50 protein-coding genes, 1 pseudogene and 1 riboswitch (1 of these 52 only partly in view) are annotated in these 56,412 nt (G+C 74.1%); of the genes and pseudogenes, 32 read left to right on the top strand and 19 right to left on the bottom strand.

The features are described 5' to 3' along the window. The 3 genes from KZX45_RS15720 to KZX45_RS15710 all read right to left on the bottom strand — a co-directional run. Positions 1–155 carry the 5' portion of a hypothetical protein gene (locus KZX45_RS15720; RefSeq protein ID WP_248258698.1) on the bottom strand. It extends 538 nt beyond the left edge of the window, so the window shows 155 of its 693 coding nt (coding positions 1–155); its start codon is at positions 153–155; its stop codon lies beyond the left edge, outside the window. A gap of 118 nt (positions 156–273) precedes the next feature. Further along, complete coding sequence (locus tag KZX45_RS15715) at positions 274–1,023, bottom strand: hypothetical protein (protein WP_248258697.1); 750 nt, start codon at positions 1,021–1,023, stop codon at positions 274–276. Positions 1,024–1,217: 194 nt separating this feature from the next. Continuing rightward, positions 1,218–2,393 (bottom strand): PLP-dependent aspartate aminotransferase family protein, encoded by a 1,176-nt coding sequence (locus KZX45_RS15710; protein WP_248258696.1) that lies wholly within the window; start codon positions 2,391–2,393, stop codon positions 1,218–1,220. A 65-nt stretch (positions 2,394–2,458) separates the two neighbouring features. Between KZX45_RS15710 and KZX45_RS15705 the strand changes: the two genes are divergently transcribed. Further along, positions 2,459–3,613, top strand: coding sequence for a D-alanine--D-alanine ligase family protein (locus KZX45_RS15705; protein WP_248258695.1), 1,155 nt, complete (start codon positions 2,459–2,461; stop codon positions 3,611–3,613). Between the two features lie 36 nt (positions 3,614–3,649). Here the strand turns inward: KZX45_RS15705 and KZX45_RS15700 are convergent, their stop codons facing one another. Then, on the bottom strand, positions 3,650–4,162 hold the full coding sequence (locus tag KZX45_RS15700; protein WP_248258694.1) for a DUF3515 family protein: 513 nt from the start codon (positions 4,160–4,162) through the stop codon (positions 3,650–3,652). Between the two features lie 113 nt (positions 4,163–4,275). Between KZX45_RS15700 and KZX45_RS15695 the strand changes: the two genes are divergently transcribed. After that, positions 4,276–5,262 carry a thiamine-phosphate kinase gene (locus tag KZX45_RS15695; RefSeq protein ID WP_248258693.1) on the top strand — a complete coding sequence of 329 codons (987 nt, stop codon included), beginning with the start codon at positions 4,276–4,278 and terminating at the stop codon, positions 5,260–5,262. 83 nt (positions 5,263–5,345) lie between these two features. On the opposite strand, the gene KZX45_RS15690 is transcribed toward KZX45_RS15695, so the two are convergent. Next, entirely contained in the window at positions 5,346–6,740 is a 1,395-nt protein-coding gene (locus KZX45_RS15690; protein WP_248258692.1) for an FAD-binding oxidoreductase, read from the bottom strand. A 199-nt stretch (positions 6,741–6,939) separates the two neighbouring features. Then, positions 6,940–7,131, bottom strand: a complete 192-nt coding sequence (gene rpmB, locus KZX45_RS15685) for a 50S ribosomal protein L28 (protein ID WP_098484684.1) — start codon at positions 7,129–7,131, stop codon at positions 6,940–6,942. A gap of 325 nt (positions 7,132–7,456) precedes the next feature. Here rpmB and KZX45_RS15680 point away from each other — a divergent pair, with 325 nt between their 5' ends. Together KZX45_RS15680 and KZX45_RS15675 are read left to right on the top strand one after the other, a co-directional pair. Beyond that, the gene (locus tag KZX45_RS15680; protein ID WP_248258691.1) at positions 7,457–9,013 is read left to right on the top strand and encodes a DAK2 domain-containing protein; all 1,557 of its coding nucleotides are present in this window, start codon (positions 7,457–7,459) and stop codon (positions 9,011–9,013) included. After that, positions 9,010–11,295, top strand: a complete 2,286-nt coding sequence (locus KZX45_RS15675; RefSeq protein ID WP_248258690.1) for an ATP-dependent DNA helicase RecG — start codon at positions 9,010–9,012, stop codon at positions 11,293–11,295. The genes KZX45_RS15680 and KZX45_RS15675 overlap by 4 nt, the downstream gene beginning before the upstream one ends. A gap of 95 nt (positions 11,296–11,390) precedes the next feature. On the opposite strand, the gene KZX45_RS15670 is transcribed toward KZX45_RS15675, so the two are convergent. Next, positions 11,391–12,377, bottom strand: coding sequence for an LLM class flavin-dependent oxidoreductase (locus KZX45_RS15670; protein WP_248258689.1), 987 nt, complete (start codon positions 12,375–12,377; stop codon positions 11,391–11,393). A gap of 221 nt (positions 12,378–12,598) precedes the next feature. Between KZX45_RS15670 and KZX45_RS15665 the strand changes: the two genes are divergently transcribed. The 8 genes from KZX45_RS15665 to KZX45_RS15630 all read left to right on the top strand — a co-directional run bounded on the left by KZX45_RS15665 (position 12,599) and on the right by KZX45_RS15630 (position 18,214). Further along, a complete protein-coding gene (locus KZX45_RS15665; RefSeq protein WP_248258688.1) occupies positions 12,599–13,012 on the top strand; it encodes a transferase in 414 nt (137 codons plus the stop codon). Between the two features lie 114 nt (positions 13,013–13,126). Then, a complete protein-coding gene (gene rsmD, locus KZX45_RS15660) occupies positions 13,127–13,780 on the top strand; it encodes a 16S rRNA (guanine(966)-N(2))-methyltransferase RsmD (protein ID WP_248258687.1) in 654 nt (217 codons plus the stop codon). A 79-nt stretch (positions 13,781–13,859) separates the two neighbouring features. Further along, a complete protein-coding gene (gene coaD, locus KZX45_RS15655) occupies positions 13,860–14,351 on the top strand; it encodes a pantetheine-phosphate adenylyltransferase (RefSeq protein ID WP_248258686.1) in 492 nt (163 codons plus the stop codon). Beyond that, positions 14,348–14,872 carry a hypothetical protein gene (locus KZX45_RS15650; protein ID WP_248258685.1) on the top strand — a complete coding sequence of 175 codons (525 nt, stop codon included), beginning with the start codon at positions 14,348–14,350 and terminating at the stop codon, positions 14,870–14,872. Before coaD ends, KZX45_RS15650 begins: the two co-directional genes overlap by 4 nt. A gap of 246 nt (positions 14,873–15,118) precedes the next feature. After that, positions 15,119–15,691, top strand: coding sequence for a DUF177 domain-containing protein (locus KZX45_RS15645; protein ID WP_248258684.1), 573 nt, complete (start codon positions 15,119–15,121; stop codon positions 15,689–15,691). Positions 15,692–15,747: 56 nt separating this feature from the next. Beyond that, positions 15,748–16,452 carry a ribonuclease III gene (gene rnc / locus KZX45_RS15640; RefSeq protein WP_248258750.1) on the top strand — a complete coding sequence of 235 codons (705 nt, stop codon included), beginning with the start codon at positions 15,748–15,750 and terminating at the stop codon, positions 16,450–16,452. Between the two features lie 6 nt (positions 16,453–16,458). Next, complete coding sequence (gene mutM / locus KZX45_RS15635; RefSeq protein WP_248258683.1) at positions 16,459–17,475, top strand: bifunctional DNA-formamidopyrimidine glycosylase/DNA-(apurinic or apyrimidinic site) lyase; 1,017 nt, start codon at positions 16,459–16,461, stop codon at positions 17,473–17,475. Between the two features lie 124 nt (positions 17,476–17,599). Next, a complete protein-coding gene (locus KZX45_RS15630) occupies positions 17,600–18,214 on the top strand; it encodes a response regulator transcription factor (RefSeq protein WP_248258749.1) in 615 nt (204 codons plus the stop codon). 246 nt (positions 18,215–18,460) lie between these two features. Here KZX45_RS15630 and KZX45_RS15625 read toward each other — a convergent pair whose 3' ends face one another. From KZX45_RS15625 to KZX45_RS15605, 5 genes are all read right to left on the bottom strand, one after another. After that, positions 18,461–20,308: a GAF domain-containing sensor histidine kinase gene (locus tag KZX45_RS15625; protein ID WP_248258682.1), complete on the bottom strand. Its 1,848-nt coding sequence runs from the start codon at positions 20,306–20,308 to the stop codon at positions 18,461–18,463. Then, a complete protein-coding gene (gene cydC, locus KZX45_RS15620; protein ID WP_248258681.1) occupies positions 20,305–22,275 on the bottom strand; it encodes a thiol reductant ABC exporter subunit CydC in 1,971 nt (656 codons plus the stop codon). The genes KZX45_RS15625 and cydC overlap by 4 nt, the downstream gene beginning before the upstream one ends. After that, positions 22,272–24,020, bottom strand: coding sequence for a thiol reductant ABC exporter subunit CydD (cydD, locus tag KZX45_RS15615; protein ID WP_248258680.1), 1,749 nt, complete (start codon positions 24,018–24,020; stop codon positions 22,272–22,274). The genes cydC and cydD overlap by 4 nt, the downstream gene beginning before the upstream one ends. A gap of 4 nt (positions 24,021–24,024) precedes the next feature. After that, positions 24,025–25,089, bottom strand: coding sequence for a cytochrome d ubiquinol oxidase subunit II (gene cydB, locus KZX45_RS15610; RefSeq protein ID WP_248258679.1), 1,065 nt, complete (start codon positions 25,087–25,089; stop codon positions 24,025–24,027). 66 nt (positions 25,090–25,155) lie between these two features. Then, on the bottom strand, positions 25,156–26,667 hold the full coding sequence (locus KZX45_RS15605) for a cytochrome ubiquinol oxidase subunit I (RefSeq protein WP_248258678.1): 1,512 nt from the start codon (positions 26,665–26,667) through the stop codon (positions 25,156–25,158). A gap of 473 nt (positions 26,668–27,140) precedes the next feature. Between KZX45_RS15605 and KZX45_RS15600 the strand changes: the two genes are divergently transcribed. From KZX45_RS15600 to KZX45_RS15570, 7 genes are all read left to right on the top strand, one after another. Continuing rightward, a complete protein-coding gene (locus KZX45_RS15600) occupies positions 27,141–30,812 on the top strand; it encodes an Rne/Rng family ribonuclease (protein ID WP_248258677.1) in 3,672 nt (1,223 codons plus the stop codon). A 129-nt stretch (positions 30,813–30,941) separates the two neighbouring features. Then, entirely contained in the window at positions 30,942–31,580 is a 639-nt protein-coding gene (locus KZX45_RS15595; RefSeq protein ID WP_248258676.1) for a DUF6318 family protein, read from the top strand. Then, on the top strand, positions 31,573–32,400 hold the full coding sequence (locus KZX45_RS15590) for a hypothetical protein (protein ID WP_248258675.1): 828 nt from the start codon (positions 31,573–31,575) through the stop codon (positions 32,398–32,400). The genes KZX45_RS15595 and KZX45_RS15590 overlap by 8 nt, the downstream gene beginning before the upstream one ends. Positions 32,401–32,515: 115 nt before the next feature. Next, positions 32,516–33,898 carry an ABC transporter substrate-binding protein gene (locus tag KZX45_RS15585; RefSeq protein ID WP_248258674.1) on the top strand — a complete coding sequence of 461 codons (1,383 nt, stop codon included), beginning with the start codon at positions 32,516–32,518 and terminating at the stop codon, positions 33,896–33,898. 37 nt (positions 33,899–33,935) lie between these two features. Continuing rightward, positions 33,936–34,871: a carbohydrate ABC transporter permease gene (locus tag KZX45_RS15580; RefSeq protein ID WP_374112602.1), complete on the top strand. Its 936-nt coding sequence runs from the start codon at positions 33,936–33,938 to the stop codon at positions 34,869–34,871. Then, entirely contained in the window at positions 34,868–35,686 is an 819-nt protein-coding gene (locus KZX45_RS15575; protein ID WP_248258673.1) for a carbohydrate ABC transporter permease, read from the top strand. The genes KZX45_RS15580 and KZX45_RS15575 overlap by 4 nt, the downstream gene beginning before the upstream one ends. 90 nt (positions 35,687–35,776) lie before the next feature. Next, positions 35,777–36,433: an SDR family oxidoreductase gene (locus KZX45_RS15570; protein ID WP_248258672.1), complete on the top strand. Its 657-nt coding sequence runs from the start codon at positions 35,777–35,779 to the stop codon at positions 36,431–36,433. A 1-nt stretch (position 36,434) separates the two neighbouring features. Here KZX45_RS15570 and KZX45_RS15565 read toward each other — a convergent pair whose 3' ends face one another. The 3 genes from KZX45_RS15565 to KZX45_RS15555 all read right to left on the bottom strand — a co-directional run bounded on the left by KZX45_RS15565 (position 36,435) and on the right by KZX45_RS15555 (position 38,276). Continuing rightward, on the bottom strand, positions 36,435–36,899 hold the full coding sequence (locus KZX45_RS15565) for a hypothetical protein (protein WP_248258671.1): 465 nt from the start codon (positions 36,897–36,899) through the stop codon (positions 36,435–36,437). A 46-nt stretch (positions 36,900–36,945) separates the two neighbouring features. Beyond that, positions 36,946–37,413 carry an SRPBCC family protein gene (locus KZX45_RS15560; protein ID WP_248258670.1) on the bottom strand — a complete coding sequence of 156 codons (468 nt, stop codon included), beginning with the start codon at positions 37,411–37,413 and terminating at the stop codon, positions 36,946–36,948. A 125-nt stretch (positions 37,414–37,538) separates the two neighbouring features. Further along, on the bottom strand, positions 37,539–38,276 hold the full coding sequence (locus KZX45_RS15555; RefSeq protein ID WP_248258669.1) for a peptidase E: 738 nt from the start codon (positions 38,274–38,276) through the stop codon (positions 37,539–37,541). 237 nt (positions 38,277–38,513) lie between these two features. Between KZX45_RS15555 and rplU the strand changes: the two genes are divergently transcribed. From rplU to obgE, 3 genes are all read left to right on the top strand, one after another. After that, on the top strand, positions 38,514–38,822 hold the full coding sequence (gene rplU / locus KZX45_RS15550) for a 50S ribosomal protein L21 (protein ID WP_248258668.1): 309 nt from the start codon (positions 38,514–38,516) through the stop codon (positions 38,820–38,822). A 58-nt stretch (positions 38,823–38,880) separates the two neighbouring features. After that, positions 38,881–39,138 (top strand): 50S ribosomal protein L27, encoded by a 258-nt coding sequence (gene rpmA, locus KZX45_RS15545; RefSeq protein ID WP_248258667.1) that lies wholly within the window; start codon positions 38,881–38,883, stop codon positions 39,136–39,138. A 90-nt stretch (positions 39,139–39,228) separates the two neighbouring features. Further along, positions 39,229–40,749, top strand: coding sequence for a GTPase ObgE (gene obgE / locus KZX45_RS15540; RefSeq protein WP_248258666.1), 1,521 nt, complete (start codon positions 39,229–39,231; stop codon positions 40,747–40,749). A gap of 172 nt (positions 40,750–40,921) precedes the next feature. Here obgE and KZX45_RS15535 read toward each other — a convergent pair whose 3' ends face one another. Beyond that, positions 40,922–42,322 carry an FAD-binding oxidoreductase gene (locus KZX45_RS15535; RefSeq protein WP_248258665.1) on the bottom strand — a complete coding sequence of 467 codons (1,401 nt, stop codon included), beginning with the start codon at positions 42,320–42,322 and terminating at the stop codon, positions 40,922–40,924. A 227-nt stretch (positions 42,323–42,549) separates the two neighbouring features. Between KZX45_RS15535 and KZX45_RS15530 the strand changes: the two genes are divergently transcribed. Beyond that, positions 42,550–42,783, top strand: coding sequence for a hypothetical protein (locus tag KZX45_RS15530; protein ID WP_248258664.1), 234 nt, complete (start codon positions 42,550–42,552; stop codon positions 42,781–42,783). Between the two features lie 41 nt (positions 42,784–42,824). Continuing rightward, a complete protein-coding gene (proB, locus tag KZX45_RS15525) occupies positions 42,825–43,979 on the top strand; it encodes a glutamate 5-kinase (protein WP_374112601.1) in 1,155 nt (384 codons plus the stop codon). A gap of 81 nt (positions 43,980–44,060) precedes the next feature. On the opposite strand, the gene KZX45_RS15520 is transcribed toward proB, so the two are convergent. Both KZX45_RS15520 and KZX45_RS15515 read right to left on the bottom strand, forming a co-directional pair. Then, the gene (locus tag KZX45_RS15520; protein WP_248258662.1) at positions 44,061–45,020 is read right to left on the bottom strand and encodes a hypothetical protein; all 960 of its coding nucleotides are present in this window, start codon (positions 45,018–45,020) and stop codon (positions 44,061–44,063) included. Positions 45,021–45,213: 193 nt separating this feature from the next. Continuing rightward, positions 45,214–45,981, bottom strand: coding sequence for a 2-phosphosulfolactate phosphatase (locus KZX45_RS15515; protein WP_248258661.1), 768 nt, complete (start codon positions 45,979–45,981; stop codon positions 45,214–45,216). A 727-nt stretch (positions 45,982–46,708) separates the two neighbouring features. On the opposite strand from KZX45_RS15515, the gene KZX45_RS15510 reads away from it, so the two are divergent. The 8 genes from KZX45_RS15510 (at position 46,709) to KZX45_RS15475 (ending at position 56,050) form a co-directional block, all read left to right on the top strand. Next, on the top strand, positions 46,709–48,361 hold the full coding sequence (locus KZX45_RS15510) for a TIGR04028 family ABC transporter substrate-binding protein (RefSeq protein ID WP_248258660.1): 1,653 nt from the start codon (positions 46,709–46,711) through the stop codon (positions 48,359–48,361). A 96-nt stretch (positions 48,362–48,457) separates the two neighbouring features. Next, positions 48,458–49,399: an ABC transporter permease gene (locus KZX45_RS15505; protein ID WP_248258659.1), complete on the top strand. Its 942-nt coding sequence runs from the start codon at positions 48,458–48,460 to the stop codon at positions 49,397–49,399. After that, positions 49,396–50,292, top strand: a complete 897-nt coding sequence (locus KZX45_RS15500; RefSeq protein WP_248258658.1) for an ABC transporter permease — start codon at positions 49,396–49,398, stop codon at positions 50,290–50,292. The genes KZX45_RS15505 and KZX45_RS15500 overlap by 4 nt, the downstream gene beginning before the upstream one ends. 2 nt (positions 50,293–50,294) lie before the next feature. Continuing rightward, complete coding sequence (locus tag KZX45_RS15495; RefSeq protein ID WP_248258657.1) at positions 50,295–52,067, top strand: ABC transporter ATP-binding protein; 1,773 nt, start codon at positions 50,295–50,297, stop codon at positions 52,065–52,067. Continuing rightward, positions 52,064–53,083 (top strand): putative FMN-dependent luciferase-like monooxygenase, encoded by a 1,020-nt coding sequence (locus tag KZX45_RS15490; RefSeq protein ID WP_248258656.1) that lies wholly within the window; start codon positions 52,064–52,066, stop codon positions 53,081–53,083. Before KZX45_RS15495 ends, KZX45_RS15490 begins: the two co-directional genes overlap by 4 nt. 8 nt (positions 53,084–53,091) lie before the next feature. After that, positions 53,092–53,787 (top strand): CMD domain protein, encoded by a 696-nt coding sequence (locus tag KZX45_RS15485; protein WP_248258655.1) that lies wholly within the window; start codon positions 53,092–53,094, stop codon positions 53,785–53,787. Next, the gene (locus tag KZX45_RS15480; RefSeq protein WP_248258654.1) at positions 53,787–54,446 is read left to right on the top strand and encodes an alkylhydroperoxidase domain protein; all 660 of its coding nucleotides are present in this window, start codon (positions 53,787–53,789) and stop codon (positions 54,444–54,446) included. Before KZX45_RS15485 ends, KZX45_RS15480 begins: the two co-directional genes overlap by 1 nt. A gap of 126 nt (positions 54,447–54,572) precedes the next feature. Further along, a riboswitch (SAM riboswitch) is annotated at positions 54,573–54,695 on the top strand. Positions 54,696–54,982: 287 nt separating this feature from the next. Then, the gene (locus KZX45_RS15475; protein ID WP_248258653.1) at positions 54,983–56,050 is read left to right on the top strand and encodes a hypothetical protein; all 1,068 of its coding nucleotides are present in this window, start codon (positions 54,983–54,985) and stop codon (positions 56,048–56,050) included. 136 nt (positions 56,051–56,186) lie between these two features. On the opposite strand, the pseudogene KZX45_RS15470 reads toward KZX45_RS15475, so the two are convergent. Continuing rightward, positions 56,187–56,412, bottom strand: a pseudogene (locus KZX45_RS15470) (hypothetical protein); the annotation flags it as partial.

Here is a 56,412-nt window from a genome sequence, read left to right as displayed (position 1 = left end):
GTGGGGGAGGGAGAGGGAGACGTGGTCTCCGCGGCGGTGGGTGACACCGTCGTGGTCGGTGCGGCGGGCGTCGGCTCCGCGCCGCCGTTGCTGCACGCGGCCAGCAGGGCCCCGCCCGCGAGGGCGGCCGTGACCACCCGTGCCGATCTGCGCATCGTTCCTCCCGGCTCCGTGGCCCCCGAGCGGGTGCCGATGCGCCCCACGCTAGCGGGCTGCGGCCGGTGCGCCGCGCAGCGCCGGGCCGTCGATACGGATCCGTGACCAGCGGGTCCGCTACGACGTCGGGCCCGTGCCCGGGTCGGTGACGATCAGGACGAGCGTGCCGGCGTGGTCCGGGACCGCCCAGAGGACGGCCCCGGCGTCCATCCCGACGTAGACGCCGGTGCCCATGGTGGTGTCGGGCGGGCCCACGCTCACGCCGTGGACCCGCGACGCGGCCTCCGGCCTGATCAGCTGCCCGGGCTCGAGCGCGCCGCCCAGGGGCGCCTGTGCGCCGGTGAGGAACGCGAGGCCGGTGTCCACGCCGCCCGGGAGGGCGACCTCCGGCGGGAGGTCCGTGGCACCCGCGACCGAGAGGTCGAGGCCCGCCAGGCCCTCGCCGCCGGTGTAGGAGACGACGACGCGTGACTGGTCCGGGCCCTGCTCGTAGATCTCGATGCCGGTGACGGAGTAGGTCGCCGCACCGTCGTGCACCACCTCGAGGCGCTCCGGCAGGACCACGGTGTCGAAGCCACCGACCCACGGCTCGCCGCCGTCGTCGCCGTCGACGTGCGGCGGAGGGGACTGCCGAGGCTCCCAGGGGTAGTCGTCCGGGAGGGGCGAGTCGCCGGGCGGCGCCTCGTCCGGGAGGGGCGAGTCGCCGGGCGCGCTGCCGGGGGTGGACGGCGATCCCGGGGCGGGCGCCGCCGGGCCCGCCGTCCCGCCGGGCTCCGGAATGTCGAGCGGGTCGTCCGCCGTCGCCAGCCCGCCGCAGCCGGCGACCAGGAAGACCGCCGCGGCGGTCAGGATGGTTGCGGTCCTCACGAAGTGCCCCCTCGAGCGCGCGGGTGGCCGGTCACCTGGCTCATGTCCGTCCGGGACCCCATCTTGCACGCCGCGCCGACGGCGGTCGCCGGCTTGACGGCGGGGGGAGGGTTCCCGGATCCGGGGGGCCCCGCCGGTCCGGCCTCGGCCGGCTGGTCCCGCGGGTCCTCGGCCCGGCCGGTCTCGGCCGCCTCTCAGCCGGCGCGGTTCGCGGCCGCGTGCAGGGCGCGGTCGAGATCGGCCCACAGGTCCTCGACGTCCTCGATGCCCACGCTCAGGCGCAGCAGGTCCTCAGGCACCGTGCCCGCCTCCGCCGGGAGCCGACGGCGCCGCTCGAGGCTCGACTCCACCCCGCCCAGGCTCGTGGCGGGCACCCACAGCTCGACCGCCCGGGTCAGCGCCTCCGCGGCCGCGGCGCCGCCGGCCGGACGCAGCGTGAGGATCGAGCCGAACCCGTCCATCAGCTCCGCGGCCCGCTCGTGCTGCGGGTGCGAGGGCAGGCCCGGGTGGGACACCTCCGCGACCAGCGGGTGCTCCGCGAGACGCCGCGCGAGCTCCAGCGCGCTGGCCTGGGACCGCTCCACGCGCAGCGCCAGCGTGCGCAGCCCGCGCAGGGCGAGCCACGCCTCCCACGGGCCGGGGATCGCCCCGCCGGTCGTGCGGCGCGCGTGCAGCCGGGCGCGCAGGCCGGCGTCGTCCGTGACGGCGGCTCCCATCACCAGGTCGGAGTGCCCCGCGAGGAACTTCGTCACCGAGTGGACGACGACGTCGGCCCCCTGGGCGAGCGGGCGCTGCCCCAGCGGGGTGGCGAAGGTGTTGTCGACGACGCACAGCGCGCCCGCCGCGTGGGCGGCCGCGGCGAGCGCCGGCACGTCGGCCACCTCGAGCATGGGGTTGGTGGGGGACTCGATCCACAGCACGCTGGCGGCCGGCTCGCCGTCGGGCGCCAGGGCGGCGACCACGGCGTCGGTGTCGGCGATGTCCACCTCGCGCACCACGGACCCCTCGCGCTCTGCCTGCTCGCGGGCGGCGGTGAGGGTGGCGAGGTAGGCGTGGCGCGGCGCGACGACCGCCGAGCCCGGAGTCGCCAGCCGCAGCACGGCGTCGATCGCGGCCATGCCGGAGGCGAACGCCAGGGCCGGCAGCGCGGCGCCCTCCAGGGCGCCGACCGCCTCCTCGAGCGGGAGCCAGGTCTCGGTGTTGTACCGGGTGTAGAGCATCTCCTCGGCCCCCGGCGTGCCGGTGGAGACGTACGTGCTCGAGAGCACCACCGGGGCGTTGACCGGCGCGCCCTGCTCGCGCGGCGGCCGGCCGGCCGCGACGGCGGTGGTGGCGGGGGAGAGGCTGCGGTGCTGGGGGTCCGGGCTCACCGGCCCAGGCTATTCCCGACGTGGGAGCGGTGGCTGCACCGTCCGCGGCGGTACCCTCGCACGCGATGAACATCGAGCGTGCACCCGAGCCCACCACCACCGAGCCCGCCGGGCGGGACACGCGCAAGGTACGCGTCGCCGTCGTCTTCGGCGGCCGCAGCGGCGAGCACTCCGTCAGCTGCGCCACCGCCGCCGGCGTGCTGCGCGCGATCGACCGCGACGCCTACGACGTCGTCCCGGTCGGCATCACCCGCGACGGTCGCTGGGTGCTCGCCCCCGACGACCCCGCGCTCCTCGAGGGCGGGCGCGCGGAGATCACGGCGGACGGCGCCCAGGTGCTCGTCCCGTTCGGCGACGCACCGGCGCCGCTCGTCGTCGCCGAGCCGGGCGAGGTGCCCCACCAGCTGGGCGCCGTCGACGTCGTGCTGCCGCTGCTGCACGGACCGTTCGGCGAGGACGGGACCATCCAGGGTCTGCTCGAGATGGCCGGCACCCGGTACGTCGGCTCGGGCGTGCTGGCCTCCGCCGCCGCGATGGACAAGCACTACATGAAGATCATCCTGGCGGGGCAGCTGCTGCCCGTCGGGCCCTACACGGTGATCACCCCGCGGATGTGGCGGACCGACAAGGCGGCCGCCCTCGACGCCGTCGCCTCGCTCGGCTTCCCGGTCTTCGTCAAGCCCGCCCGGGCGGGCTCCTCCCTCGGGATCAGCCGCGTGGAGCGCCCGGAGGACCTGGAGGCGGCCGTGCTCGAGGCCCAGCGCCACGACCCGAAGGTCGTCGTCGAGGGGGCCATCAACGGCCGCGAGATCGAGTGCGCCGTCCTCGAGGGGCACGGCGACGACGCCCCGCGCACGTCCGTCCCCGGTGAGATCGTGCTCGACACGCCGGCCGCGGGGTTCTACGACTACGAGACGAAGTACCTCGACACCGCCCCGCTGACCATGGCCATCCCGGCGGACCTTCCCGAGGACGTCGTCGCCCGGGTCCAGCAGCTCGCCGGGCAGGCGTTCGAGGCGCTCGGCTGCGAGGGCCTCGCCCGGGTGGACTTCTTCTACACCGACCACGGCGACGTGGTGATCAACGAGGTCAACACGATGCCCGGGTTCACGCCGTACTCGATGTACCCCGCGCTGTGGGAGGCCTCCGGCCTGCCGTACCCGGAGCTGATCGACGAGCTGGTCTCCCTCGCCCTGGAGCGCTCCGCCGGCCTGCGCTGACCGCGGCGGCGCCCGGGCGAGGTGCCGTCGGGGCGGTCAGGAGACGTCGGTGGCGCCGACGCAGAACCGGTCGGCCGGGCTCACGCCGACGGCCCCGGCGAGCTCGACGAGGTACGCCGTCGGCTGCCCGGACGTGCCCTGCTCCGCGGGGACGACCACCTCGACCGCCGGCTCGCGCCCGTAGGTGACGAACGTCCACGAGCCGCGGCTCTGCCGGGCGTGCTCCGGCAGCGACTCGTCGTCGCCCTCCAGCGCGATCCAGTCGACGAAGCTCCCGTCGCCGGTCTCCACGCTCAGGCAGCGGTCCGTGGTCGGACCGGGGGGCTCGACGCCGCAGCGCAGGGTGACGGCCGGGTCGCCCCAGGCGGTGGTGGCCTGCGATGAGGTGGAGCGGCGCTCGAGCCCGCCCAGCGCCTCGGGGGTGGAGATGAGGACGTCGCCGCACGTCGGGTCCGCCGCGTGCTCGCCGGGCGGCAGGTCGACGGGGGAGGAGCACCCGGTCAGGACGGCGAGGGGGACGAGCGTCAGGGCGAGGGACCGGCGGGGCACCCCGCCACTCTACGGCGGCGCTCCCGCGGCCCTGGCACGGCGGACCCGCTCCGCGGCCCGCGGCCCCGGCCCGCGGCCCGCGGCCCTGGCCCGGCGCCCGATACGGTGGCGGGATGGACAGCCCGACGGTCGCCGACCTGACCGAGGACGAGCTCATCGCCTCGTTCGTCCCGCTGCTGCCTCGTGGGCGTCACACCCTCGTGCCCACGGGCGACGACGCGGCCGTCGTCGCCGCCCCCGACGGGCGCTTCTGCGTCTCGACCGACGTGCTCGTCCAGGACCAGCACTTCCGCCTCGACTGGGGCGACGGGGCGGACGTGGGCTGGCGCGCCGCCGCGCAGAACCTCTCCGACATCGCCGCGATGGGGGCCGAGCCGACGTCCATGGTGGTCTCGCTCGTGCTGCCGCCGACGACGCCGGTCGCCTGGGTCCACGACCTCAGCCGCGGGCTCGCGGAGCTGTGCGGGCCGCTGGGCGTCGGCGTCGACGGCGGCGACCTCTCCGCCGGGATGCAGGTGGTCGTGGCCGTGACCGTCCACGGCGACCTGGGCGGGCGGGCCCCGGTGCTGCGCTCCGGAGCCCGGGCGGGCGACGTGGTCGCCCACGCCGGCGTGCTGGGCCACGCGGCGGCGGGCATGGCGCTCCTGGCGTCGGCGCGCCGTGGCGGGTCGGACGAGGGGCTCGTCGCCTCCTTCCTGCGCCCGCGACCCGCGCTCGCCGCCGGACCGGCCGCGGCCGGCGCGGGGGCCACCGCCATGATGGACGTCTCGGACGGTCTGCTGCGCGACGCCTCCCGGCTGGCCCGCAGCTCCGGCGTCGTGATCGACCTCCAGCCGCTGGAGCGTTCCGTGCCCGGCGACCTCGCGGGGCTGAGGGACGCCGCCGCCCGCCTGGAGACCGACCCCGCGGCCTGGGCGCTGACCGGCGGGGAGGACCATGGGATGCTCGCCACCTTCCCCGCCGGCTCGGCCCTACCTGAGGGCTTCCGCCCGCTCGGTGCCGTGCGGGCGGCCGACGTCGGGCACCCGGCCGGGACCGTCCTCGTGGACGGCGTCCCGCCGGCCGTCACCTCCCTGGGCTGGGACCACTTCCGCCGCTGAGCGGCGCGGGGTTCCGCCGGGCCTCCCGCGCGGCGGGGCGTTCCGGCCGCGTCGGCCGACGTCACGCCGGCACTGCGCGCCGGCTAGGCCGGGACGATGTTCTGGTTGAGGTGGAAGAGGTTCCCGGGGTCGTAGCGGGTCTTCAGGCCCTGCAGCCGCCGGTACTTCTCCGCGCCGTAGGCCCTCCGCACCCGGTCCTCGCCCTCGCTCATCAGGAAGTTGGTGTAGCTCCCGACGCCGTGCGGCTCGAGGGCGTCCCACAGCTGGTGCACCCACTCGCGCTCCGCCTCGTGCTCGGCGGCGGTCATGGCGTTGCCGTTGATGTTCACCGTATGGGTGGCGTGCCGCCCGGAGAACGCGGTGGCGTCGTCGTCCACGCGGGCGGGGGCGCCGCCGCCCACGTGGAAGTAGCCGACGGAGCTGATCGGGGACCGGACACGGGCGGCGTGCTCGGCGAAAAGGTCGATGACCTCGTCGGTGAGCGGGCCGAGGTCGCAGGACCGGAAGTAGTAGTGCCAGCCGTGCGGGAAGGAGAGGTCGAACATCGCCTGGTGGGTGACGAACGGCTTCGGCCTGCACAGGTCGAGCAGCGGGGTGCCGACGCGGCGCAGCGGCGCGACGTAGCGCTCACCGTCGTCCGGGTCCCCGGCCCAGCACACGACGACGGCGGTGACGTGGCGCCCGTGCAGCTCGGCCGGGACGACCGGCAGCGCGGGCGCGCGGCGGTGCACCGTGATGGTCCCGAGGTCCTCCGGTGCGTCGGCGATCCACTCCCGGTAGAAGCGCAGCACCGGCACCGACTGCTCCACGGGCCAGAAGATCGGTCCGGCGAGCACCGTCGGGCCGACGTCGACGAGCCGGTACTCGAACTCGGTGACGACGCCGAAGTTGCCGCCCCCGCCGCGCACGCCCCAGAAGAGGTCGTGGTTCTCGCCCTCGCTGGCGTGCACCAGCTCGCCGTCGGCGGTGACGACGTCCACGGACACCAGCCGGTCGACGGTGAGCCCGTGGCGGCGCGTGAGCCAGCCGATGCCGCCGCCGAGGGTGAGCCCGGCGATGCCGGTGTGGGTGACGATGCCGGACGGCACGGCCGTCCCGAAGGCCTGCGTCTCCCGGTCGAGCTCGCCGAGCAGCACCCCGGCCTGCGCGCGGACGGTGCGCGCGCGCAGGTCCACGCGGGTGCCGCGCATCGGCGAGAGGTCGAGGACGATCCCGTCGTCGCAGGTGGAGTAGCCGGGGAAGCTGTGCCCGCCGCCGCGCACGGCGACGGTCAGGCCGGTCTCCCGGGCGAGCCTGAGGGAGGCGATGACGTCCGCGACCCCGGCGCACCGGGCGATGACGGCGGGGCGGCGGTCGATGGCGCCGTTCCACACCCGCCGGTGCTGCTCGTAGCCCGGGTCGCCGGGGAGGATGACCTCGCCCCGGAAGCCGGCGGTCAGGTCGGCGAGGTCTGCAGGGGTAACGGTCGTGGTGGCCATGTCGGGCCTCCGAGGGGCGGGGTCTCGATTCTCCGCCGAGGCCCGGGGCGCGACAAGGGGCAGGTGCCGCGGGCCCCGGCGAGCCGGGTCCATCACCTCGCCACATGGCAGAGGCAGGCACGAACCGTGGGTATGCGAAAGGCCGCCGTCCCCGGACGGGGAGGGCGGCCTCAGCGTGCGCGTTCGCCGCGCGGGTGCGTCAGACGGCGCGGGTCACCTTGTCGGCCTTGAGGCACGAGGTGCACACGTTCACGCGCTTCGGGGCGCCGTTGACGAGGGCGCGCACGCGCTGGATGTTCGGGTTCCAACGGCGGCTGGTCCGCACGTGGGAGTGCGAGACGCTCTTGCCGAAGCTCGGGCGCTTGCCGCAGACGTCGCAGGTGGCAGCCACGGTCGTTCTCCTGATCTTCTCGCTGACGCACAGCCGGCAGGCGGTGCGTGATGTCGGTGAGCCCGCAAGGTGCAGGCGGAAGGCCTGCCGGGTCGGGCAACCTGGCAAGAGTACCCGAGAAATCGCCGCACGCTCAAACGACCGGGGCCCGGGCAAGGGTGGCGTCCGCCACAGGGTGCGCGGCCGGCGCCTCCGCGGTGGCCCTGCGGCGGCTCTCCGGCCACGTGCCCACAGCGGTACCGGCCAGTGTGGGCGACGGCGGATAACCTGAGGATCGTAGAGGACCGGCACCGGGCCGGTCCGCGGGAGCCGCCGGGGGGAGTCCGTGGTCGCCACCCTCGCCGAGCTCGACGCCCCCGCCGTGCGCCGTTGGTTCGAGCACGCCCTGCGGTCGCTGCTGCTCGTGCGCGACGAGATCGACCGCCTCAACGTCTTCCCCGTCCCGGACTCGGACACCGGGACGAACCTCGTCCTCACCCTCGCGGGGGCCGCCGAGGCCGTGCGGCCGCTCCACCAGGACGCCGACCTGACCGCCCTCACCGGTGCCGCCGCCGACGGCGCCCTGCTCGGGGCCCGGGGCAACTCGGGCATCATCGTCGGTCAGTGCCTCCAGGCCCTCGCCGCGACCCTCGCGGGCCGCACCTCGGCAGGCCCCGCCGCGGTGGCCGCGGGGCTCGACGCGGCTGCCGTGCAGGCCCGGGCTGCGGTCGGCCGGCCCGTCGAGGGCACCATCCTCACGGTCGCGCGCGCCGCGGCCGACGCCGCGAACGGCGTCGCCAAGGACGGCGGCGACCTCGAGTCGGTCGTCCGGGCGGCGGGCCTGGCCGCCCGGGACGCCCTGGCTCAGACCCGCGGGGCGTTCGGCGGGGCCGGCGTCGACGCCGGCGGCGTGGGCTACGTCGTCCTGCTCACCGCCCTCCTCGACGTCGTGACCGCGACCGGCGACGCCGGGACCGCCCGCGCCGAACGCGTCACCACGTTCCTCGCCCGGCTCGGCACCATGCCGCCAGCGGGGGCGGGCGCCGCCACGGCCGCCACGGCCGCCACGGCGCAGCCGGTCCCCGGGCCGGCACCGGACGACGACGGTGCCGGCGCGTTCGAGGTCATGTACGTCCTCCACGCCGGCGTGGACCGCGCCGCGGCGGTGCGTGAGGGGTTGCAGCGCACCGGCCACTCGGTCGCCGTCGTCGGCGGCGAGAACCTCTGGCAGGTGCACGTGCACACCGACGATCCGGCCGCGGCCCTCGCCGGCCCGGCGGAGATGACGCAGGTCTGCGTGCGGCTGGTGCGACGGGACCCGGTGCGCGTCGGCGTCGTCGCCTGCACGCGGGCGCCCGGGCTGCTCGAGCACCTGGCCCGTGCCGGGGCGGCGGCGGTGCTCGCCCCGGACGCCGCCACGGTGGTCCGGGCGGCGACCGACACGCTCGCCGGGGTGGTGCTCGTGCTCCCGTGCGACGAGCTCGCGGCGGAGGCGGCCCGCACGGCCGCGCACCACGACGGCCGCTCCGCGCCCCACCGGGCCCGTCCCGTGCGCCTCCACGTCGCCCCGCCCGCCGACGACCTGCAGGTCCTCGCCGCGGCCACGGAGGTCGGCGGCGCCGTCGTCACCGACCTGGACGACGCGTGCCGGCGCGCCGACGTCGCGAACGCACGGATGCGGTCGCGGGCGGTGGCGCTCACCGGGAACGGGGCGGTGCGCGACGCCCTGGAGAGCCTGCTCGGACCCGAGGACGAGCTGGTCACCGCCGTCGTCGGGTCGGGGGCCGGCCCGGGCACCGCCGCGGAGGTCCGGGAGGCGGCGGCCGCGCTCGCCCCGGCCGCCGAGGTCGTCGTCGTCGACGGGGGACAGCCGTCCCCCGCCCTGCTGCTGGGGGTGGAGTGAACCAGCCGATCGCGCGCGAGAGACGCCACGATCCCGCCTTTCTGGGCGAGGTCGGGGGCCGCCTCGGACGCTCCCTCGAGAAGGAGCTCGGCACCAGGACCGGGAAGGCCCTGGGCAAGCTCGGGGTGCACACCGTCGGGGACCTCCTGCGGCACTACCCGCGCCGCTACGGCGACCGCGGCAAGCTCACGGCCCTGCGGCAGCTGCGCGTCGGCGACCACGTCACGGTGATCGCCGAGGTCTCCTCCAGCGAGTCCCGGCCCATGCGCGGCAAGGTCGGGGCGATCCTCAACGTCCGGATCACCGACGGCACCGACGAGCTGCTGCTCACGTTCTTCGGCAAGCACTCCCGCTCGCTCGAGCACCACGAGCGCCGGCTCCGCCGCGGCGCGACCGGGATGTTCAGCGGCACGGTGAGCGCCTACCGCGGCGACCGCCAGCTCACGCACCCGAGCTACGAGACCTTCGACGACCTCGACGACGAGTTCGCGGCCGTGCAGAAGGTCGACTGGCCCATCCCGATCTACCCGGCGAGCGCGAGCATCGCCAGCTGGCAGATCGAGAAGGCGGTCGAGACCGTCCTGCGTCCGCTCACCGCCGAGGACGTGCCCGAGGCGCTGCCGGCCGCCTACCGCCGGGAGCACGACCTGCCGGACGTCATGACCGCCCTGCGCGGGCTGCACGCGCCCCGCACCCCGGAGGACTGGCAGCGCGCGCGCCGGCGGTTCCGGCACGAGGAGGCGTTCGTCCTCCAGACGGCGCTCGCGCAGCGGCGCGCCGCCACCCTGTCCGACGCCGCGACGGCCTTCGAGCCGCGCAGCGGGGGGATCCGGGACGCGTTCGAGGCCCGCCTGCCCTTCGAGCTCACCGCCGGGCAGCACGAGGTGGCCGCGGTCCTCGAGCGGGAGATCGCCGCACCGGTGCCGATGATGCGGCTGCTCCAGGGCGAGGTCGGCTCCGGCAAGACCGTCGTCGCGCTGCGCGCGATGCTCCAGGTGGTCGACGGCGGAGGGCAGGCCGCGCTGCTGGCCCCCACCGAGGTCCTCGCCCAGCAGCACCACCGCTCGATCACCGGCCTGCTCGGCCCGCTCGCCGAGGCGGGCATGCTCGGCGGGGCCGACGAGGGCACCCGGGTGGTCCTGCTGACCGGGTCGATGGGGGCCGCCGCCCGCCGCAAGGCCATCGCCGCCGCCGCGTCCGGCGAGGCCGGGATCGTCATCGGGACCCACGCGCTGCTCAGCGAGGTCGTCCAGATCCCCGACCTCGGTCTCGTCGTCGTCGACGAGCAGCACCGTTTCGGCGTGGAGCAGCGTGACGCCCTGCGCGCCAAGGGCCGCACGACCCCGCACCTGCTGGTCATGACGGCGACGCCGATCCCGCGAACCGTGGCGATGACCAGCTTCGGCGACCTCGAGACCTCCACCCTGCGCGAGCTGCCGGCGGGGCGGGCGGGCGTGAGCACCAACATCGTCCCGGCGGACAGGCCCCGGTGGGTCGAGCGCACCTGGGAACGGGTCCGCGAGGAGGTCGACGCCGGAGGACGCGCCTACGTCGTGTGCCCCCGGATCACGGCCGGCGAGAACGGCGGCGACGCAGCCGAGGACGGCTTCTCCGACGACGTCTCGGACGAGCTTTTCGCCCTCGACGACGCGGGCGAGCCGCGCCGCCCCCTCGCCTCCGTCGAGGAGGTCGCCGCCCTGCTCCGGCAGACACCCGCGCTGGCCGGCGTGGCGATCGGCGAGATGCACGGGCAGCTGCCGACCGAGACGAAGGACGCCGCCATGGCCGACTTCGCGGCGGGCCGCACCCCGGTGCTCGTCTCCACCACGGTCATCGAGGTGGGCGTGGACGTCCCGGACGCCACGGTCATGGTCATCCTCGACGCCGACCGGTTCGGCCTGTCCCAGCTCCACCAGCTGCGTGGCCGCGTCGGGCGCGGGACGAAGCCCGGCATGTGCCTCGCGGTGACGGCCGCCCACCCCGACTCCGGCTCGTTCGAGCGGCTGGCCGCGTTCGCCGCCACCACCGACGGGTTCGAGCTCGCCGAGACCGACCTGAAACTACGGAGGGAGGGCGACGTGCTGGGCGCCTCCCAGTCCGGCCGGTCCAGCTCGCTGCGGCTGCTGCGCGTGCTGCAGGACGCGGACATCATCGACGGCGCGCGGGCCGCCGCCCGCGATCTCGTGGCCCGTGACCCCGCGCTCGCCTCCGAGCCCGGACTCGCCCGGATGGTCGCCGAGTCGATCGACGAGGACGCCGCTGCGTACCTGGAGCGCACGTGACCGCGCACGGCACGGAGCCAGTCAGCCGAAGGGTCACGTCCGTCGTCACCGCCCCACAGCCCATCACCGACGGGCCGTGAAGGGAACCCTCACCGTCAGCCGACGAGGTCGACGGCCGCGGCGAGAAGCTCGTAGGAGCGGCGCCGCGCCTCCGCGGTGGGGGTGTTGGAGGCGACGATGATCTCGTCCGCCTGCGCGTGGGCGGCGAACTGCTCGACCTGCTCGCGCACCGTGGCGGGGGAGCCGACGGCGGAGTGGCGGAGCATATGGCGGATCTGGTCGCCGGCGGGCGAGGCGAGGACGGCGTCGGCGTCCTCGTCCGACAGCGGCAGTCCGCTGCGCGTGAGCCGGCCGGCGTTGGCGCGCAGGGCCGAGTGGTAGAGGTCGTGCGCGTCGGCGTCGGTGTCGGCGGCGAAGACGTTCATGGCCACGATGACGTAGGGCTCGGGGTTGGCGTCCGAGGGCCGGTACTCCCGCCGGTACGTGGTCACCGCGTCGACGAGCGCGTTCGGCGCGAAGTGCGAGGCGAACGAGTACGGCAGCCCCAGCGCCGCCGCGAGCCGTGCCCCGAACAGGGAGGAGCCGAGGATGATCAGCGGCACCTCGGTGCCGGTGCCCGGGGTCGCGCGGACCGTCTGCCCGGGACGCTCGGGGCCGAGCAGCGCCTGGAGCTCCACGACGTCCTGGGGGAACCGGTCGGAGTCGGTGGGGCTGCGGCGCAGCGCCTGGAGCATCGCCATGTCCCCGCCGGGCGCGCGGCCGAGCCCGAGGTCGATGCGGCCGGGGTAGAGCGTCTCGAGCGTGCCGAACTGCTCGGCGATCACCAGGGGCGAGTGGTTCGGCAGCATGATCCCGCCGGCGCCCACCCGGATCGTCGACGTGCTGCCGGCGATGTGCCCGATCAGCACCGCCGTGGCGGAGGAGGCGATCGTCGGCATGTTGTGGTGCTCGGCGAACCAGTACCGCCGGTAGCCCCAGCGCTCCGCGTCCTGGGCCAGCGCCACGCTGGCGTCGAACGTCTCCCGCACGCTGCCGCCCGGACGGACGGTGGCGAGGTCGAGCACGGACACGGGCACGGGCATGGGGGACCTCCGACTGTTCCGACCCGCGCACATCGGGACCGTGCGCGTCCGATCACCGTACGTCGCCGGGACGGCGAACGGCCAGACGCCGCCTTCCGTCCGCCGACCACTGTCGGGAGCGGCGGAACAGGGCGCATCATTTTTTGGAATCCTTTGACCTGCCCGTGCGTTAGGACAGGTGTACAGAGCATCCCTGAGTCAATCCCGGGGGAGGGAGAGGTATGCGGCCTACGCATGTCGAGCTGGAGGACGACGACGGCGTCGTCCTGCGTTACTTCCACCACGCGAACGGCGGTGGCCTCGTCGAGTCCAGCGCCCGCGTGCATCCGACGGCCTTCGTCGCCGCCGGGGCCTACGTCGACCCCGGCGCGCAGGTGGGTGCCGCCGCCCGCGTAGGCGCGGGTGCGTGGATCGACCGGCGCGCCACCGTCGCGGCCAAGGCGGTCGTGGGGGCGGACGCCCACGTCGGGCCCGGTGCGGTCGTCGGCCGGGGCGCGACCCTCGGACCGCGGGTCCGCGTCGGCGCGGACGCGCGGATCGGCCCTGGCGTCACCGTCCCGGTGGACACGGTGGTCAAGGCGGGCGCCGTCGTCGAGGTGGCCGGCAGGCGCGGCCGGGTGGGCGCGGCGGCCTGAAGGCCCGGCGCCCGCAGTCTCCCGGTCGGACCCGTCCGTGGTCCGACCTGCCCGCGGCCCGGCGCCCACAGTCTCCGCGGACGCGCGCCGCGCGTGCGTCACTACGCTGACCCGGTGACCAGGATCGTCGCCGGCACCGCGGGTGGCCGGACCCTGCAGGTGCCGCGCAGCGGCACCCGGCCCACCTCCGAACGAGTCCGGGAGGCGCTCTTCTCCCGGCTCGACCACCTCGGCGTCGTCGGCGGCGCACGCGTCCTCGACCTCTACGCCGGCTCCGGGGCCCTTGGGCTCGAGGCGGCGAGCCGGGGCGCCGAGCGGGTCACGCTCGTCGAGGCCGCCCGCCCGGCCGCCGAGCTGTGCCGCCGCAACGCCAAGGCGCTCGGGCTGCGGGCGGTCGACGTCGTCGCGCAGAGGGTGGAGACCTACCTCGCCTCGGCCCCGGCGCGCGGCGCGGCGCCCGCCCACCTGGTGCTGCTCGACCCGCCGTACGACGTGACCGAGGAGGCTCTCGGGGAGGTGCTCGCGCTGCTGGCCGCGCGCGGCAGCGAGGACCCCGACCAGCCTGCCCCGCCCGGACCTGCGCCCTGGCTGGACCGGGACGCCGTCGTCGTCGTCGAGCGGTCCCGCCGCAGCCCGGAGCCGACGTGGCCGCCCGGGCTCAGGCTCACGGACGCGCGGCGCTACGGCGACACGCAGGTCTGGTTCGTCGCCCCGGCCGATGATGCGTCGCCTGACGACGCCCCGGCTGGTGACGCGTCGGCTGAGTGACGCGCCGCCGCCCGCGTCGTAACGCCGACTTCGCGGTCCGGCCCGCTACCGTGAATCGCATGGTCCAAGTGGAGCGGCGATGAGCCTCGCGGTCTGCCCGGGTTCCTTCGACCCGATCACGCTGGGCCACCTCGACGCCGTGCGCCGGGCGCGCGCGATGTTCGACGAGGTTGTTGTCGCCGTGGCGCACAACCCCGCGAAGCGGTACCTCTTCGACGCCGAGGAGCGACTTGCCCTGGCCCGGGAGTCCGTCGCCGGCCTCGAGGGCGTCCGCGTCGAGCTCGTGCCCGGGCTCCTCGCGCAGTACTGCGCCGACGTCGGGGCCACCGCCATCGTCAAGGGGCTGCGCGGGGCCGCCGACTTCGACGCCGAGCACGCCATGGCCCTCATGAACCGCCACCTCACCGGGGTGGAGACGGTCTTCGTGATGGGCGACCCCGCGCTCGCCCACGTCGCCTCGTCCCTCGTCAAGGACATCGCCCTGCACGGCGGCGACGTCACCGACCTCGTCCCGTCCGCCGTCGCCGCCGCGCTGCACCGGGCGCTGAGCAACCCAGGAGAAGCACGATGACCGCCAGCCAGCAGCAAGCCTCAGCCGAGCAGCACGCCGAGGACGGCGCCTCGCTCATCTCCATCCTCGACGAGCTCACCGAGCTGGTCACCGCGGCACGGGCCATGCCGATGTCCGCGTCGGTGCTGATCAACCGCGCCGAGGCCCTCGACCTGCTCGACGCCGCGCGCGCCGTGGTCCCCGAGGAGATCCAGACCGCGGACGACATCGTGGCCGACGCCGACGCGATGGTCGAGAGGGCGCGCCAGCGGTCGGACAAGATCGTCGAGGAGGCCCGCGCCCGCGCCGAGGAGCTGGTCGCGAACGAGAACATCGTCCGGCTGGCCGAGGAGCGCGCGGAGCAGATCGTCCGCGCCGCGGAGGAGAAGGCGGCCAAGCTGGCCGCGGACGCGAACGACTACTGCGACCGCCAGCTCGCCCAGTTCGAGATCGACCTGAACTCCATCAGCACGCAGGTGCGCGCGGGCCGGGAGGCTCTCTCCGCCCGCGCCGGCCGGGTCGCCGTCGCCGCGGAGGAGTGACCCCGGCGGGCTACCGGGCGGCCACGCCCCCGGAGCGCTCGCCGTTCGTCCGGACCGGGAGCGCTCGCCGTTCGCCACGACCGCGGATCGCGCGCCGACCGCCACGACCGCGGATCGCGCGCCGACCGCCAGGCGTGGGTAGCATCGAAGGCTGGTCCCGGACGACGGGCGCCCCCCGGGCGCCGGCGCCGGCCGGCCCCACGAACCAGTCCTCCCGCGCCCAGCGCGGCTGCTGCAAGGAGTGTCATGGACGCCCGATCGCCGCTCGTGATGAGCACGCACGAGCTCGGCCGCCGAGCCGGGACGATGCGCTCGCTCGAGCGCACCGTCCCCGCCCCCGCCGACCTCGGCACAGAGGTCATCGGCGTGCCCGAGGGCTCCGACGTCGAGCTCGACCTGCGTCTCGAGGCCGTGATGGACGGCGTGTTCGTCACCGGTACCGCGGCCGTCGGTCTGCGCGGGGAGTGCGTCCGGTGCCTGCGCGACATCGACCAGGACCTCGACGTGGAGCTGTCCGAGCTCTTCTACTACGCGAGCACCAAGGCGTCGCTGGTGCAGGAGGGGGACGAGGAGGCCGAGGACCTGCCCGCCGTCGAGGGCGAGCTGATCGACCTCGAGACGACGCTGCGCGACGCCGTCGTCCTCGCCCTGCCGTTCCAGCCGCTGTGCCGGCCCGACTGTGCCGGCCTGTGCCCCGTGTGCGGGGAGCGGATGGACGACCTCGAGCCCGGCCACCACCACGAGCAGCTCGACCCGCGCTGGTCCGCACTGGGGTCCCTGCTGGAGGAGAAGGGCGAGACGAAGGACGGCGAGCGGTGAGCGGCTCCCGCCGACGGCGGTCTGACGCCCAGCCCGAGGCGCCCGCGCGGCAGGACGTGGAGACCCTCACCGCCGCCCTGGGGACCGCGATCGACCCCGAGCTGCTGGTCCTGGCGCTGACGCACCGCTCCTTCGCCCACGAGGCCGGGGGCATCCCCACGAACGAGCGGCTGGAGTTCCTGGGCGACTCGGTCCTCGGGATCATCGTCACCGAGCGGCTCTACCGCGCCCACCCCGACGAGTCCGAGGGCGACCTGGCCCGGATGCGCGCGGCCACGGTGAGCCAGAAGGCGCTCGCCTCTGTCGCGCGGGAGATCGGGCTGGGCGGCTACATCCTCCTCGGGCGCGGGGAGCTCGTCACCGGCGGCCGGGAGAAGGACTCCATCCTCTCCGACACCGTCGAGGCGCTGATCGGCGCGACGTACCTGTGCCACGGCCTCGAGCACACGCGCGCCGTTGTCGAGCGGCTCGTCGGCCCGCTGCTGGCGCAGGCCGCGAACCTGGGCGCCGGGCTGGACTGGAAGACCTCGTTGCAGGAGCTCACCGCCGAGCGGGGGCTCGGTGCCCCCACCTACGTGGTCACCGGGACGGGGCCGGACCACGCCCGCACCTTCACCGCGACGGTCGTGCTGGACGGGGAGGAGCACGGCCGCGGGGTGGGCAGCTCCAAGAAGGTCGCCGAGCAGAACGCCGCCGAGGACACCTACGCCAGGCTCGCCGGCCAGCCGGTGGCCACGGCCGGCGACGGCGAGCTCGCCTGAGCTGACGTGCCCGAGCTTCCCGAGGTCGAGACCGTCCGCCGCGGCCTGGCCGGCCGCGTGCTGGGCCGGCCCGTCGCCGGGATCGAGGTGCACCACCCGCGCAGCGTGCGGCGCCAGCCCGGCGGTGCGCGCGAGCTCGCCGACCGGCTCGCCGGGCAGCAGTTCACGGCCGCGGTGCGCCGCGGCAAGTACCTGTGGCTGACGCTGGGGGAGGGTCCCGGGGCGCCGCCGGACCAGGCCCTGGTGGTCCACCTGGGCATGAGCGGGCAGCTGCTTGTGCAGGAACCCGCCGGCGCCCGCCGGGGCGCCGAGGCGGACCCGCCGACCGCCTTCCTCGCCGACGGCGAGCGGCCCGCCGACCTCACCGCCACCCTGCCGCCCACCGTCGTCCGTGACATCCCGCTCACCACCGCCCACCTGCGGGTGCGCATCGACCTCGCCGACGGCGGCCAGCTGTGGTTCGTCGACCAGCGCACCTTCGGCCACGTGATGGCCGTGGACACCGTCCCCACCGTCGACGGCGCCCCCGGCGGCCTCGGCAGCGACGACGCCGTAGTGCCCGCCCCGGTCGCCCACATCGCCCGCGACCTGCTCGACCCGGCGCTCGACCGCGCCGACCTCGTGCGCCGCACCCGCGCCCGCCGGACCGAGATCAAGCGCGCGCTGCTGGACCAGACGCTCGTCTCCGGCGTCGGCAACATCTACGCCGACGAGGCGCTGTGGCGGGCCCGCCTGCACGGGGCCCGCCGCACCGACGTCCTCCGTCCCGAGCGGCTCCGCGGTCTCTTCGACGCCGCGACGGACGTGATGCACGAGGCCCTCGCCGTCGGTGGGACGTCGTTCGACGCCCTGTACGTCGACGTCGACGGCGCGGCCGGGTTCTTCGCCCGCTCCCTCGCCGTCTACGGCCGGGCCGGGCGGCCGTGCCCGCGGTGCGGCGCCGTCGTCCGCCGCGAGGAGTTCATGAACCGCGGGTCCTTCTCCTGCCCGCGCTGCCAGCGCCGGCCCGCGCTCCCACGCTGACCGGGGCCCGCCGGAGCCGCGGCTCGGCGCGCAGCCCTGGATGCGCGAGAATCCGCCGGTCTTGGGTAGTCTCGGGGGCGTGCCGAACGCTCAGGAATCCCAGCAGCCGCGCGACATCCGCGTGATGATCATCGACGACCACGAGGTGGTGCGGCGGGGCATCGCGGAGATCGTGGACCGCGCCGACGGCCTGACGGTCGTCGCCGAGGCCGGCTCGGTCGCCGAGGCCGTGCGCCGCGCCGAGCTCGTCCGGCCGGAGGTCCTGCTCGTCGACCTCCAGCTGCCCGACGGCACCGGCATCGACATCGTCCGGACGCTGCGCGAGAAGGTGCCCGGAGCGCGGCCGATCATCCTGACCTCCTTCGACGACGACGACGCCCTCGCCGAGGCGCTCGAGGCCGGCGCGAAGGCCTACCTGCTCAAGACGGTGCGTGGCGCCGAGATCGCCGAGGTCGTCAAGGCCGTCGCGGCCGGCCGGACGCTGCTCGACGAGCGGACCGTGACGCGCCGCCGCGCCGACCACGAGGACCCGACGGCGGATCTCACGCCCTCCGAGCGGCGCGTGCTCGAGCTGATCGGCGACGGCCTGTCGAACCGCGAGATCGGCGAGCGTCTCGGCGTGGCCGAGAAGACGGTCAAGAACCACATCACCTCGCTGCTGAGCAAGATGGGCCTGCAGCGCCGCACGCAGGTCGCGGCCTGGGTGGCCGGCCAGCGGGCCGCCGGCTGGCGCGGCTGAGCGCGCTCTCGGCAGCACACTGCGGATCCACCCATCGCACCGCCCCGGCTGCTGACGCACGACGCTGGTTCGTGAGGTCAGATCTCACCGCAAGCCACAGACCTCGCCGAAGTCCGAGCGGTAGTTGCGACCTGGACGGTCGTCCTCTGCCGGATGGGCAAGGGCGGGGCGGGCCGGGGCGTCGGCGACGGGGGGTCGTCGAGGGCACGCCGTGGTGCGATGGTCAGGGACGCCGAGGCGCGCGCCCTACGTCAGCGGGACCTGCCAGCTCACCTGAGACCCGGTGCCCGACTCGCTGCGGCCGATGGAGAACGTGCCGCCGTGCCGGCGGGCGCGGGCGGCGAGGTTGCCCAGCCCCGACCTGCGGGAGAGCGAGGGGGGGACGCCGAGGCCGTCGTCGGTGACGTCGACGACGATGCGCCCGGTGAACCCGGCCCCGAGCACACTGACGTGCGCCCGCACCGACGACGCCTTGGCGTGCTTGGCGGCGTTCACCATGCCCTCGCGCACGACGGCGACGACGTCGTCGGCGATGTCGGCGCCGACCCGGTCGTCGATCTGGGTGATGAGCTCGGCCTGCTCCTGGTCGTCGACGATCGGCGTGCCGTCCACCTCGATGATCAGCGACGGCGCGAAGCCCAGGGACGTCCGCGCCAGCGAGGCCTCGCGGCGCAGCCGCTCGACGAGGACGACCGCCGCGTCGGGCTCGCGCAGCGAGTGCACGATCGAGCGGATCTGCTTGACGGACTCGTCGACGCTGGTGAGCGACTCCTCGAGCAGGTTCGCCAGCCGGTGCTCGCCCCGCTCGGCCATCGCGGTGCGGGCCGAGGCGAGCTGCATGCCGGTGGCGAAGAGCTGCTGGATCGCCAGGTCGTGCAGGTCGCGGGCGATGCGCGCCCGCTCGTCGAGGAGCGAGGCGACGTCCTGCGCGTGCCGGGCGGCGGCCAGCTCCAGCGCGAGCGCGGCCTGCCCGGCGACGGACTCGGCCATCATCAGGTCGGACCGGTCGAACTCCGGCTCGCCCACCCGCCGCAGCAGCAGGATGACCCCGCGCCCCTCGCCGCGGAGCATCATCGGGGCGTAGAGCGCCGGCCCGAAGTGGGCGAGCTCGGCCAGCCGGAGCGTCCGCAGCCGCGTGAGGGAGTCGACGATCATGCCGGTGCCCTCCTTGAGCACCGTCATAGCCCGCCCGTCCGGGGGGAACACCAGCCCCACCAGCTGCCCGGCGCGGTAGCCGTCGGCGATCTCGCAGACCCACGCGTCGCCGACCGAGGGCAGGACGATCAGGGCGGTGTCGGCCTCGGCCACCTCCCGGAGGCGGGCGGCGATCATCTCGAGCGCCTCCTCCTCCTCGGTGCCCTCGAGGAGGGTGGTGGTGATGTCCTGGCTGACGGCGATCCAGCGCTCGCGGTTGCGGGCCTCGGTGTAGAGCCGGGCGTTCTCGACGGCGACCGCCGCGGCCTCCGCCAGGCTCATCATGTCCTCGGCGTCCCGGGCGGTGAACCCGCCGTCCTTCTCCGCCAGGTACAGCCGGCCGTAGACCTTCTCCCGGACCCGGACCGGGACGCCGAGGAAGGAGTGCATGGGCGGGTGCCCCTCGGGGAACCCGCCGAAGTCGGGGTGCCGGGTGAGGTCCTCGAGGAGCAGCGGGCCGTCCACCGGGATGGCGCCGAGGACGCCGTGCCCGCGGGGCGGGTGCCCGAGGATCTCCTGCTCCTCCTCGGTCATGCCGACCTGGACGAACGCCGTGGTCTCCCCACGGTTGTCGAGCACGCCGAGCGCGGCGTACCGCGCCCCGGTGAGCCGCGCGGCCCGGTCGACGAAGCGCCGCAGCGCCTCCCGGACGTCCAGCTGGGAGGTGAGGTTCAGCGCGGCGCCGAGCAGCGAGTGGGTGTCCGTGGCGAGCGTGTGGGGGTGCGTCTCGGCGGAGGCCCCGGCGGCGTCGACGGCCCTCGCCGGCCCGGTGTAGGGCCGGTCGTCGGGACGACGGCGGAGGTCACCCGGCGCGCGGCCGGTCGCGCCTTGCGTGCCGGCAGCCGGCGAGCCCGTGCCACCGTGCGCCACGGGGCAGCGGGCGGCGTCGTCGGTGCTCATCGTCGGTGCTCCTCCTGCTCCAGGGCCCAGCGGTAGGCCGGTACGTCGGCGCGGAGACGTTCGTGCGTGCCCCGCGCGAGAACCGTAGCCGGTCCGTCGTTCCGCGCGCCCAGGACGATCACCTCCTCCGCGGCGCCCAGGGGCGAGAGACGGTGGGTGACGAGGACGACGCCGCGCGGGGGGGCGCCGTCGTCGACGCCGGTGCGGAGGAGATCGGTCAGGAGCCGGTCCGCCGTCGCGGGGTCGAGGTGCTCGCCGGGTTCGTCGAGGAGCAGCAGCCGGGCGGGGCTGGCCAGGGCGCGGGCGAGGAGGAGGCGTCGCCGCTCGCCGCCGGAGACGGTCGCCGCGTCCGGGCCGAGCATCGTGCCCAGCCCGTCGGGCAGGCCCGCCAGCCAGTCGCCCAGACCCGCCCGCTCCAGCAGGCCCGTCGCCTCGCGCTCGGTGACGTCGCCGCGCGCGACCCGGAGGTTCTCCAGCACGCTGGTGCCGAACACGTGCGCGTCCTCGGCGGTGAGCACCAGGTCGGCGCTGACCCGGTGCCGGTCCGCCTCCCAGACCGGGACGCCGTTCAGCTCGACCGTGCCCGCCCGCGGCGGCAGGAGCCCCGCGAGCGTGAGCAGGAGGGTCGTCTTGCCGACCCCGCTCGGTCCGACGACCGCGACCGCCCGTCCGGGGGCGAGGTCCAGGTCGATGCCCTCGGCGACGACGGGGCCTCCCGGCCAGCCGACGGCGAGGCCCCGGGCGGTCACCCGGGGACCGGACGGGGGAGCGGCGCCCTGGACGGGCGAGGCGGCTTCTCGAGCCGCGCACTGGACGGGCGAGGCGGCGGTGCGAGCGGCGCCCTCGACAGGTGCGGTGCCCGCGGCGCCGACCCTGGGGCGGCTCGTGGCCGCGGCGGCCGCCGGGGCGTGGCGCGGGGCGGCAGCGGTGGCCGGCCCCGCCCGGTCGAGCAGCTCTATGATCCGCACGGCCGAACCGCCCGAGCGGACCAGCTGCACCGCCGCGGGCCCGAGCATCGCGGTGCCCTCGAACGCGGCGAGCGGGGTCAGCACGATGACGGCCAGCTCGACGGCCTCCATGCTGCCCGCCACGGTGGCCGGGATGCCCAGGACCAGCGAGCCGAGCACGGCCGCGCCCATCGCCAGCGTGTCCACGCCGGCGGCGAGCGCGGCGGGGCGGGCGGCGGCATCCTTCGCCCGGGCGAGGTCGCGCTCGGTGCCGCGCAGGGACGCGACCACGTCCCGCAGGCGCCCGGAGACGGTGAGCTCCGCGGCGCCGTCGACCATCGTCATGGCGGTGGCACTGATCTCGGCCCGGGCGTCTGTGGCGGCGCCCTCCGCCAGGCGCGCCGCGCGCATGGTCAGCCAGGGGCCGGCCAGGCCGGCCATCAGGAGGCAGACCGCCAGGACCAGGCCGGCACCGAGGTGGAGCCAGGCCACCAGCACCACCGACCCGGCGCCCACCACCGCGGCGACCACGGAGGGCAGCAGGGCGCGCACCACGACGTCGCCCACCGCGTCGACGTCCGTGCCGGTGCGGGCGAGCAGGTCACCGCGGCGCAGGCCGGCGACGGCGTCCGCGCGGCCCGACGCGAGCGTGGTGTAGACGCGCTCGCGCAGGGTCGCCATGCCTCGCAGGGCCACGAGGTGGGAGGCGAGGCGTTCGAGGTAGCGCAGGAGGGCGCGGGAGATGCCGAAGGTGCGCACCGCGACGGCGGCGACGGAGAGCTCGAGGACCGGGGGCATCTGCGAGGCGCGGGCGATCAGCCAGGCGGCGGTCGCGGTCAGGGCGATGCCGCTGGCGAGGCTGGCGCTGCCGGCCAGGACCGCCCAGAGCAGGCGGACCCGGTCGAGGTCGAGGAGCCCGACGGCGCGGCGCAGCGCCCGCCGTTCGGCGGCGGGCAGGACCGTGCGCCCCCGGGCGGTGGTGGACGCGGGCGCGTCTGCGGAGGTGTCGACGGCGGTCATCGGGCCGCTCCGGAGCGGGCGTCCGGTTGCGGCGCGTCCTCGGGACCGGCGCCCCCCTGACCGGCGGCCCCCTGCGGAGCGGGCCGCGCGGCGACGGTGACGACGTCGTCCGCCAGCGCCACGAGCGCCGACCGGTGGGCGATGACCAGCACCGTGCGCCCCGCCTCGCGGAGCGCGCCGACGGTGTCGAGCACGTGCTGCTCCGACGCAGCGTCGAGGTGGGCGGTGGGCTCGTCGAGGACGACGAGCGGCTGGTCGCCGAGGAGCGCCCCGGTCAGCGCGAGGCGCTGCCGCTGCCCGACAGAAAGGCCCGCTCCGCCGTGGCCGAGCCGGGTGTCCCAGCCGGCGGGCAGGTCGGCGAGGACGGCGTCGAGCCCGGTCGCGGCGGCGGCCGCCGCGACCCGGCCGTCGACGACGGCGGAGTCCGAGCCGAGCACGTTGGCCCGGACGGTGCCCGGCACGATGACGGGGCGCTGCGGCACCCAGGCGACCTGGCGGTGCCAGGACGCGGGGTCGACGTCGGCCAGCGGGAGGCCCGCCGCGCCGTCGTCCCCCGAGGGGACGAGGCGGACGGCGCCGTCGTCGGGGCGGAGCAGCCCGAGCACCACCGCGGCCGCGGTGGTCTTGCCGGCCCCCGAGGGCCCGACCAGGGCGACCACGCGGCCCGGCCGCAGGCGGGCGCCGAGCCGCCACGGCGCGAACTGGCCACGGCCGGGGGCGAGGACGCTGACGTCGTCGAGGACGACGTCGGAGCGGCGCAGGTCGGGGGCGGGCACCGTGCCCGGTGCGGGCGGGTGCTGGTCGAGGATCGCGAACGTCTCCTCGGCGGCGGCGACGCCGTCGGCGGCCGCGTGGAACTGCGCGCCGACCTCCCGCAGCGGCTTGTACACCTCCGGGGCGAGCATGAGCACGGCGAGTGCGGTGGTGAGGTCGACGTTGCCGTACACGAGGCGCATGCCGATGGTCACCGCGACCAGCGCCACGGAGATCGAGGCGAGGAACTCGAGCACGGCGCCGGAGAGGAACGCGACCTTCAGGGTCGCCATGGTGGTGCGCGTGTACGCCCGGCCCAGCTCGCCCACCCGCCGGCCCGGGCCGTGCTCGCGCCCGAGCGCCTTGAGCGTGGACAGCCCGGCGAGGAGGTCGAGGAGCTGCCCGCCCAGGCGCTCCATGGCCACGAGCTTCTCCGCCGCGAAGCGCTGGGTCAGGACGCCGATCAGCCACATGAACACCGGGATGAGGGGGATCGTCACGGCGATGATGAGCGCGGAGGAGAGGTCGAGCCCGAGGACGACGGCGAGCGTGGCCGGGGTGACCGTGGCGGCGAGGAGCAGCTGCGGCAGGTAGCGCACGAAGTAGGGCTCGAGGTCGTCCAGGCCGCGGGTGGCCAGCGTGGTGACCTGCGCGCCGTGGCCGCCCAGCCAGCGCGGCCCCAGCGCGACCGCGCGGGTGAGGACCTGCTCGCGCAGGTCCGCGACGACGTCCCGGGCGGCACGGTGCGCCAGGGACTCCTGGACGACCAGCACCACGAACCGTGCTGCGAGCACGCCCGCGAGGACGGCCACCAGGGGAGCGGCGTCGTCCCACCCGGCGGTTCCCTCGACGACCGGCGCGGCGGCCCGGGAGATTAGGAGCGCCTGGGCGATCACCAGCGCCGCGGTGGCGAACCCGGTGACGGCGGTGACCGCGATGTAGCGGCGCGCGGCACCGGCGTGCTTCAGGAGCCGCGGGTCGAGAGGCCTCACCGGGTCAGTGTGCCCCGGTGGTCTGGCCGGCGTCGCGCGCCTCGGCCGGGGGCAGACCCTCGTGACCGTGGATCTCGTCCGTGCTGATGCGCTTGCGGAAGACCCAGTACGTCCACCCCTGGTAGGCCAGCACCACCGGCACCAGGAGGAGCGCCACCACGCTCATGACGGTCAGCGTGGCCTGGGTGGAGGCCGCCTCCTGGATGGAGAGCGAGAACGCGGGGTCGATCGAGGACGGCATGACGTTGGGGTACATGACGCCGAAGATCAGCACCACGGCGGCGACGATCGCCACGGCGTTGAGGACGAACGCCCACCCCTCGCGGCGCGCACGCGTGGCCACGACCACCCCGACCAGGGCCGCGGCGGCCACCACGAGCGGCACCCAGGTGAGGGTGTGCGCCGAGTACAGCGTCTGCGCCAGGACCGCCCAGACGCCGGCGACGGCGAGGGAGACCACCGACAGGCGCTGCGCGAGGACGCCCGCGCGCTCGCGGACCTCGCCGTCCGTCTTCAGCGCCAGGAAGACGGCGCCGTGGGTGAGGAAGACGACGGCGGTCATGACGCCGCCGAGCACGGTGAAGGGGGTGAGGAGGGAGAAGAACCCGCCGGTCAGCTGGTGGTTGCCGTCGACCACCTCGATCTCCATGCCCTGCACCAGGTTGGCGAAGGCGACACCCCACAGCACCGCGGGGACCCAGGCGCCCACGGTGTGCGCCCAGTCCCACCGGTTCCGCCAGACCGGGTCGTCGATCTTGGCCCGCCACTCGATCGCGCAGATCCGCACGATCAGGGCGAGCAGGATGATCAGCAGGGGCAGGTACATGCCGGAGAACATCGTCGCGTACCACTCCGGGAACGCTGCGAAGGTCGCGCCGCCGGCGGTGAGCAGCCACACCTCGTTGCCGTCCCAGACCGGGCCGATGCTGCGCAGCAGCACCCGGCGCTCCCGCTCGTCGCGCGCGAAGGGCTTGAGCAGCATGCCGACGCCGAAGTCGAAGCCCTCGAGCACGAGGTAGCCCGTCCACAGGACGGCGATGAGCAGGAACCACAGGAGGGGGAGATCCATGACTTCTCCAGTCGGGAGGTGCGGTCAGGCGCGGCGGGACGGCGACGGTCGGTGCCGGGCGGCGGGTCAGTACGAGAAGGACAGGGTCGGCTCGAGCTCCTCCGCGCGGCCACGGTCCTGCTCGGGGGCGCCGTCGGGCAGGTCGGCGGCCAGCGGCTCGACGCCCTCGCGGACGTACCGCCGGATCAGCCGGAACCACACCACGCCGAGAGCGGCGTAGAGCAGGGTGAAGACGACCAGGGAGGTCAGGACCGTTCCGGCGGAGACGACGGTGGAGACGCCGTCCTGGGTGAGGAGGTAGACCTGGTCGACCGGGTTGGCGGGGTTGGGGTGGACCACCCAGGGCTGGCGGCCCATCTCGGTGAAGATCCAGCCGAAGGAGGCGCCGAGGAAGGGCAGCGGCAGGACGGCCAGGGACAGGCGGGAGAACCACGTGGCGTCGTTGACGCGTCCCTTGCGCAGCACCCACAGCCCGGCCGCGGCGAGGGCCAGCGAGGCCATGCCGAGGCCGATCATGAGCCGGAAGGACCAGTAGGTGACGGCCAGGTTGGGCACGTAGTCGACGTCGGTGCCGAACTGGTCGGCGTAGCGCTCGGTGTACTCCTCCTGGACGTCGTTGACGCCGGGCAGGTAGGAGTCCTCGCCGGAGAAGGAGCCGGTGCCGAGGAAGGAGGTCACCCCCGGGATCTGGATGAGGTGGCGGACGCTCTCGCAGTCGCCAGAGAGGTCCCCGATGGTCAGCAGCGAGAACGCGGCGGCCTCCTCGCCGTCGCACAGCGCCTCGGCGGCGGACATCTTGGCGGGCTGCTGCTCGTACATGAGCTTGCCCTGGAAGTCGCCGGTGACGGCGACGCCGGCGCCCGCGATCACCATGGTGATCAGGCCGACGTAGGCGCCGGTGCGCCACACCTGCCGCGCCTCGTGCTGGCGGCCGGCCCGCGCCGAGCGGACGATCCACCAGCCGCAGACGCCGGCCACGAAGGTGCCGCCGACCAGGAAGGCGGAGGTGACCGTGTGCGAGAAGGCGGCGACGAGGGTGTTGTTCGTCATCACCTCGAAGAAGCCCGAGACGCCGTCGAGCTCCGCGCGGCCGGTCTCCGGGTTGTAGACGGCCCCCACCGGGTGCTGCATCCAGGAGTTGGCCGCGAGGATCCAGTACGCGGAGAGGTTGGTGCCCACCGCGACCGCCCAGATGCAGGCCGAGTGGAGCCACTTGGGCAGCTTGCCCTCGCCGAAGATCCACAGGCCGAGGAAGGTGGACTCGAGGAAGAACGCCGCCAGGGCCTCGATCGCGAGCGGGGCGCCGAAGATGTCGCCGACGAAGCGGGAGTACTCCGACCAGTTCATGCCGAACTGGAACTCCTGGACGATGCCGGTGGCGACGCCGAGCGCGAAGTTGATCAGCAGGACCTTGCCGAAGAACTTGGTCAGCCGGTGCCACTTCTCGTTGCCGGTGCGCACCCAGGCGGTGTGCATGATCGCGACGAGGGGCGAGAGCCCGATCGTGAGCGGGACGAGGATGAAGTGGTAGACGGTGGTGACGCCGAACTGCCACCGTGCCAGGTCGAGTGCTTCCACCTGAAGTGCCCCTTCGGGAAAGAGGTCGGACCGGCCCGTTCCGGCCGAGATATCGCGTCCAACCTAGGAGCGGGCGCCGTCAGGGCGGCGGGACGTTGGTCCCGGGAGGTGACGGTTCGTCACGATCCGCGGCGGGTCGGAGCGTGAGGGAAGGGCCGCTGTGCGATACTTGGTCCTGGCTGGAGGGCAGTTCCACACCCCGTCCTCCGGTCCGACGACGACGTGACCGCTTCGGTGCCGTCCACCTCGCGCCGCTTCGCCATCCGGGCGAGTGCGCTGCAGCAGGGGACGGAGAGCCGAGGTCGTACCGAGCCACCGAGATGGTGGCCGGCAAGGCCGCCCGTTCGCCGGCGTTCGGGTGCTCGCACCCGGTCGTAACCACAGGACTTCCGTGCTCGGCGCCGCTGAGGACGACGAACCGCCCACGGGCGCCGGCGGGTGTGGACGGCGACCGGGGTTGAGGGGCATACCCCATGGACGAGCAGAACAACAACGAAGGCACGACGGCGGAGCAGCCGGAGGCGAAGGCGGCGCCGGTGCGTCGCACCCGCAGCCGCCGGGCGACGAGCCCGGCCGCCGCGCCGGCCGTCACCGGCGCGCAGCAGCCCGGGACGAGCGGCCCCGGCGCCGTGCCGGGTGACGCGGCCGACGCCACGACCGGCGCGCCGGCGCCCGAGCAGGCGGAGGCCACGGCCGCCGTCGCCGAGAAGGCCGCCGAGGCCGCCGCCGAGAAGCCGAAGCGCACCCGCAAGGCGCCCGCCCGACGCACCACGAAGAAGGCTACCGAGCCGGCCGCGGCGGAGGATGTCGCGCAGCCCGACCTCACCACGACGCAGGAGCCCACCGCGGACCAGGCCGACGCCGGAACCACCAGCGCGACCGTCGACGCCGCCGAGACCGCCACGGCCGCGCAGCCCGACGCCGACGCAGCGGCCGAGAAGCCGAAGCGCACGCGCAAGACGCCCGCCCGGCGCACCACGAAGAAGGTCGCCGAGGCGGCCGCCACCGACGCCGCCACCGGCGAGACCGCCACGGCCGACGCCGCCGCCCCGGCACCCGCGCCCGGTGAGACGGCCGCCGTGGAGCCGGCCGCCGGTGCGGCCACCACCGACGCCACGGTCGGCGCCGCGACCACCGGCGCTGGGACCACCGGCACCGCGACCGGCGAGGACCCGGCCAGCAACACCGCCACCGACGCCGCGACCGGTGAGGCCGCCAGCGTCGACGGGCAGCCGACCGACGAGGTCAAGCCGGCCCGTGCGCGGCGCAGCCGCCGGGCGTCGGCCCCGGCGCGCGCGCCCGAGCAGAAGCTCGACGTCTTCGCCGAGCTCGGTGTCGTCCCCGTCGCCGGGGCGACCGAGGTAGCCGCTGACGTCGCGGCCGAGGAGGACGAGGACGAGGAGGCCCCGGAGGACGCGGAGACCGCCGCCACGCCTGGTGCCGCCGTCGAGCAGGAGCCCGAGGAGGGACCGAGGCTTCCGGCCGCCGCCCTGCTCTTCCAGGCACCGGACCCGACCAAGGCTCGTCCGCGCCGCCGCCGGGCGCAGGCCCCCACCGGGGCACCGGGTTCCCGTCCGGAGGGGGAGGCCGCCGAGGCGCCCGCCGCGGTCTCTCGGGACGAGGCGGCCGGGGCCCAGGCCGCGGAGGCCGAGCCCGCCGAGGACCAGACCGCCGACGAGCAGATCTCCGGAGAGGACGAGTCCGCGGGTGGGCGTCGTCGCCGTCGCCGGGGCGGCCGAGGCCGCCGCAACCGCGGGGGCCAGGCCGAGAACGGGGACGAGCGCGAGGACGAGGCGGAGGGCGACCAGCCCGCCGAGGACCAGGAGGACGCCGAGAGCGAGGTCGCCGAGGACACCGAGCAGGGGTCCGAGGACGGCGAGACGGCCGAGACCGAGGGCGAGGAGGGCACGTCGGGCTCGCGCCGTCGTCGCCGTCGCCGCCGCTCCGGGCGGAGCGAGACCGAGGGCACGGGCCGCACCGCCGCGCGCGACGAGGTCACGGCGCTGAAGGGCTCCACCCGCCTGGAGGCCAAGCGGCAGCGGCGCCGTGAGGGGCGTGAGGCCGGCCGTCGTCGGCCCACCCTCAGCGAGGCGGAGTTCCTGGCGCGCCGCGAGGCGGTCGACCGCAAGATGATCGTGCGGGAGAAGGACGGCCTGAACCAGATCGGCGTCCTCGAGGACGGCATCCTGGTCGAGCACTACGTCGCCCGGCACACGCAGACCTCGATGGTGGGCAACGTCTACCTCGGACGCGTGCAGAACGTGCTGCCCTCGATGGAGGCCGCGTTCGTCGACCTCGGCAAGGGCCGCAACGCCGTGCTCTACGCAGGCGAGGTCAACTGGGACGCCGCCGGGATGGAGGGGCAGCCGCGCCGCATCGAGCAGGCGCTGAAGTCCGGGGACTCCGTGCTCGTGCAGGTCACGAAGGACCCGATCGGGCACAAGGGGGCGCGGCTGACGTCGCAGATCACCCTCGCCGGGCGCCACCTGGTGCTGGTGCCCTCCGGCGCCATGACCGGGATCTCCCGCAAGCTGCCCGACAACGAGCGGGCGCGCCTGAAGAAGCTGCTCAAGGAGATCGTCCCGGCCGGCGCGGGTGTCATCGTGCGCACCGCCGCCGAGGGCGCCACGGAGGAGCAGCTGCGCGCCGACGTCGAGCGCCTGACGAAGCAGTGGGCCGACATCGAGGCCAAGGCCAAGAGCGCCAAGAGCGCGCCGGTGCTGCTCAAGGGCGAGCCGGAGCTCGCCGTGCGCGTCGTGCGGGACGTGTTCAACGAGGACTTCGAGTCCCTCGTCGTCCAGGGTGACGGCGCCTGGCAGACGATCTCGCACTACGTGAAGGATCTCTCCCCGGACCTCGCGGACCGCATGCACCACTGGACCTCGGAGAAGGACGTCTTCGCCGAGTACCGGGTGGACGAGCAGCTCGCCAAGGGCATGGACCGCAAGGTCTGGCTGCCCTCGGGCGGCTCGCTGGTCATCGACCGCACCGAGGCGATGACGGTCATCGACGTCAACACCGGCAAGTTCACGGGCTCCGGCGGCACGCTGGAGGAGACGGTCACCCGCAACAACATCGAGGCGGCCGAGGAGATCGTCCGCCAGCTGAGGCTGCGCGACATCGGCGGCATCATCGTCATCGACTTCATCGACATGGTGCTCGAGTCCAACCGGGACCTCGTGCTGCGGCGCCTGCTCGAGTGCCTGGGTCGGGACCGCACCCGCCACCAGGTGGCCGAGGTGACGTCGCTCGGCCTGGTGCAGATGACGCGCAAGCGCGTGGGCCAGGGCCTCGTCGAGGCGTTCTCCACCCCGTGTGAGCACTGCAACGGTCGCGGCTTCATCGTCCACGACGAGCCGGTCGAGCGCTCCGCCGCGGGCGAGTCGCGTCCGCCTGCTTCCGACGACGGTGCACCGCGCCGTCGTGGCCGTCGGGGTGCGCCGACCCCGGTGACCGAGGCGCCGGAGGAGGTCGCCGCGCCCGCCGAGGACCCGGCCGCCGTCGCCGCCCGCGAGGCGGTCAAGGCGACGCTGGCGACCATCGCCGCCGCCGCCGCGCACGCCCACGAGGAGGGCGGCTCGAAGGACGGAGCCCACCACGCTGCGCCGGAGGGCGCGAAGGCTGCTCCCGAGGCTGGGAAGGACGAGCCGGCTGCGTCTGCGGCTGCTGCCCCAGCACCTGCCACGACGAGCGAGACCTCAGGTGCTGTCCCGGCCGAGCAGGCGGCACCCGCGCTGGGGGTTGCGGAGCTGGGCGGCGAGACGGTGGCTGCTGAGCAGGGAGCTGCTGACTCGACCTCGGCCGCGCCGGTCGCCGAGCCGGCGAAGGCGGGTCGTTCCCGTGGCCGCCGCAAGGCGACGAGCCCGACGACGGCACCCGCCCCCGCGGCTCAGCCGGCGACCACCGACGGCGAGCAGCGCAGGACGGTGACCGCACCCGCGGGGCCCGCGGTGAGCGGCGTCATCGGCGCGTTCACCGACGGACCGGCGGTCGAGGACGCGCCGGCTGCGAAGCTCCCGGCGAGCGAGCCCGCCGCACCACCCGCGCGGCGGCCGCGGCGCAGCCGGCGTGCGGTGTCCAGCGGTGTCGTGACGCCCGGCGAGACCAAGATCATCACGATCGAGCCGGGCAGCCAGTCCGAGTGACGCCCCGGCGACCGCGAGGTCGCTGACAGCGCGAGGGCCGGTTCCCCCTGAGGGAACCGGCCCTCACGCTGTCCACAGGAAGGCGACCGGGTCTGGCCGAATCCGACGCTTCGCCAGTACGGTCGGCGCATGCGTCAGGGGGACAAACTTCATCGACGGCTGATGGTGCTAGGAGCGGTGCTCGGGCTGGCGGGAGGTTTGGCCGCCTGCACCAGCGGTGGTGGTGCGGAGCCGGAGCCCTCCACTTCCAGCGGTGTCACGAGCGCACCGACGGCGGTGCCGAGCGACGAGCCCACGTCGGAACGGCCGGAGGTGCCGAAGCCGGTTCCGCCCGAGACCATGGCGCGCGACGACGTTGCTGGGGCCGAGGCCGCGGCGCAGTACTTCCTGGAGCTCTACCCGTACGTGTACGCGACGGGTGATCTGAGCGAGTGGAAGGCAATGTCGGAGCCCGAGTGCGTGTTCTGCCAGAGCGTTATCGACGAAGTTACTGAACAGCGCCGGCTTGGCGGTACCACGACAGGTGGCGGGGTCGAGCTGGAATCGATTCAGGGTTTCGATCGACTCGAAGGAAACGACTACTTCAGGGTTGATGCGCTTGTGAATCAAGCTGAGTCGACCCATAAAGATAAGGATGGATCCGTCACGAAATCGGAACCGGGCGGTGAGAATCTGCTCATCTTCGCTATTGGCCGCGCAGACGGAGACTGGTCAGTTCGGGCCGTGCAGGTTGAGGAGCCCGGATTCAATGTGAACCAAGATGCCTGACCGAAGAAGGATTTTTGGTGTCGTCACTTTGACGGTGTCGATGGTGCTCATATCGACACTTCCGTCGGCTGCCGACATCGGAACAATCGCCGACGATGACGCGCTCGAAGTTGCCGGTTGGGACAGTCGGAGCGTTGGCGATAGCACCCCGAGTGGCTCCGCTGACGGTGGCCACTCACAACCCGTCGCTACAGGGGGAGCCATTCCTCCGCCTCCCGCCTGCAACAACATCGGCTACACCCCTGCAGCCGAGAATTCCTACTACGTCGACCTGAACGGCTGCCTCCACGAAGGTGCCGCGCAAATCGGGCGGGAATTCCTCGTGACGATGCCTGCTGAACCGGGGGAGCCCGCCGAGGAGGCGCCGGCTGCCGTGCCCATCGTCGTGACAGCCGAAGACCTTCAGCGTCTGCCGATCGATCCGGGCGGGCTCGCTGTCCAGCCGGACCGCGGGTGGGTACTTGTGAACCTGGAGACGATCGTGTGGACGGGAGCGGCCGAGCAGACGTTCTCCGCTGTCGTCCTGGGCACACCCGTCGAGGTACGTGCGCGGCCGATCGACTTTACCTGGGACTTCGGCGACGGTTCCGCCCCGATCACGACCACCGATCCCGGAGCGCCGTTCCCGAACCACTCCGTAGCCCACGTCTACTCCGCGGCCGCAGAGCAGCGGCAGGTCACGCTGACCACCCGTTGGGCGGGGGAGTTCGAGGTGAACGGCTCGGGCGTGTGGCAGCCCGTGGCGGGTGTCGCCACGACGTCCGAGGTCTCGGAACCGTTCGAGGTGCGCACCGCCGAGACCAGCCTGACGAACGGTTAGGGGCACTCGACGCACCAATCCGTGCGGACGCGCCGTGTCGACAACCGGCACATGTCCTCGTCCGGGCGGCCGCTCCTCCACAATGAGGGTCTCGGATCGAACAGGAGACCCAACGATGAGCACATCACCACGCAGGAGGAACGTCGCCGTCGGCGTCCTCGCCGCCACCGCGCTGACGCTCGCCGCGTGCACGCCGGGCTCGAACACGGCCACGGACGAGACCCAGGAGCCCACCGGCGGCGCACCGGCCGAGGTGCAGACCGACATCTCCGACGCGGAGGAGCAGACGCTCGTGGTCTGGGACCAGGAGGTCCGCGGCGGCCAGAACGAGCAGATGGAGCGCCTCAACGAGGCCTTCATGGAGGAGTACCCGAACATCACGATCGATCGGGTCACGCAGTCCAACGACGACCTCCAGGCCACCCTGCGCCTCGCGCTGACGGGCGACGACGCCCCGGACATCGCGCAGACCAACAACGCGCGCTCCCAGATGGGGCAGTTCGTCGGCTCGGGCCAGATCCTCGCCCTGGACGACTACGCGGAGGCGTACGGCTGGGCCGACCGGTTCCCGGACAGCGTCCTGCAGAACACGAGCTACAGCACGGACGGCAAGACCTTCGGCGAGGGGTCGCTCTACGGCCTGCCGCAGGTCGGCGAGGTCGTCGGGGTCTTCTACTCCAAGACGAAGCTCGACGAGCTCGGCCTCGAGGTGCCCGAGACGTGGGCCGACTTCGAGGACCAGCTCGCGACGATCGCGGAGGCGGGCGAGACGCCCATCATGCTGGGCAACCTCGACCAGTGGCCCGCGCTGCACGTGTTCGGCCCGGTCCAGGGGGCCTACGTGGACCCGGAGGAGATCCGCGACCTCGGCTTCGGGAACGAGGGCGCCAGCTGGACGTCGGACGGCAATCTCGAGGCGGCCACCGCGCTCCAGGGCTGGGCGCAGTCCGGCTACTTCAACGAGGGCTTCAACGGCGCCGACTACGACGCCACGTGGCAGCAGTTCACCGAGGGCGAGGGCGTCTACCTGATCGGCGGTTCCTGGCTCGCCGCGGACATCGGCGAGGCGATGGGGGAGGAGGTCGGCTTCTTCGCGCCGCCGCCCACCGAGGCCGGCGCGGGGCGCGTCACCACGGGCGCGACGGGCATCCCGTTCGCGATCACCTCCAAGGCCGAGAACCCCGACGTCGCCGCCGCCTACATCGACTTCATCACCAGCGAGGAGGCGATGGCGATCCTGGCGGAGACCGGCAACATGCCCGTGGTGGAGACCGCCGAGCACATGCCCGACTCCGGGCTGCAGCGCGAGGTGTTCGCCGCGTACGACGAGGTGGTCACGGACGGCGACCTGGTGCCCTACCTCGACTGGGCCACCCCGACCATGGGCGCGACGCTCGGCCAGGCGCTCCAGGGGCTCATGGCCGTCGAGCTCGCTCCGCAGGAGTTCGCCGAGACGGTCGAGGCGGACTATGCCGAGTTCGTCGCGGCCAACCAGTGACGACCCGGTGCGGGGCGGCCACGGCCGCCCCGCACCGGTGACCCCTGCCGGTGCCGTCCTCACCCGGCCGGACGACGACGCAGGCCGCCCCGCGCCGTCGTCGCGCCGGCGGAGCAAGTACGGCCTGACGCCCTACGGGTTCCTGCTGCCGGCGTTCGTCGTCTACGCCGCCTTCCTGCTCTACCCGCTCGGCCGGGCGGTGCAGATCTCCCTGTACGACTGGGACGGTCTGAGCCTGGCGACCTTCGTCGGGCTGCAGAACTACGTCGACGTCGTCACCGACGCCCAGCTGCGCGCGTCCTTCGGGCACGCGCTCGTGCTGATCTTTTTCTTCGCCGTCTTGCCGCTCGGCATCGGCCTCGTCCTCGCCGCCCTCCTGACGCGGGCGCGGGTGCGCGGGCTCGGGTTCTTCCGCACCGTGGTCTTCCTGCCCCAGGTCATCGCGATGGTCGTGGTCGCCGTCGCCTGGCGTCAGATCTACGCCCCCGGCGGCCAGCTCAACGGCCTGCTGCGCGCGCTCGGCCTGGACTCGCTGACCCGCACCTGGCTCGGTGACTACACCCTGACGCTGCCCGCCGTCGGGTTCATCGGCACGTGGGTGTCCACCGGCCTGGTCACCGTGCTCCTGATGGCCGGCATGAGCCGTATCCCCGGCGAGCTCTACGAGGCCGCCACCCTCGACGGCGCGGGCCCCGTCCGCACCTTCGTCTCGATCACCGTGCCGTCGGTGCGGGCCGAGATCGTCGTCTCCCTGACCCTGACGATCATCGCCGCCCTGAAGACGTTCGACCTGGTCTACGTCACCACGTCCGGGGGGCCCGGGAGGACGACGACGGTGCCCAGCTTCGAGGTCTACCGGCGCGCGTTCCAGCTCGGCGAGGTGGGCTCGGCCGCCGCGGTCGCCGTCGTCCTGACGATCCTGATCTTTCTGATCAACCTGGCCGTGAACCGCATCGGGGAGCGGGAACGGTGAGGGTCTCGGCGGCCGAGCGCGCCGCGAACTACGCCATCCTCGTCCTCTTCGCCCTGGTGGCCCTCGCGCCGATCGTCACCATCCTCACCACCGCCCTGTCGCCGGAGACCCCGGCCGACGCCCAGGCGGGCGGGCCGCTGCACTGGGAGAACTTCGGCCGCGCCTGGGAGCAGGGCCGCTTCAGCGAGTACATGCGCAACTCGGTGGTTGTGGCCCTCATCGTCGTCTCGCTCGCGACGGTGCTCTCGCTCATGGCCGGGTACGCGTTCGGCGCCTTCGAGTTCCGCGGCTCGCAGGTGCTCTTCTACCTCTTCCTCGTCGGGATCATGGTGCCCTCCGAGGCGATCGTCGTCCCGCTGTTCTTCGACCTGCAGTTCCTCGGGCTCACCAACACGGTCTGGGCCATCGCGCTGCCGCAGGTGGCCCAGTCCGTCGCCTTCGGGACCTACTGGATGCGCGCGTACTTCCGCGGCGCCAACCGGTCGATCATCGAGGCCGCCCGCCTCGACGGCGCCGGGCACCACCGCGTGCTGTGGCAGGTGCTCGTCCCGGTCGCCCGGCCCGCCCTGGTGACGATGGTGCTGCTGATGTTCATGTGGACGTGGAACGAGTTCCTCATCCCGCTGGTGATGTCACCGAACGCGCAGCTGCGCACCGCGCCGCTCGGTCTGGCCCTGTTCCAGGGGCAGTACGTCCAGGGCACCACGCTGCTCGCCGCCGGGGCGGTGCTCGTCGCGCTGCCGGTCGTGATCCTCTACCTGTTCCTGCAGCGCCACTTCATCGCCGGGATGCTCGAGGGGGCGGTCCGCGAGTAGGGCGGCAGCGGGGTTGCCGACGAGATACCGGCAGCCGCACCGGAGACTCGGTGTGTGCGGACCGGTGAGCCAGCACGTACGGTCGAACCCATGAGAATCGTCATCGCCGGCGGGCACGGCAAGATCGCCCGCATCCTCTCGCGCCACCTCGCCGACCGCGGCGACGAGGTCGTGGGGCTCATCCGCAACCCCGACCACGCGGGCGACCTGCGCGCCGCCGGCGCCGAGCCCGTCGTCTTCGACCTCGAGAAGGGCACCGCGGACGAGCTCGCCCGGATCGTCGAGGGCGCGGACGCGGTCGTCTTCGCCGCAGGAGCCGGGCCGGGCAGCGGAGCGGCGCGCAAGGACACCGTCGACCGCGGTGGCGCCGTGCTGCTCGCCGACGCCGCCGAGGCGGCGGGCGTGCGACGGTACGTGATGGTCTCGTCGATGGGGGCCGGCAAGGGTGGCGCCGGCATCGAGGACGAGGTGTTCGCCGCCTACCAGGAGGCGAAGAAGGCCGCGGACGAGGACCTCATGTCCCGCGACCTCGAGTGGACGGTCATCCGCCCCGGCGGCCTCACCGACGAACCGGGCACCGGCAAGGTGACGATGGCCCCGGAGACCGGGCGTGGCACCATCCCGCGCGAGGACGTCGCCCGTGTCATCTGCGCAGTCCTGGACGACCCCGCGAGCGACGGTGTGGTCACCGAGGTGATCTCCGGCGACGAGCGCATCGCCGTCGCGCTCGCCGACCTCACGGAGTAGGTCAGGGACTCAGCGCGGAGGCTGCGCGGGCGTCGACCCGCCGGCGGGCCAGGTCCAGCCGCGCCTGGATCTCCAGCACGGAGCAGGACATCTCCGTGCGGTCGACGAGACCGGCCGAGACGAGCCACCGCGCGAGCGTCGCCACCACGATGAGCTGCGCCCGGGCCTGGTGGACGCCCGGCATGATCCACTCCGGGTCGAGGAACCCGGGAAGGGTCGCGAGCAGCGCCTCCGGGCCGGTCACCCGGGCCACCGCGCCGGCCGGGTCCACCTGACGCTCGGCCTCCACCAGGGTGCGCTCCGCGTCCGTGAGCCAGTGCTCCGCCTCGGTGTCGAGATAGGTCTCGAGGTGGGTGCGCACCTGCCGGCTCCGGGCGAACATCGAGGGATGACGCAGGATCGGGGTGCGCGTGTAGAAGACGTCGAGCACCCGCTCCGCGGAGACCGGCACGGCCTGGTTGTCCATGCCTGAAGACTCCCACCGGCCACCCACATCGCGGACGCCAGGGAACTCAGGAGCGCTCGCCGCCGTCACCGCGCACATCGGCGCCGTGCTCGGCGAACTCCTTGAACCGGCGCATCTGCGCACGCGTCTCCCTCGGGAAGGCGCCGCGGAAGATCGTCCCGACGAGCTTCGTCGCGCCGCGGAGCTCGAAGACGTTGGGGGAGACCCAGCGCGTGCGGTCGGGCCCCACCTCGTACAGGTAGTTCTCGCAGACGTTGTGCACGCCCTTCGCGTCGTAGGTGGCGTGGAACGTCTCCGGCAGGTCGTTCGCGAGGATCGTCTCGATCATCTCGATGCGGCGCCTGCCGGTGACGAAGACCAGGCGGGTCCGGGCCCCGACCTCGCCCGGCTCGCCGGAGACCGGCTCGATCGACCGCAGGCCCTTCTGCCACTTCGGCATCGACTCGCGGTCGAGGAAGAGGCGCACCACCTCCTCACGCGGCAGGGCGATCTCGATCTCCTCGGTGTAACGCATGCCGGCGAGCGTAACCGCGAGCCGCGAGCCGCGAGCCGTGAGCGGCGACGGCGGACGGGGGTTTGCGGGGCCGGCGTGGGCCGCCGGGGGATGGAGCGGTTCACCGCGGGACCGCGCTGCCGAGCTCAGACGCCGGGGAGCGTCCGGGGCTCGATCCGCTCCTCCACCGCGTCGCCGGAGTCCCCGCGCGTGACGACGTAGGCGCCGCTCCCGCGCCGCTCGGTGACGGCCCCGACAAGCTCCGTGTCGCGGTAGACCAGCCCCACGCCGTCGTCCGTGCAGTACGTCGTGCCCAGCTCGCCCGAGGCGACGAGGTCGTGCACGAGGGGGCGTCGTCGCTCCTCGGAGTCGTGGTGGACACCGTTCGCGAAGGGGACGAGCCCGAGCCCGCCGTGGACGGCGCGAAGCTCGGGCCCGAAGGAGTCGGTGGTCCCGGACGTGTGCCAGCAGATCGAGCCCGCGCTGGTCCCGGCGAGGACCACTCCCGCCTGCCACACCCGCCGGAAGATCTCGTCCAGGCCATGGACCCGCCAGACCGCCAGCAGGTTGGCGACGGAGCCGCCGTCGACCCAGACGACGTCCTGAGCGAGCAGAAACCCCTCGATGTCGTCGACGTTGGGCATCGTGAACAGGCGCAGCGGGTTCAGCTCGAAGCCCGCCACCCGGGCCGCCTCGTGACGCTCGGCGATCGCCCAGCGCTGGTCCCCGGCGGCGGTGCCGAGGTAGCCCACGCGCGGCGCCCGGCCGCTGACGCCCGCCAGCTCGACGGCATGGTGGACGAGCGGGCCGAACGCTCTCTCGGTGCGGCGGCCGGGCACGTAACCGCCCGACGTGGCCACGATGGTCGGGGCGTCGGCGGGCACGGGTATCCTTCGGGGTGGAGCGGCAAGGGACGACGGCGAGCTCACTGTGCCAGATCCCACACGGCACCGGCCGTCCCGACGGGCGTCGGACGTTTGCCCCGAGAGCCTGCTCCGCGTAACCTAGAGCGTCGGTGCGCCACGCGGCGCGCCTGTTCCGTGGGTCCAGAGCGCCCGGCGGGGACCAACCGGTTCCCCGGGCACCTCGGACCACCCGCAACGACAGAATCGAGCAGCAACGTGGTGTACGCGATCGTCAAGGCCGGCGGCCGTCAGGAGAAGGTGTCCGTCGGCGACGTCGTCGTCGTCGACAGGCTGACCGGGCAGGTCGGCGACTCCGTCGAGCTCGAGCCCATCATGCTCGTCGACGGTGACAAGGTCACCACGGGCGCCGGCGACCTGGACAAGGTCAAGGTGACTGCCGAGATCGTGCGGGCCGAGAAGGGCCCGAAGATCTCGATCATGAAGTTCAAGAACAAGACCGGTTACCGCAAGCGCATGGGTCACCGCAGCAAGCTGACCCGCCTCAAGGTCACCGGCATCAAGTAAGTCCGCGGCCCTCCAGGGCCCGTTCCCCCGTACGAACGAACACGAAAGCAGGTTCGAGATGGCACACAAGAAGGGCGCCAGCTCCTCCCGGAACGGCCGCGACTCCAACGCCCAGCGCCTGGGCGTGAAGCGCTTCGGCGGCCAGGTCGTCAAGGCCGGCGAGATCATCGTCCGCCAGCGCGGCACCCACTTCCACCCCGGCCTCAACGTGGGCCGTGGCAAGGACGACACCCTGTTCGCCCTCGAGGCGGGCTCGGTCGCCTTCGGCAACCGTCGCGGCCGCAAGGTCGTCGACATCGTGCTGGCCGACGCCTGAGACGACCACTGAACGCCCGGCAGGGGCGGACGGCGCGAGCCGTCCGCCCCTGTTGCATGCTTGGACAAGAACAGCTGAGAGGACGGGGCGATGGTCACCTTCGTTGACCGTGTGGTGATCCACGTCGCGGCAGGCGACGGCGGGAACGGCTGCGCCTCCATCCGGCGCGAGAAGTTCAAGCCCCTCGCGGGCCCCGACGGGGCCAACGGCGGCAGGGGCGGCGACGTCGTACTCGTCGTGGACCCGCAGACGACGACGCTGCTGGGCTACCACCACCAGCCGCACCGCCGCGCGACCTCGGGCACCCAGGGAGCCGGCGACATGCGGGCCGGCAAGACGGGGGAGGACCTCGTCCTGCCCGTGCCGGACGGGACCGTCGTGAAGACGCTCGACGGCGAGGTGCTGGCCGACCTGGTCGGCGAGGGCACCCGCTTCGTCGCCGCCACCGGTGGGCACGGCGGCCTCGGGAACGCCGCGCTCGCCTCGCCGCGCCGCAAGGCCCCGGGCTTCGCGCTCCTGGGCGGGGAGGGCGAGCAGATCGACCTCGTCCTGGAGCTGAAGTCGGTCGCCGACGTCGCTCTGGTGGGATTCCCGAGCGCGGGGAAGTCCTCGCTCATCGCCGCGATGTCCGCCGCGCGCCCGAAGATCGCCGACTACCCGTTCACCACGCTCGTGCCGAACCTCGGCGTGGTCCAGGCGGGCGACGAGCGCTACACGGTGGCCGACGTGCCGGGCCTCATCCCGGGCGCGTCGGAGGGCCGTGGCCTCGGGCTGGAGTTCCTGCGCCACATCGAGCGGTGCGCGGTGATCGTGCACGTGCTCGACTGCGCCACCCTCGAGCCGGGCCGCGACCCGGTCAGCGACCTCGACACCATCGAGGCGGAGCTCTCCGCCTACGCCGGCGACCTCGACATCGCCGGCGGCCGCGTGCCGCTGATGGAGCGCCCGCGCGTCGTGGTGCTCAACAAGATCGACGTCCCTGAGGCCCGCGAGCTCGCCGAGCTGGTGCGTCCCGACCTCGAGGCCCGCGGCCTGCGCGTCTTCGAGATCTCGACGGCGTCCCACGAGGGCATGCGTCCGCTCTCCTTCGCGCTCGCCGAGATCGTCAAGCGGGCCCGCGCCGAGGCGCCCACCGCCGAGAAGACCCGGGTCATCCTGCGGCCCAAGGCCGTCGACGACGCCGGCTTCACGGTCACCCAGCGCAAGGGCTCCGACGGGCCGTACTTCGAGATCCGCGGTGTCAAGCCGGAGCGGTGGGTCCGCCAGACGGACTTCAACAACGACGAGGCGGTCGGCTACCTCGCCGACCGGCTCGCCCGGCTCGGCGTCGAGGACGAGCTGTACAAGGCCGGCGCGGTCGCCGGCGACACGGTCGTCATCGGCCCCGCCGAGGGTGGCGTGGTCTTCGACTGGGAGCCCACCCTCCAGACGGGCGCCGAGCTGCTCGGACCCCGCGGCACCGACCTGCGCCTGGAGGAGGCCGCACGGCCTACGCGAGCCGAGAAGCGTAAGGGCTTCCACGAGATGATGGACGCCAAGGCGGCTGCGCGCGAGGAGCTGTGGACCGAGCGGCAGGCCGGCCGCTGGACCGACCCCGACGACGAGTCCTGACCGCCGCAGAGGCCTGGTGAGCGCTGGAGCTCCCACGCGCGCTCCGTACCGGTGAGGACTCGATGCTCCAGGAGCATCGAGTCCGCCCCGTCGTGCCGCACGCTGCTCGCCGTCGTGCCGCGCGCTGCTCACCGTCGTGCCGCGGGCTGCTCACCGTTGTGCCGCGCGGCGCTCAGCCCGGCGAGATGTTGTGGTTCAGTCGGAAGAGGTTGTCCGGGTCGTACCGGCGCTTGAGCGCGACAAGCCGGTCCAGCTTCTCCTGCCCGTACACGGCGAGGGCGGCCGCCCGCCAGTCGGCGTCCTGCTCGTACCCCATGAAGTTCACGTACTGCCCGCCGGTCGCGAAGGGCGCCATGTCGGCGGCGAATCCCTTGACGAACTCGGTGCGGGCGGCATCGTCGCCACGGTCCTGCCAGAACCCGTAGATGTTGAGCCAGAACCGCGCCGACCGGGCCGGGAACGGCGTCGCGTCCTCCGGCACACGCGCGAACGCCCCACCCATGTGGTGGATGTCGATGCCGGTGCCGATCCACCGCTGCTCGCCCGCGCGGCGCAGGATCACGTCGAGCACCTCCTCGTCGAGGCGGTCGAACGAGGTGTTCTTCCAGTAGCCCCGCGAGCCCTTGGGGACCATGGCGTCGAACGCGGACTGCCAGGCCAGCCAGTCGCCCTCGACCTCCTCGATGTCCGGAGGCGCCTGCCGGCGCAGCTCGTCCACGAGCCGTTCGGAGCTCTCCCGGTCCTCAGTGTCGGCCCAGGCGCTGGCGAGGATGAGCAGGGGGTCGTCCCCGGCCTCGAGCATGGGCGGCGGGACGAGGAAGGTGGCGATCGACTGCATCGCGTCGGGCAGATCTCGGGTCCACTCCTCCCAGGCGGTGAGCGCGGTACGCCAGTTCGGCTCCGCGTAGATCAGGTTCACCCCGTGCAGGACCGGCGGCAGGGGGTGGGCGCGGAACGTGAAGGACGTGACGACGCCGAAGTTCCCGCCGCCGCCCCGCAGGCCCCACAACAGCTCCGGGTTCTCGCGGTCGTTCGCCCGCACGCGTTCACCGGACGCCGTGAGGACCTCCGCCTCGAGCAGGTTGTCGGCAGCGAGACCGTGCGCCCGGGTCAGCCACCCGACGCCACCGCCCAGCGTGAGCCCGCCGACGCCCGTTCGGGAGATCACGCCGAGCGGCACCACCAACCCGTGCGGCACGGTCGCCCGGTCCACGTCGGCGAGCACGGCGCCCCCCGCCACGCGCACGACCCGGCGCTCCGGGTCCACCTCGACCTGGTTGAGCCCACCGAGGTCGATGACGATGCCGCGGTCGACCGTGCCGTAGCCGGCGACGCCGTGGCCGCCGCCGCGCACCGCGAGCGGGAGGTCGCGGTCGCGCGCGTAGTCGATCGCCGCGGCGACGTCGTCCTCGTTCGCGACGCGCACGACGGCGAGCGGCCTCTTGTCGATCATGCCGTTCCACACGTGGCGCGCGTCCTCGTAGCCGTCGTCGTCGGCGGCGACGACGGTGCCTGCCACCTGGGTCCGCAGGTCGTCGACGGCGCCGGGGGCTGCCGTCGTCCCGTCATCCATGGGTTCCACCTCACGAGCCGCCCACGGGGATCGCGGCAGGGCCCGGACGGCGGGGGCGCCCGGCCGCGGTGACGGGCCATGCCGCCCGTCGGCACCGTCCTCCCAGCATGCGCCCGGGCCGTCGGGCGTCTCAAGGGTGACAGCCGCCCGAAACGGCGGGGCCGACCGCGGCTGCTGCGCCGTCGCCCTGGGATGCCGCCTCCGTCCGGCGGTGTCACCGTAGGCGCATGAGTCAGAGCGAGAACGACCAGCAGCCAGGACAGTCGGACTGGGTCCGCCCCGGTGGTGCTCGTCCGCGCGGCGACCGGGACGAGGCCGGCGGCGCCGCCTCCGGAGACGCCCTGAGCCCCTCGCCGGAGGTGCACGGGGACGAGGGCGGTGGCGACCTGAACGCCGGCGCCGAGGAGGACTCGGTGGCCCGGGGCCCGGACGGCGGCCACCGGAGCCCGCCGCAGGTCTGAGTGGCCCGCTCCCGTGGACCGGTGCCTGGCCGGTGGTGCGGATGCGGGAGGATGTTCGCGTGAACCTGCCGCTGGCCAACCGGGCCGGGGTCGCTCGGGCCCCGCGGATCGTCGTCAAGGTCGGCTCGTCGTCACTGACGGCCGCGGACGGCAGCCTCGACCTGCCCGCCCTCCGCCACCTCGTCGCGGTCCTCGCCGCACGCCGGGCCGCCGGCCAGCAGGTGGTGCTGGTGTCCTCGGGCGCCATCGCGGCCGGGATCTCACCGCTCGGTCTGCCGGGCAAGCCGAAGGACCTGGCCACGGCGCAGGCGACGGCGAGCGTCGGCCAGGGCCTCCTCGTGGCCCGCTACACGGAGGCCTTCGCGCAGCACGGCCGGACGGTCGGCCAGGTGCTGCTGACCGCCGAGGACCTCATCCGCCGCCAGAACTACGCCAACGCCCAGCGTGCGCTGGAACGGCTGCTCGCGCTCGGCGTCGTCCCGGTGGTCAACGAGAACGACACGGTTGCCACCGACGAGATCCGGTTCGGTGACAACGACCGGCTCGCCGCGCTGGTCTCGCACCTGGTGCGGGCCGACGCCCTCGTGCTGCTGACCGACGTCGACGGGCTGTACGACGGCCCGCCGTCGCGTCCCGGCACCCGCCTGATCCGGACTGTCACGACCGGCGCGGACCTCGCCGGCGTGGAGGTCACCGGCCGGGGGAGCGACATCGGGACCGGCGGCATGGTCACCAAGCTCGACGCCGCGTCCATCGCCACCGGCTCGGGCATCCCCGTGGTGCTCACCTCCGCCGCGAACGTCGAGCCGGCGCTCGCCGGCGAGGAGGTCGGCACGTGGTTCGCCGCGACCGGGCGCCGCAAGTCTGCGCGCCGGCTCTGGCTGGCCCACGCCGCCCAGGTCCGCGGCCGCCTGCACCTCGACGCCGGAGCCGCCCGCGCCGTCACCGACGGCAAGCGGTCGCTCCTGGCCGCCGGCATCACGGGCGTCGACGGCGACTTCGAGCCGGGTGACGCCGTCGAGCTGGTCGGACCGGACGGCGTCGTCGCGCGCGGCCTCGTCGCCTACGGCTCCCAGGAGCTGCCCGCCATGCTCGGCAAGTCCTCCGCCCAGCTGCGCCAGAACGGCGACACCCTGCCGCGCGCCGTCGTCCACCGGGACGACCTCGCCCAGGTGCGTCCGCGCCGACGGCGCTGAGCCGCAGAACGCGCGTTGCCCCCGCGACGGCGCTGAGCCGCGGCCGCGGGTGCTCCGTGCGAGATGGCTGGTGCGGCTCACCTACGTCGGCGGGACCGGGGCGGGGAGAGCGGTGACGGACGCATCGTCCGTCGGCGAAGACTCGTCGGACCAGGACTCCCAAGGGCCGAGATCCTCCGCGAACGGCGTGCGCCAGGCGAGGTGTGACAGGACCGCCACGATGAACTGGTCGAATGACATGCCGTACCTGCGCGCGCGGTGTTCGAGCTCGCCGTGGAGATACTCCGGCATCCCTGCAACGACGAAGCTGACCGTGTCCTCGCACCACGCAGCGATGTTGCGCGCGAAGTGGTCCTGCTCGGCGACGTCGAGCGGGCGGTGGAGCAGCTCCTCGAGAGGAGGGACGGGGTCTGCGAGCAGCGTCGGGCGCTCGAGGACGGCATTTCCGAGCGCCTGGCAGAGCTGGAGCCGGCGGGGGACGAGGTCGTCGAGTCCGTGGAAGACGTGGAGGTGGCGCGAGAGCACCGCCCGCACCTCCTGCTCGGCGACCAGCCCCGGGAAGGTGTCGGGATCGACGAGTTCCACCGCGACCCTGCCGCGCCTCACGGCGAATCCGAGGTAGTCGCCGACGCCCGCCTCCGGGAGCCAGCCCGGTGGTCCGAGGAGCGCCTGGTGGCCGTGCTCCGCGGCGCGCAGCGGTCGTCCGTCCGCCAGATGCACCTCGCCGGTGGCCGCGCTCGCGAACAACGGCTCCAGGCCCTCCCGCGTCCATAGATCGGTCCGTCCCGCTGTCGGCGAGGTCACCCGGTGCGTGAGGACCTGCCCCTCGAGCAGGTGCAGGAGCGTCGTGATGCTGCCATCGGGCCGACCGACCAGCAGCGCGCTCAGGTCGACCATCCGGCGCACGGCGTCCTCACCGACCCGTGCGTCTCGCAGCTCGCGCCGCGCCAGGCGCACGAGAAGATCGAGGGGCTGCGGCCCTGGTGCGCAGAGCGCCAGCAGGACGGTGTGCAGTCGATCATGGAAGTCGTCGTCGAACATCGCACTCCTCTGTCGGCCAGGCTGGCACCCAGCCTGACCGAACCGGCTGCGCGGGTGCAGGCGTGCTCCACAGCGCCATGGTCGAACCGACCACCTGTGGACTCGAGCTGTCGACGCCGAGGCGAGACCCGGTCGCGCCTGTTCCGGGGGCCTCACACACCGGCAGCGGTCGCTCGCGCCGCCGCACCGACGGTCAGGAACCACCTGAGAGGTCGGCGAACGTGCCGTCCACCAGGACGGGGACGACCCGGTCGGCGTCCCTCTCGGCGGCGATGTCGACGTCCTCCGGCCAGCCGTGGTCGACGAGCTCGCGCCCGGAGCCGCACTCGCGCAGCGTGGCTCGGAGGTCGGTGGCTTCCGCGAGCACCGGCGGGGCGGCGCGCGCCTCGGGCGACAGGGGACCGCTCACCCTCCCCTCGAGGGCAGCGACGACCGCCGCGGCGCCGAGCAGGTCCTCCAGCGCGGGCCGCAGGCTCCCGTCGGGCCAGCGCTCGCCCGCCGGGACGAGGACGACCGGCCGCCGCGGCGACCCGTAGCCCTGCGCGGCGAGCCAGTCGGCGACGGCGGAGGCGTTGCGCAGGCACGCGGCGACGACCGTGCCGGTGCTCACCGCCGCCGCGATCGTGGACCCGTTCGGCGAGGGAAGCACCAGCAGCCGCGACGGCGGAGCCGCGCGCAGGTGCGCGGGGGAGAGCGAGTAGGGCCGCTCCGCGGTGACCTCCTCGCGTCCGACGGCGAGGTCGGCGCCCAGCAGCTCCGCCAGCTCCCGGGCGCGCTCGCCGCGCCACGGCGCGGGGCGTACGGCGGTCCCACGGCCGACCGCGACGCTCACGCAGGTGGTGAAGCACAGGACGTCCACGACGACGACGGCCGCCTCCGGCTCCGACAGACGTGCCGCGCCGACGGGGCCCCACTCCAGGCGCACCCCGTAGTCGTGCTGGCTCCAGCGCTCGTGGGTCACGTAGGGAAGTGTGCCAAGCCGCCGGACCTTAGGGCGGCTGTCCGGCTGCGTCCACCCGCACCCGGGACCGTCTCACCGACCGGGACGGAACCGGGGAGGTAGGACCGACGTCCCGGATCCCGGGACGTCGCCGGGGGTAGAGGACCGCGACCGGCCGGCCCGTGCGAGCGTATGAGCATCGAGGCACGGCAACCGCCGGAGCCACCGGACGACGGAGGAACGATGAGGGGATCGACGGTCACCGCCGAGCTCACCCTTCACGCCCGGGCCGAGACGGCCCGCCGATCCTGTCGCCCCGGAATGTGCACCTGTCGTCCGTCGATGCGCCGGTCCTGGACCCTCTGACCTCGTCCCGGTCCAGGACTACCCGGACGCAGCCCCGCCCGACCCGGTCGGGCGCAGGGCGTCGCGCGCCGACCTGACGAGCCCGTCCCGACCGTCGCCGGCACGGCCCGCGGCGATCAGCACGACGCGGTGGCCGCGAAGCGGCCGCGAGTGCCCCGGCCAGGATCTCTCCGGTCCGGGCCGAGAGCTGTCCGCCGGGTCCCGGCCGGGAGTTGGTCCGGTCGGTCCCGGCCGCGCGCCTGTCCGGTCCCGGCACCTCCCCGCGCACACCCGCCGCCCCGTCGGACACCGACCCGGCCCTCCCGCGCCCGTGCGGCGCGTGGCGGCCGCCCCCGAGCACGACCCGATCCAGCAGCCCGCCCCACCCTTCGTAGGAGCCCTCATGTCACCGGCGCCCCGCCGCATCCCCACCCGCCGTCGCCAGGCGTTCACCGCCGTCGCCGCCGTCGTGTCCGTCGCGATGCTCGGCGCCTGCAGCGCCCAGCAGGACGCCACCGCCGCCGACGCACCCGCCGGCGAGCCGGTGACCGGCGGGGAGCTCGTGTACCTCGAGTACCAGCCGCACACCAACCTCTACCCGCCGCAGGCCGGCTTCTACCCCAACGGCGGCCTCGTCAACAACATCACCGACCGGCTGACGTACCAGAACCCGGAGACCCTCGAGATCGAGCCGTGGATCGCGACCGACTGGGAGGTCAACGCCGACGCCACGGAGTACACCTTCAACCTCCGTGACGGGGTGACCTTCTCCGACGGGTCCCCGCTCGACGCGGAGGTCGTCGCGAAGAACTTCGACACCTACGGCCTCGGCGACCCCGAGCTCGGCCTGACCGTGTCCGAGGCGATCAACAACTACGCGGGTAGCGAGGTTGTCGACGAGGACACCGTGACGTTCCGGTTCGAAGCCCCCGCGCCCGGGTTCCTCCAGGCGACGTCGACGATCAACTCCGGGCTCGTCTCCGAGGAGACGCTCGCGCGGAGCCTCGAGGAGTTCGGCGCGGGCAGCTCCACGGAGATCGTCGGGTCCGGCCCGTTCGTCGTCGCGGAGGAGGAGATCGGCACCCGCATCCGGCTCGAGGCCCGCGAGGACTACGACTGGGCCCCGCCGTCGCTGGAGCACCAGGGTCGGGCCTACCTCGACGCGATCGAGATCGTGGTGACCCCGGAGGACAGCGTGCGCATCGGCTCGCTCACCTCCGGGCAGGCGGACTACGTGCGCTACGTCCAGGCCTACGACGAGGAGCAGGTGGAGGCCGCCGGCATCAACCTGTTCGCGCCGCAGACCCGCGGGGTGAACAACGGCCTCGCGCTGCGTCCCACCAACCCCCTGCTCAGCGACGTCCGCGTGCGGCAGGCGCTCCTGCACGGCGTGGACGCCCAGGAGGTCGTCGACACCGTCTACACGGAGAACTACCCGGTGGCGACGTCGCAGCTCAGCAGCAGCGCGCTCGGGTACAAGGACCAGTCCGAGGGGCTCGCCCACGACCCCGAGCTCTCCGAGCAGCTCCTCGACGAGGCCGGCTGGGTGCCCGGCGCCGACGGCATCCGCGAGAAGGACGGCGAGCGGCTCGCCCTCGACGTCTACGCCTCGAACGCCCAGCCCCTGTCCAAGCCCAACCTCGAGCTGGTCTCCCAGCAGCTCGCCCGCATCGGCGTGGAGCTGAACGTCAAGACCGCGGACAGCGCCACCATCACCGAGGCGTCCCGCGACCCGCTCGGCTCCCCGCTGTACCACTCGATGGTCGGCCGCGCGGACCACGACGTGATCAAGAGCCAGTTCCACTCCGAGAACCGTGACGTCCTCGTCTCCGAGGACAAGAACCTCGACGCGCTCCTCGAGGCCGTCGCCTCCGAGGCGGACCCGGCGAAGCGGGACGCCGCCTCGGGTGCGGTGCAGGACTACCTCACCGAGCAGGCCCTGTACATCCCGATCTTCGAGGAGCCCCAGGTCTACGGGGCGGCGACGCACGTCCAGGGCGTCGGTTTCGAGTCGGTCGGGCGCCCCGCGTTCTACGACACCTGGCTGAACCGCTGACCACCGCGCGGGCGGCGGCCACGCCGCCGCCCGCGCGCCGACCCGTCCGGGGTCGGCGATCGCACCGGCCGACGGCCGGAGAGAGGAGGGGGCGACGTGCGATACGTCGTCGGCCGCGTGGGCCAGGCAGCACTGGTCCTGCTCGCGGCGTTCACCCTCAGCTTCGTGCTGCTGCAGGCGCTCCCGGGTGACGCGCTGCTCATCAAGTTCGAGAACCCGGAGCTCGGGCTCTCGGCGGAGCAGATCGCCGACATCCGGCAGGCGTACGGGGCGAACGTCCCGCTGGTGCAGCAGTACCTCGACGCCCTTGCCGGCTTCGCGCGCGGTGATCTCGGGTACTCCGTGCAGTACGGCACGCCGGTCGCCACGCTCCTCGCCGACGCCCTGCCGTCGACGGCGACGCTCGCCGCGGCGTCGTTCGCTCTGGCCGTGGTGCTCGCCGTGGGGATCGCCGCACTGTCCTACCTCACGCCGTTCGGCTGGTTGCGCGGGCTGCTGCGGTCCCTGCCCTCGCTGTTCGCGGCCGTGCCCGTGTTCTGGCTCGCGATCGTGCTCGTGCAGATCTTCTCGTTCCGGCTCGGGCTCGTCCCGGTGATCGCGCCGAGCCCCGTCGAGGCGCTGATCCTGCCCGTGCTGGCGCTCGCGGTGCCGATCGCGGCGCCGCTGGCCCAGGTGCTCGTCCGCAGCATCGACGACGTGAGCCTCCAGCCGTTCGTCGCGGTCGCCACCGCGAAGGGGGCAAGCCCCCGCTGGCTGCTCGGCCGGACGATCGCCCGCAACGCCGTGCTGCCTTCGCTGACCATCGCCGGGGTGCTGCTGGGCGAGCTGATCGGCGGCGCGGTGGTGACGGAGACGGTGTTCGGCCGCGCGGGTATCGGCCGCATCACGGAGCAGGCCGTCTCGCAGCAGGACATCCCGGTCCTGCAGGGCGTGGTCCTCCTGGCGGCGACCACGTTCGTCGTCGTCAACCTCGTCGTGGACCTGCTCTACCCCGTCCTCGACCCGCGCACCAAGCAGAAGGTGGGGCTGGCCGCATGACCACCACGAACCTCGCAGCACCCCGACCGGCCTCCGGCGCCGTGCCCGCCGGGGCCGGTGGCACCCCGCCCGCCGGTGCCGCGCCCACCCTCGCGGCGCGGCTCCGGCGGCTCGACCCGACCCTCGCGCTCGCCGTCGGGGTCGTCGCTCTCGTCCTGGCCTGGGCCCTGGTCCCCGGGCTGTTCACCAGCCACGACCCCGTCGTCGGCGTTCCCGCCGACAAGCTGCAGGCCCCGAGCGCCGCCCACCCGTTCGGCACCGACGCCCTCGGGCGCGACCTGCTCGCCCGCGTCATCCACGGGGCGGGGGAGTCGCTGACGGGCGCGCTCATCGCCGTCGGGGTCGGCCTGATCGTCGGCACCGCCCTGGGCGTGCTCGCCGGTTCCGCCGGCCGGGTCGTGGACGACGTCATCATGCGCGTCGTCGACGTCCTGCTGTCCGTCCCGGCCCTCCTCCTCATGCTGAGCATCCTCATCCTGCTCGGCTTCGGCACCACCAACGCCGCGATCGCCGTCGGCGTCAGCGCGGTCGCGTCTTTCGCGCGGCTGTCGCGCTCGGAGGTCGTGCGGGTGCGCCGCAGCGACTACGTCGAGGCCGCGTTCGCGGGCGGCGCGCGCTTCCTGCCCGTGCTGTGGCGGCACGTCCTGCCCAACTCCGTGGGCGCCGTCGTCGCCCTCGCCGCGCTGCAGTTCGGCACCGCCGTCATCGCGATCTCGACCCTCGGCTTCCTCGGATACGGCGCCCCGCCGCCGACGCCGGAGTGGGGCCTGCTCATCGCCGAGGGCCGCAACTACATCGCCACGTCGTGGTGGCTCACCACGCTGCCCGGCCTGGTCCTCGTGGCCGTGGTGCTCTCCGCCAACCGCATCAGCGTCGCCCTGAGGAGGAGCTGACCATGACCAGCACCGTCACCGCACCGGCCTCGCCGGTGGCTCGGCCCGGCACGACGGCGGAGGCCGCCGGCGCGGCCGTCACGCCCGGGCGTCCGGCCGTGCTCTCCGTCCGCGACCTCGTCGTCTCCTACCGGACGCGCTCCACCACGAGGAAGGTCGTCCACGGCGTCTCCCTCGACGTCGGACCGGGCGAGGTGGTCGCCGTCGTCGGGGAGTCGGGCTCCGGCAAGACGACGACGGCGCAGGCCGTCATCGGTCTGCTCGCCGGGAACGGGCGGGTCGAGTCGGGCACGGTCGCGATCAACGGGACCGACGTGAGCGGGTGGAGCTCGCGCCGCCTGGAGTCCGTGCGGGGCAGGCGCGTCGGCCTCGTGCCGCAGGACCCGAACAACTCCCTCAACCCCGTCAAGACCATCGGGGACAACCTCGCCGAGGTGCTCCGCATCCACCGCTACGGCTCGGCCGCGGCCATCCGGGCCCGCGTCCTCGAGCTCCTGGAGCGGGTGGGCATCCCCGAGCCGGAGGTCCGCACCCGCCAGTACCCGCACGAGCTCTCCGGCGGCATGAAGCAGCGGGTCCTCATCGCGGGCGCGATCGCCCTGGAGCCGGACCTGATCATCGCGGACGAGCCCACCTCCGCCCTCGACGTGACCGTGCAGCAGACCGTCCTGGACCTGCTCGCCGACCTCCAGCGCGAGCTGGGAACCGCGATCCTGCTCATCACCCACGACCTCGCCGTCGCCGCCGACCGGGCCGACCGTATCGTCGTGCTCAAGGACGGGCGGGTCGTCGAGCAGGGGCCGACGGCGCAGCTGGTCTCCGACCCGCAGGCCGGCTACACGCGCTCGCTGCTGGCCGACGCCCCCGCGTTCCGCACCCCGCCGGCGCAGGCGCGTGCCGCCACCGCCGCACTCGTCACCGCGGCCCGGGAGGAGGAGCGCGCCGTCGTCGTCTCCGGGCTCGTCCAGGAGTTCGCCCGCGACCGCCGGGCCGGTGTGTTCCGCGCCGTCGACGACGTGAGCTTCGCCGTCGTCCGCGGCACCACGCACGCCCTGGTCGGGGAGTCCGGATCGGGCAAGACGACGACGGCCCGCGCCGTCGTCGGGCTCGGCCGCCCCACCGCCGGGTCCGTCGTCGTCGAGGGCGCGGAGGTCACCGGGCTGCGCGGCGAGGCGCTGCGGCGGTTCCGCCGCGGCACGCAGCTGGTGTACCAGAACCCGTTCTCCTCGCTCGACCCGCGCCAGAGCGTCGCGGAGATCGTCGGCGAGCCGCTGCGCAACCTGCCGCGGGGCGAGCGCCCGGGGCGCGCGGCGCGCGCGGCACGCGCCGCGGAGACGGTCGAGCGGGTCGCGCTGCCGGCCGACCTGCTGCGCCGCCGGCCCGCCGAGCTCAGCGGCGGTCAGCGCCAGCGCGTGGCGATCGCCCGCGCGCTCGTGCTCGCCCCGCGGGTCCTGGTGCTCGACGAGGCCGTCTCCGCCCTGGACGTCAGCGTCCAGGCGCAGATCCTCGACCTGCTCGGCGAGCTGCAGACCGACCTCGGCCTGACGTACCTGTTCATCTCGCACGACCTGGCGGTCGTGCGGCAGATCTCCGACACCGTCTCGGTCATGCGTGCCGGGAAGGTCGTCGAGCAGGGGCGCACCGAGCGGGTCTTCGCCCGCCCGGAGCACGAGTACACCGCGGCGCTGCTGGCGGCCATCCCCGGGCGCGGCGCCCACCACACCCGAGCCGGGGCCCACCACACCACGACCAGCGAGCAGGAGCGAGACCGATGACGGCACGACTGGGCATCTTCACCCGGATCCTCGACGACGCGCCTCCGGCACAGCGCTACCGCAACGCCGTCGAGCAGGTGCAGCTGGCCGAGCGGCTCGGCCTCGACTCCGCCTGGGTGGCCCAGCACCACTTCGACGGCGACGAGGGCGGCCTGCCGTCCCCGCTGGTGCTGCTGAGCCACCTGGCCGCGCTGACCGAACGCATCCGGCTCGGCACCGCGATCATCACGCTGCCGCTGGAGAACCCGGTGCGGGTGGCCGAGGACGCCGCGGTGCTCGACGTCCTCGCGGGCGGGCGGCTCGAGCTCGGCCTCGGCTCGGGCGGGACTCCGAAGTCGTTCTCGGCGTTCGGGCTCGACGTCGCCGACAAGCACACCGTGCACGCCGCGAACCTCGACCTCCTGCGGGACGCCCTGGTGGGCGGCGACCTCGGAGACCCGCGCAACCAGCTCTACCCGCCGGGGCACGGCCTTGCCCGGCGCCTGTGGCAGGCGACCTTCTCCGCCGCCGGTGCCGAGCGAGCCGGGGCCGCGGGTGACGGGCTCATGCTGTCGCGCACCCAGCCGCGGCCGGCCGGCGACCCGGACGCCACGCTGAGCGAGATCCAGCACCCGGTGATCGACGCCTACCTCGCCGCGCTGCCGGCCGGGGCAGAGCCGCGCATCCTCGCCTCTCGGACGCTGTTCGTCGCGGAGGACCGGCAGCGGGCCCGGGTCCTCGCCGGCGCCGGGCTGTTCCGGGCGGCCGGGAAGCTGCGGGCGATCGGCCACGACCTGCCCGTGGACGATCTCGACACCGTCATCCGCCGCACCGACAGCTACGTCGGGACGCCGGACGAGGTCGTCGAGCTGCTGGCGGCGGACACCGCGCTCGCCCGCGCCACGGACGTCAGCTTTCAGGTGCACTCGATCGACCCGCCCCACGAGGACGTCCTGCGTTCCATCGAGCTCATCGCCACCGAGGTCGCGCCCGCCATGGGCTGGACCCCCGCACCGCTCGCCACCGCCACCCTCTGAGGAGAGAGATGACTACCACGACCAACGCGGCCACGTCGGCCGACCCGACCACCTCAGCACGACCGAGAGCCGCAGTGCCGGCCGGCGGGCCCGCGCCCGCCGAGCCGTCGGACGTCGTCGACCACCTGCTCGGCGTCCGGCCCGGTGACCGGCTGGACCAGATCCGTTCCGCGAGGCCCGAGGCGCGGGTGAACGCCCAGAAGGCCTACGAGGCGCTTCTCGACCCGGTCGACGAGTCGGAGTTCTCGCGTGCCGAGCGGCTCGCCGTCGCGACCTTCGTGGTCGGGCTGCACGGTGCCGAGGACGTGCGCGAGTTCTACGCCGCCCGGCTCGCTGCCGTGGAGAGCGGCTCCGACGTCGTAGCCGCCGTCGATGAGGAGAGCGCGCGCGGGCGGGGGGCCGGGCCCTACGGGGTCTACCGGGAGCCGGGGCTCGCGGGAGAGAGCACACGGGGGCCGGCGTACCGGGTGGAGAGCCGGTCGGCGCTGGGCGGGCGGCTGGCCGCCGCGCTCGAGCACGCTCACTTGCTCGTGCTGCGCCCGCGGGAGGCGACGCCCGAGGAGATGGAGCGGCTGCTGGCGGCCGGCTGGTCCACCACAGGAATCGTCACGCTGTCCCAGCTCGTCGCATTCCTCGCGTTCCAGGTCCGGGTGGTGCACGGGCTGCGCCAGCTCGCCGTCGTCGAGTCGGAAGGAGCCCGCTGATGGCTGCCGAGAAGGTCACCACCGACCCCGAGCTCGACCGCCCCGAGGCGTTCACGCAGGAAAACCTCGGGTGGGTTCCCTGGCTGGACCCGCTTCCGGTCGAGGAGTTCACCGAGCGGCACTGGGACGGTCTGGTCGACCGTCGCCGCGCCGAGAGCGCGTACTTCGCGCTGCTGGCACGCGACCCGGAGGTGCTCGGGGCGCGCACGCGCACCGACAAGGACATCTTCTACAACACGGCGGGTGGTCTCCCGCGCGCCGAGCGTGAGCTGGCTGCCGCGGCGACGAGCCGGCTGAACGGGTGCGTCTTCTGCGCGTCAGTGCACTCTCGCTTCGCCAGCCACCACTCCCGGCGGCCCGACGACGTCCAGCGGCTGCTGGACGAGGGTGTCGAGGCGGACCTGGGCCCGCGGTGGAACGCCGTCGTCGCGGCGTCCGTGGCACTGACCAGGACCCCGGTCGAGTTCGGCGCGGACGAGGTGGGCCGCCTGCGCGAGGCGGGTCTCGAGGACCTTGAGATCGCCGATCTCGTCCACGGTGCGGCGTTCTTCAACTGGGCCAACCGCCTGATGCTCTCGCTCGGCGAGCCGGAGAACCCCGCGGCGCGGTGGCCGGATGATCCAGAGCCGCGGCGATCGGAGGATCCAGCGCCACGGTGACTGGACAGTCCGGCGCTGCGGTGAACGGCCGCGCGGAGAGCGGCGAGCCCCGGTCGACGACCGCCCGGCCGGGGCAACACGCCGTTCGTTGACATGTGAAGTACCGCTGCCCTAACGTCAACCCCAGGTCACGAGTACCAGTGCGCGCCCGACAGGCGCGCTAAGTCCCGGCTTGCTGGTCGGCAACCCCCCACGTGCGGGGGGTGCTCCGGATGAACGACCTGGTCCCGCAAGGGGCAACGGCACGCACCACCAGGTGCATGAGCACGAAGGAAAACGGAACGACATGACTGCGCACACGAGCCCCAGGCAGAACCGCTTCTCGCCTCGCCGCTCCATGTGCATGTGCATGTCCTGTTCGCGAATGTCCGCCTGAGACATTCCCCGCGATGCCCCGGCGCCGCTACGCGCGCTGACGCATCACCCCTGACCTGAGACCCACGCCTGGGCGAGTGACACGCCCGTGGCGCGGACGGCTCTGTCAGCCTCCTTCCTGCCTGCGCGCGACTGCGCGACGACACCTGTGGATGTGCACCATGACTGTCTCCCTGCTCCCTTCCCGTACCTCCGACTCCCCGCGCGCCACGATCGGTCTGGACCTGACCGGCCTCGGCGTCTCGACCTCCGCCACCGGCCTCTCCGCCGACCTGCCGGTCGAGAAGTGCGACCTTGCCCGGCTGGCCTCCTACACCCGCGCCGCCCACCACAGCGGCGTCGCCTTCGTCGCGCTCGGGGAGGACTTCCGGCTCCGCTCGGACCGCGCCGTCCGCCGCGACGACTGGCTGGACCCGGTGGTCGCCGCCCGCCGCATCAGCCCGCACGCGGGCGCGGCCGGGCTTGTCCCGGGCGTGCCGGTCGGCCGGGCCGACCTCGGCGTCGTCGCCGGCGAGCTGGCCCAGGTCTCGCGCGAGAACGGCACCTGGACCGGTCTCCAGATCGGCGGAGCCACAGGCGACTCGCTCGCCCGTACGCTCAGCGGCGTCACTCGCTCGCTCACGAGCGCGCGCGCTCAGCGGTCACCCCGACCGCGGGTGGTGGTGTCGGTCTCCGCCGAGCAGGACGTCGTCCTGGCGGGGGAGCACGCTGACGTCGTGCGGATCCGGGAGCAGGACCTGGGCTGGGCGCGCGAGCTGCGCTACGCGGTTCGCGCCGCCGCCCGTGCCGCGGGGCGGGAGGACGACGTCCGCGTCCTCGTCGACCTGCACACCGTGGTCTCGACCGACCGGACAAGCGCGACGGCGCGCGCGGGTCTCATCGCCGACATCGACGGCGAGAGTGCGTCGTGGGCCGGGGCGCTGCAGGCGTACGGCACCGTGGGGGACGTCGTCGAGGTCGTCGAGACGTGGCTGCGCGCCGGCGCGGCTGACGGCTTCGTCGTGCTCCCTGGCTCGCTGCCCGCCGACGTGGCCGCGCTCATCAAGGGCGTGGTGCCGGAGCTGCAGAGCCGCGGTCTCGTCGAGGAGCGGTCGGTCACGACACGTCCGACCGTCCGGCGTCCCGCCGAGGCGGGCCGGGCACTGGGCGACCGCCGAGCACGCACCTCGGTCGGTCCCGCCGCTACCCGACGCTCGGCCGACCGGCTCGCGACCGCGACCGTCGCCTGAGCCGCTGACGACCGCGGCTGTTGCCTGAGCGGCTGAGACCGCGGCTGTCACTCCCGAACACAGCAACGCGAGAAGGGCCGCAGACCGGGGATGGTCTGCGGCCCTTCTGGGCGTGGGGGTGCGCCGTGAGCGCGGGTCAGGCGGCGGTGCGGAGGGTGGTGATGGTGGTGCCGTCTGGTCGGGTGAAGGTCCAATGGTCGCCGGTGCGTTCGATGGTGATGTTGCGTCGGTGGACGTGGACGTGGTCGTGGTGGTGCCAGCACAGGAGGATGCCGAGGTGGGCGGCGGTGGGGCCGTGCTGGTCGTACCACCACAGGGAGTGGTGGATCTCGCCCTCGCCGGGTGGGGCGTGGCAGTCGGGG

This window comes from Georgenia sp. EYE_87 (assembly GCF_023148685.1).
In the GTDB taxonomy this organism is placed as follows: domain Bacteria; phylum Actinomycetota; class Actinomycetes; order Actinomycetales; family Actinomycetaceae; genus Georgenia.
The sequence above is the reverse complement of the archived record's forward strand: the minus strand, read 5'-3'. Positions and strand labels throughout refer to the sequence as shown.

Excerpts from the sequence above, each read along its gene's own strand:
- KZX45_RS15600 (WP_248258677.1), top strand. The coding sequence starts at position 27,141 with ATGGACGAGCAGAACAACAACGAAGGCACGACGGCGGAGCAGCCGGAG.
- KZX45_RS15630 (WP_248258749.1), top strand. The coding sequence starts at position 17,600 with ATGATCATCGACGACCACGAGGTGGTGCGGCGGGGCATCGCGGAGATC.
- KZX45_RS15565 (WP_248258671.1), bottom strand. The coding sequence starts at position 36,899 with ATGGACAACCAGGCCGTGCCGGTCTCCGCGGAGCGGGTGCTCGACGTC.
- coaD (WP_248258686.1), top strand. The coding sequence starts at position 13,860 with ATGAGCCTCGCGGTCTGCCCGGGTTCCTTCGACCCGATCACGCTGGGC.
- KZX45_RS15480 (WP_248258654.1), top strand. The coding sequence starts at position 53,787 with ATGGCTGCCGAGAAGGTCACCACCGACCCCGAGCTCGACCGCCCCGAG.
- KZX45_RS15490 (WP_248258656.1), top strand. The coding sequence starts at position 52,064 with ATGACGGCACGACTGGGCATCTTCACCCGGATCCTCGACGACGCGCCT.
- KZX45_RS15705 (WP_248258695.1), top strand. The coding sequence starts at position 2,459 with ATGAACATCGAGCGTGCACCCGAGCCCACCACCACCGAGCCCGCCGGG.
- KZX45_RS15650 (WP_248258685.1), top strand. The coding sequence starts at position 14,348 with ATGACCGCCAGCCAGCAGCAAGCCTCAGCCGAGCAGCACGCCGAGGAC.
- KZX45_RS15530 (WP_248258664.1), top strand. The coding sequence starts at position 42,550 with ATGAGTCAGAGCGAGAACGACCAGCAGCCAGGACAGTCGGACTGGGTC.
- KZX45_RS15665 (WP_248258688.1), top strand. The coding sequence starts at position 12,599 with ATGCGGCCTACGCATGTCGAGCTGGAGGACGACGACGGCGTCGTCCTG.
- KZX45_RS15690 (WP_248258692.1), bottom strand. The coding sequence starts at position 6,740 with ATGGCCACCACGACCGTTACCCCTGCAGACCTCGCCGACCTGACCGCC.
- rpmA (WP_248258667.1), top strand. The coding sequence starts at position 38,881 with ATGGCACACAAGAAGGGCGCCAGCTCCTCCCGGAACGGCCGCGACTCC.
- KZX45_RS15595 (WP_248258676.1), top strand. The coding sequence starts at position 30,942 with ATGCGTCAGGGGGACAAACTTCATCGACGGCTGATGGTGCTAGGAGCG.
- KZX45_RS15510 (WP_248258660.1), top strand. The coding sequence starts at position 46,709 with ATGTCACCGGCGCCCCGCCGCATCCCCACCCGCCGTCGCCAGGCGTTC.
- KZX45_RS15520 (WP_248258662.1), bottom strand. The coding sequence starts at position 45,020 with ATGTTCGACGACGACTTCCATGATCGACTGCACACCGTCCTGCTGGCG.
- KZX45_RS15535 (WP_248258665.1), bottom strand. The coding sequence starts at position 42,322 with ATGGATGACGGGACGACGGCAGCCCCCGGCGCCGTCGACGACCTGCGG.
- KZX45_RS15485 (WP_248258655.1), top strand. The coding sequence starts at position 53,092 with ATGACTACCACGACCAACGCGGCCACGTCGGCCGACCCGACCACCTCA.
- KZX45_RS15625 (WP_248258682.1), bottom strand. The coding sequence starts at position 20,308 with ATGAGCACCGACGACGCCGCCCGCTGCCCCGTGGCGCACGGTGGCACG.
- KZX45_RS15570 (WP_248258672.1), top strand. The coding sequence starts at position 35,777 with ATGAGAATCGTCATCGCCGGCGGGCACGGCAAGATCGCCCGCATCCTC.
- proB (WP_374112601.1), top strand. The coding sequence starts at position 42,825 with ATGCGGGAGGATGTTCGCGTGAACCTGCCGCTGGCCAACCGGGCCGGG.
- KZX45_RS15645 (WP_248258684.1), top strand. The coding sequence starts at position 15,119 with ATGGACGCCCGATCGCCGCTCGTGATGAGCACGCACGAGCTCGGCCGC.
- KZX45_RS15495 (WP_248258657.1), top strand. The coding sequence starts at position 50,295 with ATGACCAGCACCGTCACCGCACCGGCCTCGCCGGTGGCTCGGCCCGGC.
- KZX45_RS15560 (WP_248258670.1), bottom strand. The coding sequence starts at position 37,413 with ATGCGTTACACCGAGGAGATCGAGATCGCCCTGCCGCGTGAGGAGGTG.
- KZX45_RS15695 (WP_248258693.1), top strand. The coding sequence starts at position 4,276 with ATGGACAGCCCGACGGTCGCCGACCTGACCGAGGACGAGCTCATCGCC.
- KZX45_RS15475 (WP_248258653.1), top strand. The coding sequence starts at position 54,983 with ATGACTGTCTCCCTGCTCCCTTCCCGTACCTCCGACTCCCCGCGCGCC.
- cydC (WP_248258681.1), bottom strand. The coding sequence starts at position 22,275 with ATGACCGCCGTCGACACCTCCGCAGACGCGCCCGCGTCCACCACCGCC.
- obgE (WP_248258666.1), top strand. The coding sequence starts at position 39,229 with ATGGTCACCTTCGTTGACCGTGTGGTGATCCACGTCGCGGCAGGCGAC.
- KZX45_RS15670 (WP_248258689.1), bottom strand. The coding sequence starts at position 12,377 with ATGCCCGTGCCCGTGTCCGTGCTCGACCTCGCCACCGTCCGTCCGGGC.
- KZX45_RS15585 (WP_248258674.1), top strand. The coding sequence starts at position 32,516 with ATGAGCACATCACCACGCAGGAGGAACGTCGCCGTCGGCGTCCTCGCC.
- KZX45_RS15500 (WP_248258658.1), top strand. The coding sequence starts at position 49,396 with ATGACCACCACGAACCTCGCAGCACCCCGACCGGCCTCCGGCGCCGTG.
- cydB (WP_248258679.1), bottom strand. The coding sequence starts at position 25,089 with ATGGATCTCCCCCTCCTGTGGTTCCTGCTCATCGCCGTCCTGTGGACG.
- KZX45_RS15590 (WP_248258675.1), top strand. The coding sequence starts at position 31,573 with ATGCCTGACCGAAGAAGGATTTTTGGTGTCGTCACTTTGACGGTGTCG.